The following is a 56,718-nucleotide window of genomic DNA, read 5'->3' as shown; positions in this document are numbered from 1 at the left end:
GGCGAGTTGGTCGTGCCGTTCGTGGTGGTGGGGCACCAGGTCCGGCACGCACAGCAGGGCCACCATGACCAGGACCAGCGCCGTGTCCAGCAGCCACGGCCGGGAGCGGTCCGTCTGCCGCAGCCGCCGGCCGACCCGGGACACCCGGCCGACCAGCGGATGGTTCCACACCGGGTCCATCCCGGTCAGCGCGGTCGCTCCGCCGGGGACGGCCGCCCGCACCGGGACGGCCGTCCCCGCGGTGATGTCGTCGCTGCTCATGGAGGTCACCCGTTCATCGTGGCGCACGCCGGCCGGGCGGAGCGCACCGGCCCGGGGCCGCTCGCGCACCGCCCGGCCGCGGCCGCCGGCTCAGGCGTCGGTACGCACCAGACGGTACGCGGCGCCCGCGAGCGCGAGCACGGTCCAGCCGAGGAAGACCAGGCCTCCGGCGCCGGGGGCCAGCGTCGTCGCGTCGTGGGTCAGGGCGAACATCGACTCACCTGCGTTGCTGGGCAGGTACGGGCTGATGTCGTCCTGCCAGGAGGTGGGCAGCAGCGAGACCAGTCCGGGCACCAGCATCAGCGAGGCGACCAGGACGGCGATGCCGCCGGCGACCGAGCGCAGCAGCGCGCCGAGCGCGACGCCGATCACCGCGACGGTGCCGAGGTAGAGCCCGGCGCCCAGCAGGCTGCGCACCACTCCCCCGTGCGAGAGCGAGAGGGCCGCGGGGGTGTCGGAGACCAGGCTGCTGCCGACGGGGAACGCGACGAACACGCCCGCGGTGGCCACGACCAGGGCGACCAGCCCGAACACGGCCGCCTTCGCCCACAGCACCGGCAGGCGGCGGGGCACCGCGGCGAGCGTGGAGCGGATCATGCCGGTGGAGTACTCGCCGGCGGAGACCAGCACGCCCAGGACGCCCAGGGCCAACTGGGCGAAGTTGGTTCCGAACAGCGAGAGGCTGAGGGCGGTGGCGTTGGCGTCGTCCCGGCGCGGGGGCCGGCCCGCGACGAAGTCGGCGTGGTAGTGCGCGCTCGCGATGACGCCGAAGCCGACCAGGAACAGCAGGCCGAGGCCCAGGGTGATCCAGGTGGAGCGCAGGGACCAGAGCTTGGCCCACTCCGAGCGCAGCACCCTGCGTCCGGTCACCTTGTACTGCGGCCGGGCGGGCCGCGCGGGAGCGGGCGCCGTCGCGGAGCTCTCGGTCACGGTCGGTGTCGTCATGCCACGCTCCTGGGGGTCTCGACGGTGGTGGTGCCGTGGTACTCGACGGCGTCGCTGGTCAGGTCCATGAACGCCTGCTCCAGCGAGACCGTCCGGGAGCTGAGCTCGAACAGCGCGATGCCGTGCTCGGCGGCCTTGAGGCCGATGGCCCGTGCGGACAGGCCGGTCACCTGGAGCTCCTCGGTGCCGATCGCGCCGGTGATCTCGACGCCCGGTCCGGACAGCACCTCGCGCAGGCGGGCCGCCTGGTCGGAGGCGACCGTGACGGTGTCGCCGCCGCCGCGGCGGATCAGCTCCTGCACCGTGGTGTCGGCCAGCAGACGCCCGCGGCCGACGATGATCAGGTGGTCGGCGACCAGTGCCATCTCGCTCATCAGGTGCGAGGAGACGAAGACGGTACGGCCCTCGGACGCGAGCTGGGTGAGCAGGTTGCGGATCCACAGCACGCCTTCGGGGTCCAGCCCGTTGACCGGTTCGTCCAGCATGAGGGTGGCCGGGTCGCCCAGCAGGGCGGCGGCGATGCCGAGCCGCTGGCCCATGCCGAGGGAGAAGGCGCCGGCGCGCTTCTTCGCCACGGACTGAAGGCCGGTCAGCTCGACGACCTCCTCCACGCGGCGGCGTGGAATGCCGTGCGTGTGGGCCTGCGCCATCAGGTGGTCGAACGCGGAGCGGCCCGGGTGGATCGACTTCGCCTCCAGCAGGGCGCCGACCTCCTGGAGCGGCGCGCTGTGCTCGGCGTAGTGGCGTCCGTTGACGGTGACGGTGCCGGCGGTCGGCGCGTCCAGTCCGACGATCATGCGCATGGTGGTGGACTTCCCCGCGCCGTTCGGGCCCAGGAAGCCGGTGACCGTGCCCGGCTTCACGACGAAGTCCAGGCCGTCGACCGCCGTCTTCTCCCCGTACCGCTTCGTCAGCTGTTGCGCCTCGATCATCGTCGCTCCCTCGCTCTGGGCCGCCGGACCCGTCCGGTCCTCTCACCTGCAACGCTAGGTGCCGGACGGCCGCGATCCGTGGTACCCCGGGGGGCAATGGCGCGCGAGGGTGGTACCGCGGTACTACGCCGGCCGGGGCCGCGAGGGCGGTCCCGGGTGCGCTCTCCCGTCAGGGCGCGTGCGTCACCGGTCGGTCGGCTGCCGCCGGGCGTCGTCGCGCGGGTCGCGGCTCTGGTCGGGCACCCGGGCACCGGGCTCGGGCCCGCTCATGTCGCACCAGTCGATACGCAGGACGGCCAGGTCGTCCGTGTGGCGGTCGGCGTTGCGGGCGCGTGCCTCGGCGATGAGGTGATCGAGCTGTTCGCCGGTGCCGTGGGAGCGTGTCTCGCCGAGGATGGCCAGCACGCCTTCGACGCCGAGGCGGGAGTCGTCACCGCCGGCGTAGCCCTCGATCAGTCCGTCGGTGTACACGATCAGGCTCCCGTCCGGCGGCAGTGGCACCGTGGTGGCGGGCCATTCGCCGAGGCCGGGGATGATGCCCAGCGCGATGCCGTGCTTGGACTGAAGGACCTCGGGACCGCGGGAGGTCACGATCAGCGGCTCGTGGTGCCCGACGAGATGGAGGGTGAGCAGGCCGCGGGCCGGGTCCAGGGTGATGAGGGTGCAGGTGGTGAACAGGTCGCTGCCGGTGCGTTCGGCGATGTGCATCCGCTCCAGCAGGTCCAGCAGCTGCGCGCCGCGGTGGCCGCCGAGGGTCAGCGCGCGCCAGGCGATGCGCAGGCAGACGCCGAGCGCCGCGGCGTCCGGGCCGTGGCCGCTGACGTCCCCGACGACCGCGTGGACCTGGCCGTCCTCGGTCTGGACGACGTCGAGGAAGTCGCCGCCCAGCAGGGCCTGTTCACGGCCGGGGAAATAGCGGCTGGTGGCCGTCACCGACGGCGAGGCGAGGATCGGCTCGGGCAGCAGACCCCGCTCCAGCCGGGCGTTCTCCTGTGCCCGGAGCCGGCCGACCTGAAGGGCGGCGCTGGCCCGCTCGGACTGCTTGCGCTGCACCGCGTACCGTACGGCCCGCTGGAGCAGTTCGTGGTCGACCTTGCCCTTGACGAGGTAGTCCTGCGCGCCCGCGGCCAGCGCGTCGACCCCTGCGCCGGACTCGGCGAGCCCGGTGAGCACGATCACCGCGGCCTGGGGATCCTCCCGCCGGATCGCCTCCACGCTCTCCAGCCCGGCGATGTCGGGCAGATGCAGGTCCAGCAGTACGCAGTCGAAGCGCCGTCCGGCCAGTTCCCGGCGTGCCTCGGCCATCGTCCTGCCGCGCACGAGGGAGTGCCGCAGATCGGTGTCGTGGAGCAGTTCCTCGACCAGTACGGCGTCGCCCTCGTCGTCCTCGACGAGGAGGATGTCGTAGGCCGTCTCGTCCCGTGGGGCCGGTGGTGTCATGACTGCGGCGCTCCCGCTGGCGACTCGGACGACTCGGGTGACGCGGGTGACTCGGACGACTCGGGTGACGCGGGTGACTTGGACGGCGCGGGTGACGCGGGTGACCCGGGCTCCTGGCCGACGTCGGCACCGGGCAGGGTGAACACGACCCGGGTGCCGGGGGTGTGACCGGGGTCGATCCCGATCGAACCGTCGTGGAACTCCACGACCTTCTTGCACATGGCCAGACCGATGCCGGTGCCCGGATAGGCCTCCCGGGTGTGCAGCCGCTGGAAGATGACGAAGACCTTGTCCCGGAACTCCGGGGCGATGCCTATGCCGTTGTCGCCGACGCCGAACTCCCAGACGTCGCCCACGCGTCGCGCGCCGACCCGGATCTCGGGTCGGCGCTCCGGGTCGCGGAACTTCAGGGAGTTCGACAGGAGGTTCTGCCACAGCATGCCCAGTTGGGTCGCGTCGCCGACCACCACGGGCAGCGGATCGACCGTCACCTCGGCCCCGGTCTCCTCGATCGGGATGCTCAAGGTGTCCAGGGTGCGCCGCAGGACCTCCTCCAGGTCCACCGTGGCGTGGTCGTTGTGCACGCGCCCCACCCGGGAGAAGGCGAGGAGGTCGTTGATGAGGACCTGCATCCGGTTGGCGCCGTCGACGGCGAACGCGATGTACTGGTCGGCCCGCTCGTCCAGTTGACCGCCGTAGCGGCGTTGCAGCAGCTGGGTGAAGCTGGACACCTTCCGCAGCGGCTCCTGGAGATCGTGCGAGGCGACGTAGGCGAACTGCTCCAGTTCGGTGTTGGAGCGCTTCAGTTCGGCCGTCTGCTCGTCGAGCAGCCGGCGCGCCTCCTCGCTGAAGGCGAGTTCGTCCACCAGCCGGGTCCGCATCCCGTCGACGTCCACGGCGAGTTGTCTGATGTCCGCGGGACCGGTGACCGCGATGCGCCGGTCGAAACGGCCGCGTGCCACGTCCCTGGCTCCGGCGCCCACCTGCTCCAGCGGGCGGGTGATGCCCCGCCGCAGCGCCTCGAAGACGAGCGCGGCCACCACGGCGACGACGAGGGCGTCCACGGCGAGCGTCCAGTTGCGCAGGACCGTGGCGCGGCGCAGCGCGTCGGCCGCGTGCTGGCGTTCCAGCTGGAGCCGGCTCTGCTGGGCCTTCAGCGCCTTGCGCACCGCGTCGAACTCGGTCTTGCCCTCTTCCGCCCGCTCCGCCGAGAGGGCCAGGGCCGTCGCCGCCGACGAGCCGGAGACGGGGCGGGCGATCCGCTCCTGCCAGGTGCCCGCGGCCTTGCGGACGGCCGCGAGATCGGCCAGGTCATCGCCGCCGCGCAGCACCTCCTCCAGCCGCCCCACGGCCTGCCGCTCCGCCGCGACGCCCTCGGTGTACGGGGTGAGGAACTCCGTACGGCCGGTCAGTCCGTAACCCCGCACCCCGGTCTCCTGGTTGAGCAGCGCCGACTCCAGGCGCACGGCGTTCACCAGGGCGGGGCTGCGCCGGTTGACCAGTTCGTCGGAGATCCTCGACGACCGCAGCATCGCCCACGCCCCCACCGATCCCAGGACCGTCAGCACCAGCAGGGTCGCGGCAACTCCTCGGCGCAGCCAGTGCCGGGTGGTCCAGCCGGCCATCGGCCCGTCGGCGGAGGCGGCTTTCTGCACGAGGTGGCACTCCTTCAGGATCCGACCGATTCCGAACATCCAGCCGAACCGTGCGTACGGCAGGCACACCTTAACCTGGCCGGACAACAGTTGTTGTCGACTCTTCACACCGGCAACTAGGCTGACCCGTATGTCTGCCCCGGGGACCCCGTCCCCACCGACCGTGTCCGGGCCGTCGCGCACCTGTATGTTCTGGTGACCATGGAGGAGGCGGTACAGCGCTCCCCTTCCCACCAGCCGACCAGGAGCTCGTAACATGGCAGCCTCTGCCTCCCCCCGTCCCTATGACGTACTGCTGGTCGAAGACGACGTGGCCGACGCGATGCTCATCCAGGACGCCCTGGCCGACCGGGGCGCGCGCAATCTCGCCCAGGTCTCCGACGGCGTGCAGGCGCTGGAGTACCTCCGTGACCCGGCCCGTACACGTCCCGACCTCATCGTCCTGGACCTGAACATGCCGCGCATGAACGGCCGCGAGTTCCTCGCGATCGTCAAGGCGGACGCGGATCTGCGCACCATTCCCGTGGTCGTGCTCACCACGTCGGCGGCGCCCGACGACGTCTCGGGGGCGTACGAGCATCACGCGAACGCGTATGTGACCAAGCCGGTCAACCTCGACGAGTTCGAGGAGGCGGTGCGCAGCATCGACGCCTTCTACCTCGACGTCGCGGTCAAACCGCGGCCGTAGCCAGGGGCGCGGCCGGGACTCGGCACGCGGATCGCCGGTCGCGTGAGATGTTCAGCAGACCAGCCGATGACGTGCCGATGACGCCATTGGCGTGACATCCGGCGCGCGGCGCAACCGGACCGGTCACGTGAGGCCTCCTGTCCTGCAAGCAGGGACCGCACGAGAAGGAGACCCACGTGACCAGCACCGTTTTCGAGTCCGGTTCGCCCCGTACCTTCGTGGACCCCTACGCCGTCGACTCGGCGGCGCCCGCTGCCTGGGCGAGCGCCTGGCGGCAGAAGGAGGAGGGGGACCACTTCCTGCCCGCGCCGGACCCGGCGCAGCGCCTCGACTTCACCATCGACCCGCGCGACCGGCGGCGGCTGGAGCTCCAGGCGATCCTGACCATGGCGGGCATCCCGCCCCGGCCCGAGGACCGCGAGGCCATCGACCAGCTCAGCGCACTGCCCGGCAGCGTCAACACCACCTTCCAGCGCTGGCTGAATCACACCGGCTGACCGCCACCGGGCGGTTCGAGCAGGGGGCCGGGTCCCGTCCGGTGCGGGTCTGCCGTGCGGGAGCCCGGGGGGCAGCGGCGCGGGGAGCGCGCGTCACCCGTGGGAACGCGCGGGATCAGCGGCAGCGCCGGACCGGAGCCGGGATCAGCGACCGCGCCAGACCGGGGAGCGCTTCTCCGCGAAAGCGGTGGCTCCCTCCCGGGCGTCCTCCGAGACGAAGACCGGCGCGATGATCCGCTCCTGCTCCTCCCAGCCCTCGGCGAGCGTCCAGTCCGCGCTGGAGCGGGCGATCCGCTTCGTGGCGGCGACCGCCAGCGGTCCGGCCGCCGCCACCCGCGCGGCCAGTTCCAGCGCGCCCTCCAGCGCCTTGCCCTCCGGCACCAGGCGGTTGACCAGGCCGACTTCCGCCCCTCGCCGCGCGCTGATCGGACCGCCGGTGAGAAGCATCTCCATGGCGATCGCGTACGGGATGCGGCGCGGCAGCAGCAGTGCGCCGCCCGCGGCCGCCACCAGCGAGCGGGTCACCTCCGGGACGCCGAACCGGGCCGTCTCGGCCGCGACCACCAGGTCGCAGGCCAGCATCAGCTCGAACCCGCCGGCCAGCGCCCAGCCCTCGACGGCGCCGATCAGCGGCTTCCTCGGCGGTGTGACGGTGATGCCGGCCAGTCCCCGGCCCTCGATCGCCGGGCTCTCCCCCCTGAGGAAGGCCTTGAGGTCCATCCCGGCCGAGAACGTCCCGCCCGCGCCGGTCAGGACGCCGACCCGGAGGTCGTCGGACGCGTCCAGTTCGTCGACGGCGTCCGCGACGGCGCGGGCGACGGCCAGGTTCAGGGCGTTCTTCGCCTGCGGCCGGTTGATGGTGATGATCTGCACGCCGTCACGGCGTTCGACCAGGACTTCGTCCGACATGTCGTTCTCCTTGCGGTGCGGTCGTACCGGCTCCGACGGCCGGTCGACGTGGTGATCAGCCGGTCGGCGGCGTGGTGCGCCGGATGCCGGTCAAGAAGGTGTCGCAGAAGACGTCCGCGATCTCGCGCGGCGGGAGTCCGGCGCCCTTCTTCAGCCACACGTACGAATAGTTGAACATTCCGAGGATGCCCTTCAGGGCCACGGACTCGGGCAGCGCCTTGAAGTCCCCCGCGTCGATGCCCGCGTCGAGCGTGCGCTGCCACACCTGCTCGTACTGCTTGCGCAGATCGAGCACCGACTCCATGAGCGGGCCGGTGAGCGCGGTGAAGTCCCGGTAGTGCACGGTCCATTCGAGAACGTGGTCGGCGATGTTCTCCATCAGCGTCCGGGCCAGTTCCCTGAAGCGTTCCTCGGGATCCCCCACGCGCTTCTCGATGTCGAGCGCGATCTCGACCATCACACGCAGCTGCGAGGCGCTGATCTCGAAGAGCAGGGCTTCCTTGTTCCCGATGTGGTGGTAGAGCGCACCTCGCTGGAGTCCTACCGCCGCCTCGAGTTGGGCCATCCCGGTGCCGTGGTAGCCGTGCTCGGCGAAGAGTTCCGCCGCCGCACGCAGAATCCGAGCTTTCTGAGGTGACTTGGGGGCCATTGACCTGCCGTTCTCGAAAAGGAACCCGGGGGAGGTAGAGACTACCGAGGGTCGTCGCACGCGCCTTCGCACCTGCCTTCGCGCATGCCTTCGCGCGCGTCGGTGCCCTCGCCGTCAGCCTTCCTCCGGCGCGTCGGGCCGGCCCGGATACCCGGGATTGGCCACGAGCAGCTTGTCCCGCACCGTGCCCACCACGGCGTCCACGACACCGGGGGCCCCGGGTGCCACGGCGCCGGAGCGCAGCGCGGCGGCGAAGTCCTGCTCCGTCGCGAAGCCGAGACCCGCCAGCCGTTCGCGGTGCCGCTGCGCCACCTCGGCGGAGAGCAGGATCTCCCGGCGGGCGATCCGCAGCGCGGCGGCCGCGACCCTGGCGAGGTAGCGGGCACCGCCCTGCGCACCGAGCTCACCGCGAGCGAGGGTGCGCTCGACCACGGCGAGCAGATGGCCGGCGTCCGGGGCGTCGTGGGGCGCGACGCCGGTGCCGACCGTCTCGGACTCCGCCGCGTCCACGGCGGTGAGTACGTCCTCCGTCTTCTCCGGCCGGGTCAGCCCGAGCGCGAGCAGCAGGTCGAACTCCGCCTCGCACACCCGGCGGCCGATCACCGCGTGTTCGAGCGAGTCCTGTGCGCCCTCCAGGTGTACGGCGGCCTGCTGACGGCAGATCAGGACCCAGCGCAGTGTGCTGTACACCTCCCACCAGTACAGCTGGGCGTCGGTCGGGCGCCAGCCCGCCACCGCCTCGTATCCGTCGAGGAGCTGTGCGCGGGTGCCGAAGCCGCCGACCGGCAGCGCCGAACCGAAGCGCCAGGCCTTCACGCACAGCCAGCCGAGGTCCTCGACCGGGTCGCCGCGGTGGACGAGTTCCCAGTCCAGTACGGCCCGGATCCCCTCGGGGCCGACGATGGCGTTGCCGTTGCGCAGGTCCCCGTGCACGACGGTGTCGGCGACGGCGGGCACGGGGTGCTCCTCCAGCCAGCGGATGCCGAGTTCCACCGACGCCCGGGGGGTGTCCCAGCGCTCGGCCAGGCCACGCAGCGCGGCGATCGGGTCCTGCCGGGCGAGCCCGCCGAGGGTGTCCGGGGACATGGTGTGGATACGCGCGGCGATGGCGCCGAACCGTGCCGCGAGTGTCTCGCGGGCCGTGGCGTACGCGTCGTCGCGCAGCAGGCGGCGTGGGATCACCTCGCCCGCCACATGGCTCATGACGATGTAGGGGTTGCCGCCGAGCGACGCCCCGCTGTCCACCAGTTCCGGGACCGGCACCCCGGCCGCCGCGGCGGCGGCCATGACCCTGGCCTCCAGGTCCATGGTCGCGGCGCCGGCCGGGCCCGACAGGTCGCGCCTGAGGACCAGTTCGCGGGAGCCGTCCGCGGTCTCGGCGGTGAAGCGCATGGTCTGCCGGCTGGCGCCGCCGGGCAGGGTGCTGGGGACGGTGGCCGTCACCGGCGCGCCCCACAGGGCGCTCAGCCGCGCCTCGATCTCCTGCTGGTCAGTCATCGAGACCGTCCTCCAGCCAGGGGGCGCGGGAGGGGTCGGCCAGCAGGCGTCGCGCGACGACCATCCGGTGGACCTCGTCCGGGCCGTCGTAGATACGGGCGAAGCGTGCCTCCCGGTACATGCCCTCCAGGGGGGTGTCGTCGGTGACGCCGAGGGCCCCGTGGACCTGGATCGCCCGGTCGATGACGTTGTGCAGCATCTGCGCCGCCCAGAACTTGACCATGCTGATCTGGATGCGGGCCTGTCCGTCCCGGTCGAACTGCCGCGCCGCGTCCAGGACCATCAGCCGTGCCGCGTGGATCTCGGCGGCGGACTCCGCGACGTAGCGCTGGATCTCGCCCTTCTGCGAGAGCAGCGAGCCGTGGGCGTAGCGTGTGTTGGCCCGGTCGACCATGAGCTCGAAGGCGCGCTGGGCCTGGCCGAGCCAGCGCATGCAGTGGAAGATCCGGCCGGGACCGAGGCGGGTCTGGCCGACGGCGAATCCGCCGCCGCGCTCGCCGAGAAGGTTCTCGTAGGGGACGCGGACCCCGGTGAGGCGGATCTCGCAGTGGTCGCCGCCGGTCGAGCCCATGGTCCTGAGTACGCGGACGACCTCGAAGCCGGGGGTGCCTGCGGGCACGACGATCGCGGACAGGGCCCGGTGGGCCTTGACGTCGTCCGGTTCGGTGCGGGCGTAGACCGTGGTGAACGCGGCGGTGGAGCCGCCGGTGGTGAACCACTTGTGCGCGTCGACGACCCACTCGTCGCCGTCGAGCCGGGCGGTGGCCTGGATGAGTGTCGGGTCGGAGCCGGCGACCTCGGGTTCGGTCATGCCGGTGCTCGGGGTGATGTCCCCCGCGACCAGCGGGACCAGCCAGCGCCGCTTATGCTCCTCGCTGCCGAAGCGGTGCAGCATGATCGCGTCCTGCATCGACAGGGTGCCCGCCGCGAGCTGTCCGTACTTGGAACGGCCGATGATCTCGTTGACGAGCGCGAACTCGTAGAACGGAAGGCCGCCGCCGCCGATCTCGGCGGGGTGTCCCAGCGCCCACAGTCCCTGCTTCTTGGCGCTCGCCCGGAGGCGCTGCAGCGCGTCGGCGGCGGTGTCGCCGCCCGCGTCCAGGGCCCGTTCGGCGGGGATGACCTCACCGTCGACGAACTCCCGCATGGCGGCGCGAAGTTGTGTTCCTGACATACTCATGGGCTTCATTCCTGACAGCAGCGGACGGGCGGGACGGGGCGTGGGTCACTTCGGGGGAAGGCGGACTCCCCCGTCGATCCGGATCACTTCGCCGTTGATGTAGCTGTTGGACAGCAACTCCCAGGCGAGGCTCGCGAACTCCTCGGCCCGGCCGAGCCGGCGCGGGAAGACGACGTCCTTGGCGAGCTTGGCCTTGAACTCGGCCGGGTTCGGGACCGTGTCGTAGATCGGGGTCTCGATCAGCCCGGGCGCGATGGTGTTCACCCGGACTCCGACGACACCGAGGTCGCGGGCCAGCGGCAGGGTGAGTCCGACGACACCGCCCTTGGATGCGCTGTAGGCGACCTGGCCGATCTGGCCGTCGAACGCGGCGACCGAGGTGGTGTTGACGATCGAGCCGCGCGCGCCGTCGGCGTCGGGCTCGTTGTGGGACATCGCGGTCGCGGCGAGGCGCACGACGTTGAAGGTGCCGATCAGGTTGACCTCGACGACCTTGCGGAACGCGTCGAGGTCGTGGGCCGAGTCGTATGTTCCGTCCCTGCCGACGGTGCGGGCGAGGCTCGGGATGCCCGCGCAGTTGACGACGACGCGCAGCGGGGCGTCGGCCACGGCGGTGTCGACGGCGGCGACGACCTGGTCGGGGTCGGTGACGTTCGCGGCCATGAACCGGCCGCCGATCTCCTTGGCGACCCGGTTGCCGCCCACCTCGTCGAGGTCGAGGACGGTCACCTTCAGGCCCTTGGCCGCGAGAAGGCGGCTGGTGGCCTCTCCCAGGCCGGAGCCCCCGCCGGTGACGATCGCCGAGCTGCCTGCCAGTTCCATCGTTGACTCCTTGGTTCGTATGAGGTGCGAGGTGCGAGGTGCGGCCGGGACCGTGCCGGGCCGGTGTCCGGTCAGCGCTTGCGGACGAATGCGGCGATCGCCGCCTGTGCCTCGGGGGAGGCGATCACCGCGACCTGGTTGGCGATCTCGGCTTCGAGTGCCTCGGCGAGCGTGGTGCGCCAGGCGTCGTTCAGCAGTGACTTGGTGCCGGCCAGGGCGGTGGGCGACAGCCGGCGGAGCCTGTCGGTGAGGGCGTCCACCTCGGCGGCCAGGTCCTCCACCGGCGCGACGGACGTGATCATTCCCCAGTCCAGCGCGGTGGCGGCGTCCAACGAGTCGCCGAGGAACGCCAGTTGGCGTGCCCTGCGCTCCCCCACCAGCCGGGGCAGCAGCCAGCTGCCGCCGCTGTCCAGGGACAGCCCGCGCCGGATGAACAGCTGAAGGAAGCGGGACCGGTCGCTCGCGATCACGAAGTCGCAGGCCAGCGCGAGGTTGACGCCCGCGCCCGCGGCGATTCCGTCGACCATCGCGATGGTCGGGAACGGCGCCTCGTGCAGGGCGAGGACACAGCGGTTGGAGACCCTGATCCGGTCGGGCAGGGCGTCGAGGTCGTCGAGCAGGCCCTCGACGTCCGACCCGCCGCAGAACGCCCCGTCGGCTCCGGTGACCACCACCGCACGGGTGGCGGGGTCGGCCGACAGCTCGGTGAGCAGCGCGTCCAGCGCGCTCCACATCGTGTCCGTCATGGCGTTGAGCTTGCCGGGCCGGTTCAGGGTGATCGTGGCGACCCCGTCCCGGGTCACGCAGTCGACGCTCATCCGCGGGACCGCTTCCCGGGGGTGTCGATGGACCGGCCGATGATCTCCTTCATGATCTCGTTGGTCCCCGCGTAGATGGTCTGCACCCGTGCGTCCAGAAACGCCTTGGCCACCGGGTACTCCTCCATGAAGCCGTAGCCGCCGTGCAGTTGGAGGCAGCGGTTGACCACGTCCTGCTGGAGTTCGGTGGTCCACCACTTGGCCTTGGCCGCGTCCTCGGCGTCGACGTCCCCGCTCAGGTGCCGGCGCACCAGGTGGTCCACGTAGACCTGGGCGACCTCGGTGGCGGTGAGCATCTCGGCCAGCTCGAACTTGGTGTTCTGGAAGGAGGACAGCCGCTGTCCGAAGGCCTCGCGCTCCCGGCAGTAGTCGATCGTCAGGTCCAGGACGGCACGGGCGCCGGTGATCGCCGAGACCGACAGCGCCAGGCGTTCCTGGGCCAGGTTCGCCATCAGGGTGGCGAAGCCCGTCCCCGGCTCGCCGAGCAGGTTCGCCGCGGGCACGCGGGCGTCGTCGAAGAACAGCTCCGCGGTGTCCTGGCTCTTCAGCCCGATCTTGCGCAGATGACGTCCGCGGGTGAAGCCGGGGGTGCCCGCCTCCACCACGATCAGGCTGATGCCGCGGTGGCGCTCGGCGGGGTCGGTCTTGACGGCCACCACGACCAGGTCGGCGTTGAGACCGTTGGTGACGAACGTCTTCGCCCCGTTCAGGACGTAGTGGTCGCCGTCGCGGACCGCGGTGGTGCGGATGGCCGCCAGGTCGGACCCCGTGCCGGGCTCCGTCATGGAGATCGCGCCCATCGTCTCGCCGGTGACGAAGCCGGGCAGCCAGCGGGCCCGCTGCTCCTCGGTGGCCGTGCCGAGCAGATAGGGCAGCACGATGTCGTTGTGGAGGGTGATGCACATGCCCGAGCCGATCACGTTGGCCCGTTGCAGCTCCTCCGAGATGATCACGTTGAAGCGGAAGTCGTCCACCCCGAGGCCGCCGTACTCCTCCGGTACGGCCATGCCCAGGAAGCCCTGGGCTCCGGCGGCCAGGAACATGGATTTGTCGACGCGGCCGGCCGCCTCCCACTTCTCGTGGTGCGGAACGATCTCGGTGCGCACGAAGGTCCGGAAGCTCTGCCGGAAGTCCTCGTGGGTGTCGTCGAACAGGTCACGCCGTACGGTCATCGCGCACCTCCTCTCTGGTCTCGTCCGTGGTCATCGGGCGGTCCAGCCGCCGTCGACGGCGATGGTCTGCCCGGTGATGTAGGTGCCGCCCGGGCCGGCGAGGAGCAGCAGTGCCCCGTCGAGTTCCCCGGGCCGTCCCGGGCGGCCCATCGGGGTGTTGCGCGCGATCCACCGGCTCGAGGACTCGTCGGCGAGCATCTCGGCGGTCAGCTCGCTGGGGAAGAACCCCGGGGCGATCGCGTTGACGCGTACGTCGTGGCGGGCCCATTCGGCGGCCAGGTGCCGGGTGAGGCTGATGACCGCGCCCTTGGCCGCACCGTAGGCGGACTGGGTGACGGGTGCCGAGGCCACCATGCCGAGGATGGAGGCGATGTTGACGATCGTCCCGCCGTCGCGCTCCGCCATGCTCCGCGCGGCGAGCACGCTGAGCCGGAACAGTGCGGTGACGTCGATGTCGAGCGTCCTGCTGAAGGAGTCGACGGGCTGCTCGAAGGCGGGCAGCGCGTCGGCCCATCCGGCGTTGTTGACCAGGATGTCCACCCCGCCGAGGTCCGCGGCGCGGGCGACGAGGCCCGCGCGGTCCGTCTCGTCGGTGACGTCGCAGCGGTGCGGCACGATCCGGTCGTGCCCGGCGGCGAGCTCCGCCAGCAGCTCCGTGCGGCGGGCGGCCGCGACGACGGTCGCGCCCGCGTCGGCCAGCGTGAGCGCGAACTGCCGTCCGAGTCCGGACGAGGCGCCGGTCACCACCGCGACCTTGCCGTCGAGGTCGATGACGTGGGCCATCGGGCTCACGGCAGCCGCTCGATGACGGTGGCGTTGGCCATGCCGCCGCCCTCGCACATCGTCTGGAGGCCGAACCGGCCGCCGGTGCGCTCCAGTTCGTGGAGCAGGGTGACCATCAGCTTCGCGCCGGAGGCGCCCAGCGGGTGGCCCAGGGAGATGCCGCCGCCGTTGACGTTGACCTTGGCCGGGTCGGCGCCGAGCTCGCGCTGCCAGGCCAGGACGACCGAGGCGAACGCCTCGTTGACCTCGAAGAGGTCGATGTCCTGCACGCTCAGGCCGGCCCGGTCCAAGACCCGGCGGGTGGCCGGGATGGGTCCGGTCAGCATCTCCACCGGGTCCGAGCCGACGACCGCCATGTGGCGGATCACCGCGCGGGGACGCAGCCCGAGCTCCCGTGCCTTGTCCGCGCTCATGATCAGCAGGGCGGCGGCGCCGTCGACGATCTGCGAGGAGTTGCCCGCGGTCACCCGGCCCTCGGGGACGAACGACGGCTTGAGACCGGCCAGTGCCTCGGGCGAGGTGGCCCGGATGCACTCGTCGGCGCCCAGGGTGCCGCCGGGCTCGCTGACCTCGCCCGTCTCCCGGTCGCGCACCTTGCGCGGCACCGGGACGATCTCGCGGTCGAACCGGCCCTCGTCCCGCGCGGCGGCGGCCCGCCGCTGGCTCAGCAGACCGTAGGCGTCGAGCTCCTCGCGGGTCAGCTCCCAGCGGTCGGCGACCAGTTCGGAGGAGACGCCCTGCGGGCCGAGGCCGCTGACCCCGTAGGCCTCGCGGTCGGCGTAGCGCTGCTGTGCCGCCTCGCCGTAGACGGCGCGGATGTCCCCGCCGGGGGCGTTGGAGAACATCGGCACCGTGGACATGGCCTCGATGCCGGCCGCGACGACCACGTCGCACACCCCGGACATCACGGCCTGGGCGGCGAAGTGCACGGCCTGCTGGGAGGAGCCGCACTGCCGGTCGATGGTGGTGGCCGGCACGGTCTCGGGCCAGCCCGCCGCCAGGACGGCGGTACGTCCGACGTTGGTGCTCTGCGGTCCTGCCTGGGTGACACAGCCCATGAACACGTCGTCGACGAGGGCGGGGTCGATGCCGCTGCGTTCCTGGAGGGCGATCAGGGTCTGGGCGACGAGCTCGGCCGGGTGCCAGCCGGACAGGGAACCGTGGCGCTTGCCCGAGGCGGTCCGGACCGCCTCGACGATGACTGCTTCGGGCATGGAAACCTCTTGGTGTGGGGCCGGGGCGCGGGGCGCCGCGGCCGGTTCGCGGGGGTGTCGGCTGCGGGGGTCTGCGGGCGGTCAGTGCCGTCCGGTGAAACCGCGCTCGGTCAGCCAGGAGGTGACGACGCCGATGGCCTCGGCCAGTTGGGGCCGCTGGTCCGGTCCGGCGTAGTAGTGGGTGGCGCCCGCGACCTCGTACAGCGTCCTGTCCGGGTGGCCGACCGCGTCGTAGAGGCGCCGGGTGTGGCTGGGCGTGCAGGCGTCGTCGGCGGTGTTGCCGATCACGAGGGTGGGGATCCGCAGGTCGGCCGCGCACTTGACGCCGTCGCCGTTGGCGTCGTCGTAGCTCCACTGGGAGAGCCAGCCGCGCAGGGTGTTGAAGCGGGCGAGGCCTACGGGGCCGTTGTTGACCACCTTCGGGTCGCCGAGGTAACACCGGCCGGGCGTACGGTCGTTGGGGTCGACGGTGGGGTCGAGCCAGCGCGGGTCGGCCATGGTGCCGTGCACGACGAAGCCGCGTTCCTCCAACTCCCGCCCGGAGGCGCGCAGCTCGGCGAGCTGCTGCTTGACCCACGCGGTGATCCTGCGGTTGCGGGCGATCTGGGCGGCCCGGTACCTGGTCAGGAACTCCTCGGTGTACGGCGGCTGGTTGGGGTTCTTCGGGTCGTACAGGTCGAGTTCCGGGTCGCGGACGTCGGGGTCGGACTCGTCCAGGATCGAGGCGTCCAGCCACTCGGTCATGGTGCCGTGCCGGCTGATGTGCGCGGCGAGCAGCATGATGCCGTCGGCCGGGATCAGGTCCAGCCGGGTCAGGTCCGGGCCGTCGCCCGCCGGGGTGGCGGTGACGGTGGGGTTCTGGGCCTGCTGCTGGTAGTAGAGCGACAGCGAGCCGCCCCCGCTCCAGCCGGCCAGCACGACCTTGGCGTAGCCGAGGCGCTCGCGGGCGTCGCGCACGCACGCGCCGAGGTCCTGGACGACCTTCTCCATGATCAGGGCGCTGTCGACGCCCCGGTAGCGGCTGCCGCAGTAGATGACGTGGTGGCCGGCCCTGGCGAGGCCGTTCATCATCGGCAGGTAGGCGCCGCCGCCGATCGGGTGCATGAACACGATGACGGTGTCGGACTCGACCTCCTTCGGCTTCAGGAGGTAGCTCTCCAGGGCGACCGTCGCGTTCGGGCCGCCGTAGGTGTCGCGGTAGGCCGAGGTGTCCTCGAACATCACCAGGTAGGGGATGCGGTCGTACGCGTGCTTCTTGGCTTCCGTGCTCATATCTGGATCTCCGGGTCTGCGGCGCCGGCTTCGGCCGCCGCGGTGAGGACCGCCTCGCTGGGTACCAGCCGTCGGCGGGTGTCGACGGCGATGATCTTCCATTCGACCCGGGTGTCCTTGTCGAAGCGGCGCCGGGAGCGCTCACGGGCCTTCTCGGCGGCCCCGTGGTGCGTGCCCTGCGGGGCGTGCGAGATCAGGCCGGGCGGCAGGTCGAGGCCGAAGACGCTGCCGCCGTGGAAGAAGGCGATCTCGTCGAAGTCGACGTTGCGGTGGTACCACGGGAAGCGTTCGGTGCCCGGCACGCTCTCGGCGGCCCTGGGCAGGAAGTTCATCACGTACACGCCGGTGGCCTGCATGAACAGGTGCACGGTGGGCGGCAGGTGCACGCTCGCGGAGGTGATCACGTTGTAGTCGTCGATGTTGAAGGTGAAGGGGAAGTTGTCGCCCCGCCAGCCTTCGGCGTCGCACGGGTCGTGCGGGTAGTAGATCGAGGTGTACTGACCCGAGTGGTACAGCCGTACCTCGTACTCGTCGCGGCCGTCGTCCTCGACCACGGCGGCCTCGGGGATCACCACGAGCGCGCTGTCGAAGGGGAAGTGCCGGCCGAGGACGCCCGCCGGCGGGACGCGGAACTCGTCGACCGCCTCGACGACCAGGACGCAGCTGCCGCCGTCGTCGGGGACCTGACGGTACGTGGTCGCCTTCGGGATGTAGACGTAGTCGCCGGGCCGGTAGGCCAGCGGGCCGAACTCGGTGACGAAGGTTCCGGTGCCCTGGTGCACGAAGTGCAGTTCGTCGCCGTCGACGTTGCGGACGTAGAACGGCATGGGCTCGGCGCGCATGCTCACCGAGATCCGGCAGTCGGCGTTGCTGAACATCAGCAGCGGTGCGCCGCTCGGGTCGTCCTTGTCGGCGGGGGTCAGCGCGCTCGCGGCGATGTCGACGCCGGTCAGCGGACCCACGCTGCGGTACCGCGTGGGGTCGTGGCGTCGGTAGAGGTGCGCCGTGCGGCCCTCGAACCCGCCACGGCCGAGCTCGTCGTCCTTGAGGCCTTCGAGGTCCGCGTGGATCCTGCGGGGCGTCACGCCTTTCCGCAGATGGGTGAATGACTCCACTGTGCCGCTCCCGTCTTGGTCCGGGGCGCCGGACGGTGTGCCGTCCCGCGCCCCGGAACCGAACTGCCGTACCGACTGATCGGTACATTAATCTGGCCGGATATTCCCGTCAATGGTGTGCTGGATCATCGCCGGCCGCGCCTCGGTCAGGCACGGACCGGCATTCCGCTCAATGCTCCGCCGACGCCGCCAGTCGCGCGTTCAGCGGTGCCGGGTCGACGTATTCCTCGATCCGGCGGATCTGCCGGTCGTCGCAGAAGACCCGGAGCATGGCCGGCATACGTATTCCCTCGCACCGTCCGCCGAGTTCGACGACGTGCTGCTGCACGAATCCGTCGTCCAGAACCGTCCGCCGCACATCCGTATATCGCAGCGGGCCGGCTTCGGCGGCGAGCCAGGAAAGGAGCCGCAGGCTTTCCACCCGCGTCTGGTCGACGTCGTCGTAGTTGTGCCAGACGGTCACGTCCGGGCTGTACAGCGCCTCCAGTTCCGCGAGGTCCCCGCGGGAGACCGCGGCGAAGAACCGGTCGGCGAGGGCAGGGACGCCCGCGCTCATGCCTGCTCGCCGTCCGGCTCGCCGGTGGGGCCGTAGTTGAGGCGCAGACCCGGCCGCGGCCAGTCCGCCTTGACCAGCTGTCCGGTGCTGGCCATGGTGATGTAGGCGGTCCGCAGGCCCTCGCCGCCCCAGCAGATGTTGGTGAGGCCGGGGTCGTTGTCGACGTCGATGTCGACGAACTCCACGAGTTCGCCCTGCGGGCTGACCACGGAGATGCCTGTGTGGACCATCGACGCGACGCAGAGGTTGCCGTCGGCCTCGATGCCGAGCCCGTCGAAGTTGGTGTAGTCCGGCGCCGTGTACAGGAAGTTGCCGCCGCCCGAACCTCCCACGGACAGCCCGCCCTTGATCTCGCCCGGAGCGGTGACCTCCCACCACCACACGCGTGCGGTGAAGGTCTCGTTGACGTACAGCCGCGTCCCGTCCGGGGAGAGCCCGATGCCGTTGGGGCCGTCCATCCCGCCGGTGAGCAACTTGATCGAGCTGCCGTCGGCGGCCGCGTAGAAGAGCCGGCCCTTGTCGCCCGTGACTCCGTCGCTCTTGCCGTAGTCGGTGAAGTACATGCCGCCGTGGGCGTCGAAGACCAGGTCGCTGGCGCTGCGCAGCGGCTGTCCGTCGCACTCGGTGTAGAGCGTCCCCACGGAACCGTCCGTGAGGTCGACCGCCTGGATGCTGCCGGTGACGTAGTCCGGGGCTATGCCGCCGGCCCAGGTGAAACCGCCGACCTCGAAGCCCAGCATGCCGCCGTTGTTGGTGACGTAGACCCGGCCGTCCGGGCCGAGGGCCGCGCCGTTGGGGCCGCCGCCCAGCTCGGCCACCACCGACGTGGTGCCGTCCGGGGTGATCCGGGTCAGCGTCCCGCGCAGCAGCTCCACGACCAGCACGTCACCGTTCGGGAGCGCGACGGGCCCCTCGGGGAACTTCAGTCCGGTGGCGAGAGTGGTGACATTCATGTGCTTTCCCTTCCCGTGATGTTCTGTCCAGCCGACTTCGTTTCTTTTTCCGTCGGGCCTTCATCGCAGTGCGAGGCCCGGCCGCGGCCAGTCCGCCTTCAGCAGCTTTCCGGTGCTGGAGGCGGTGATGTACGCGGTGTTCAGGTGCTTTCCTCCCCAGCAGATATTGGTGATTCCGGGGTCGTCGCCGACATTGATGTCGACGAATTCGACGAGATGGCCCTTCGGGCTGACCACCGAGATGCCCGCGTGGATCATCGACGCCACGCAGACGTTTCCTCCGGCCTCGACGCCGAGCGAGTCGAAGTTGGTGTAGTCCGGCGCCGTGTACAGGAAGTTGCCCCCGCCCGAACCGGCCAGGGAGAGACCGCCCCTGATGACTCCGGGGGCCGTGACCTCCCACCACCAGACCCGTGCGGTGTACGTCTCGGACACGTAGAGCCGCTTGCCGTCCGGCGAGAGGCCGATGCCGTTGGGACCGTCCATGCCGTCGGCCACCTTGCGGATCGAGGTGCCGTCGGCCGTGGCGTAGAAGAGCCGCCCCCGGTCGACGGTGGTCGCGCCGGTCTTGCCGTAGTCGGTGAAGTAGAAGCCGCCGTGGGCGTCGAAGACGAGGTCGTTCGGGCCGCGCAGCTGCTGTCCGCCGGCCTCGGTGTACAGCGTGCGCACCGACCCGTCGGCGAGGTCGACCACCTGGATGCTGCCGGTGACGTAACTCGCCGGTGTGCCGCCCGCGAACGTGAAGCCGCCGACCTGGAAGCCGTTCAGGCCGCCGTTGTTGGTGACGTAGACCCGGCCGTCCGGGCCGAGGGCCGCGCCGTTGGGGCCGCCGCCCAGCTCGGCCACCACCGACGTGGTGCCGTCCGGGGTGATCCGGGTCAGCGTCCCGCGCAGGACCTCGACGACGAGCACGTCACCGTTGGGGAGCGCGACGGGCCCCTCGGGGAACTTCAGCCCGGTCGCCAGGACGGTGACCTTCGGCTTGCGGCGCCTGGCCGGCCCGCCCGCGGCGGCGGCCGCGCCGACCGGACCCAGCACCGCGGCACCCGAGGCGCCCGCGGTCACCGCGGTCATACGTCCGATCAGGGACCGGCGCGAGAGCTGCCGCCGGGGCGGTGGTGTGCCCTGCCCGGGCTCCGCGGACTCTCCGGTTCTTTCCATGGCCAGCCGTCCTTTCGATGGATGGATCTCCTGGTGAACGCGGTACGAGGGTCACTCGCCGGGGGCGAACCGGTCCCGCAGGTCGTTCTTGCGGATCTTGCCGCTGACCGTCTTGGGCAGGGCGTCCGCGAAGAACACCTCGCGCGGCTGCTTGTACGCGGCGAGCCGGCTCCTGCACTGGGCCACGATGTCGTCCGCCGAGACCTCCTGCCCCTCCCTGCGGACCACGACGGCGGCCACCTTCTCGCCCCAGACCGGGTCCGGGAGACCGATGACAGCGGCCTCCGCGACCGCCGGGTGCTCGTAGAGAGCGTTCTCGACCTCGCTGGAGTAGACGTTCTCGCCACCGGTGATGATCATGTCCTTGGCCCGGTCGACGATGTAGAGGAAGCCCTCCTCGTCCTTGCGGGCGAGGTCGCCCGTGTGGAACCAGCCGTCGGCGAAGGCCTCTTCGGTCGCCTCGGGGTTGCCGTGGTACCCGACGGTGACCTGGTCGCCCCGGACGACGATCTCGCCCACCTCGCCGATCTCGCAGTCCTCGCCGTCGGGCCGCACCACGCGCACGTCCACCAGCGCCATCGGCTTGCCGACCGCGTCGAGCAGGTGCAGCTCGCCGTTCGCGGCCCGGATGTGGGCCGCCTTGTCGAGGGTCAGCATGTTCCCGGCCAGCTCGGTCATGCCCATGCCCGCGTACACGACGGGCCCGAACCGCTCGATCGTCCGCCGCAGCACGTCCACGGGGATCTTGGAGGCGCCGTAGCCCATCCACTCCAGACTGCTCAGGTCGTACTCGTCGATCCTGGGGTGGGCGAGCAGCATCGACATCATCGTCGGGGCGAAGCCGCCGCTGGTGACCCGGTGCTCCTGGACGAGCCGCATCCACTGCTCCGGGTCCCAGCCGGACATCATCAGCACGGTCCCGCCGTTGAACTGGTGCATCGGCGTGAGGTAGCCGGCCACATGGCACAGCGGCATCGCGTTCAGATAGGTGGTGTCCGCCGTCGGCTCGTAGGCGAGCACCGACTGGATCAGCGCGGTGTTGATGTTGCGGTGGGTGAGCTGGGCTCCCTTGGGGAATCCGGTGGTGCCGCTGGTGTAGAGCAGCCAGGCCACCTCGTCGTCGGTGACGCGTGCCTCGGGCTCGGTCGGCCGCCCCTCGGCCAGGAGGTCCTCGTAACTGCGCACCCCCGGCCGGGACCCGCCGATCACGACGATGTGCTCCACCGTCTCCAGGTCGCCGCGGTGGTCGGTGAGCGCGTCCAGGTAGCGCTCTTCGACCAGGACGACCCTGGCGCCGGAGTTGTTGAGGATCCACACCCATTCCTTCGGGTGCAGACGGTAGTTGAGCATGGTCAGCGCCATGCCCACGGCGGGGACGCCGTAGTAGGCCTCGACGTACTCGGGGTTGTTCTCGGACAGGATCGCGATCCTGTCCCCCCGCGAGGCGATGCCGAGGAGGGCGTTCGCCAGGCGCATCGCGCGCCCGTACAGCTCGGCGTAGGTGCGTGTGCCGGTGCCGTCCACCATGACAAGCGCGTCCTTGCCCGGAGTCCGCATCGCATTGCGACGCAGCACATCACTGATCAGCATGCCGTTCTTCCTCCTGGGTGTGGTGCGGACGAGGGCGCTCTCGCCCTCGCTCGTGGTCGCCGCCTGTCGAAGCGTCCGGGGAACTGCAGATGGGTTTCGCCGACCGTGTTCACGGGGCCGGGCGATTCCGCCGACCCCCGGCGGACGGCCCCTCCCCGCCGGGATCCGGCGGGTGGCCCCGGACCGGTGGCCCCGGACCGGTGGCCCCGGGCCGGTGACCCCGGGCCGGTGACCTCGGACCGGTGGCCCCGGGCCGGTGACCTCGGACCGGTGGCCTCTGACCTGTGGCCTCTGACCGGTCGGTCGGTCGCGGGCGGCGGTCCCGCCCGGGACGTCGTCCCGCCGGCCCGGCCCGCCGCCCGGTCGCGGTCCGTGCGGTCCGCCGACGTACGCCGTGCGCACCGCGCCGGGAGGCCGCTCCCGCGACCGTCCCGATTCTGTACCGTTCGGTCGGTACAGCGCATGTAACCACAGGGAATTCGGGTTCGTACAGACCTCGGAAGGCACCGCGCCGATCGATCCCGCAAGGCCTTCCGCGGACCGGGAATCCCCGTCCGGACAGGCCTGATCGCCGGTCGCGGTAGGGCTCCGCGGCGAGGCTTCGGGCAGGCAGGCGCGAGGCATGCCGGCGCACCGTGTGCCCGTGCGATCCTCAGCCGCGCAGGGTGCGCCGTCCGCTCACTCCTGCGGCTGCTGCTCCGTCAGATGACGCCGCAGCGAGGCGCGCGCCGCCAGTACGTGCGAGGCCATCACCGACTGCGCCCACAGTCCGTCGCGGGCGTCCATCGCGTCGACCAGCTCACGGTGCTGCCGCAGGCTGCGCCGCATCTCCTCGGGCGAGTAGTTGTGGAACGTGTGGCGCACCAGGGAGATCTCGATGACCCCGGAGATCAGGCCGGGCAGCAGCGCGTTGCCGGCCGCCCGGTGCAGCGCCCGGTGGAACTCCACGTTGAGCGCGGTGATCCGATCGTCGGCGTCCTCGCCGCCGGTCCCGGCCACCTCGTCCATCGCGTCGCACAGTGCGCGCATCTCCTCGACGAACGCCCCGGAGTCCTCGCGCTCGGCCGCGCAGCGCGCGGCATAGCCCTCGAGCAGCGCCCGTATCTCGAAGATGTCGTCGAGTCCGGCCGACCCCATCCCGGTCACCTGCGTACCCCGGTTGGGGTGCACCTCGACCAGGCCGTCGGCCTGCAGCCGGCGCAGCGCGTCGCGTACGGGGGTGCGGCTGACGTCGAGCGCGGTGGCGATGTTCTCCTCGCGCAGCCATGCTCCGGACGCGTACTCCCCCGTCAGGATGCGCCTGCGCAGTTCCTCGTAGACCCTCGCCGACGGTCTTGTCATCGTTCCCACTCCCGGTACGGCGCCGACCTGTGTGCTCCAGGACGCCGCCGTGCGCCGTCCGCCCTGAGGATCACCGCGTCGGCGCGGGAAATCGCCCGGCGCGCAGCAGCTGGCCCGGCAACGGCCTGCCGAGCACCTCGGTGATCCATGCCGCGGCGGACAACAGCGCGTCGAGGTCGACACCGGTGTCCACGCCTTGTCCTTCGAGCAGGTAGACGAGGTCCTCGGTCGCGATGTTACCGGTCGCGTCCGGAGCGAACGGGCAGCCCCCGATACCCGCGACGGAGCTGTCCAGGACCGACACGCCCGCCTCCAGTCCGGCGCAGGCGTTGGCGTAGCCGGTGTTGCGGGTGTTGTGCAGGTGCAGCCCGAGCGGGATGCCCAGCCGGGCCGCGCCGGTGACGAGCCGGGTCACCTGCCGTGGCACCCCGACGCCGATGGTGTCGGCGAAGACGAGTTCGTCGGCACCGGTGGCGGCGACCTGTCCGGCAAGGTCCAGGACCCGGCCGGGGTCCACCACCCCCTCGAACGGGCAGCCGAACGACGCGGCGAGGGTGACACTGACGCGACGGCCGTCGGCGTGGGCCGCGGCGACGATCTCGGCCACGTCCGCGACCGACTGTGCCACGCTGCGCCCCTGATTGCGCTGGTTGAACGACTCGGTGACGCAGAACGCCATCCGGGCCTCCGCACAGCGGGTCTGCGCGAGCCGCGCATAGCCGCGGGGGTTGAGCACCAGCGCGGCGTGGTCCACGCCGGCCACGGGCTTCACCATGGCGCAGACCTCCTCCGCACCGGCCATCCGCGGTACGCGCGCGGGGTTGACGAAGCTGGCGATCTCCACCCGGCGAAGGCCGGTGGAGGACAACCGGTCGACGAACTCGGCGCGCAGTCGCGGGCTCAGCTGCTCGGCTTCGTTCTGCAGGCCGTCGCGTGGGCCCACTTCACAGATTCTGACGGTCACGTGCTGTCTCCTTGTGCGGCCGGCGGGGCCTAGATGACGCCCTGCTCCCGGAGCCGGGCCCTGGCCTCGGTGTCCAGCCCGAGGATGCCGCCGTACACCTCGTCGTTGTGCTGTCCGAGTTCCGGACCGAGCGTGCGCACGGCACCCGGGGTCGCGGACAGCCTGGGGGCGACGTTCTGCATCGGGAACGAGCCCAGCTTGTCGTGCATCAGCCGGACGATCGCCTGCCGCGCCCTGAAGTGGGGGTCGGCGAGCATGTCCTCGGCCGTGTAGATCAGTCCGGCGGGTACGCCGTTGTCGTGCAGCCGGGCGAGCAGTTCCTCGGCGTCGAACCGCCGGGTCCACTCGGCGACCAGCTTGTCGAGTTCCTCCAGGTTCTCGCCGCGGGCGGCGTGCGTGCCGTACCGCTCGTCGGTCCGCAGCTCCGCCCGGTCCATCAGCTCGGCCAGCCGGTTGAAGACGGTGTCGCGGTTGGCGGCGATCAGGACGGCCGATCCGTCGCGGGTGGGGTAGACGTTGCTGGGGGCGACTCCCGGCAGGACCGAACCGGTGCGCTCGCGCCGCGATCCGGTGAGCTCCCACTCCGGCAGGACGGCCTCCATCAGCGCCAGTACGGCTTCGTAGATGGCCGAGTCGACGACCTGGCCCCGCCCGGTGTGCTCGCGGGAGTACAGGGCCATCACCGTGCCGAGCGCGGCGAACATGCCGGCCAGCGAGTCGCCGATCGAGATGCCGGTACGGCTGGGGGCCCGGTCGGGCTCGCCCGTGATGTACCGCAGGCCGCCCATCGCCTCGCCGATGGATCCGAATCCGGCGCGGCGCGAGTACGGGCCGTCCTGGCCGTACCCGGTGACCCGGGTGACCACCAGGCGCGGGTTGATCTCGGCCAGCTCGGCGGGCCCGAGCCCCCACCGCTCCAGCGTGCCGGGCCGGAAGTTCTCGATGAGGACGTCGGCGGTGGCGAGCACGTCCCGCAGGAGCTGCTGCCCTTCCGGCCGACGCAGATCACAGGTGATCGACTTCTTGTTCCGGGCGATCACCGGCCAGTTCAGCGAGAGCCCCTGCGGGAGCAGGCGCCCCCACTGCCGCATGGGATCGCCGCCGGCGGGATCCTCGGCCTTGATGACCTCGGCCCCGAAGTCGCCGAGCAGCTGCCCGCAGAACGGTCCCGCGATCAGCGAGCCGGTCTCGACCACCCGGACTCCGGCCAGCGGCCCCGGGGTGTTCCCGGCAGCGCCCGGGGGCGCCGTACGCGGGTCGTCACTCCGCTCGTCGTCAGGCATGCGATGTCCACCTCTCTCCCCTCGTGTACATCTCGACCGGTCGTCAGCTTGTACACAATCAGACCCGCAAGGCGGCGAGCTTTGCGCAGCACCGCGCCTCTGAACACGCACACTAACCATCGGTTGCGGGAAATGACAGAGAAATTGTGCTCAATTTTTCGCGTGGTGTCCTCGCGGACCTCGAGGCCGGAGCAGCCCCGGCCTCCTCCCGCCGGGGTGCCCGGCCGCCGGAGCGAAGCCTTCTGTTTGCGATCCCGCACGCAGATGCCAGCCTGGTTCGGGGGCCCGTCCGACCGTCACGCGAACTCGTTTCCTTGATCACCATCTGGCAGGAGAGAGCTGCAGGAGAGAGGGCGACATGAGGGCAACGTTCCTGTACAAGGCCGGTGACGTGCGCGTCCAGGACGCGCCGGACCCGGTGATCGAGCAGCCCACCGACGCCGTGGTGCGCGTCGTGCGCTCCTGTGTGTGCGGCAGCGATCTGCACCCGTACCACAACCTGGACGCCGCGGACGGGCCCGCCTCGATCGGGCACGAGTTCATCGGTGTCGTCGAGGAGCTCGGCCCGGAGGTGACCGGACTCGAACGGGGCGACCTGGTGGTCTCCCCGTTCGCCTTCGCCGACAACACCTGCGAGTACTGCCGCGAGGGCCTGCACACCTCCTGCCCCAACGGCGGCTGGTACGGCAACGGTGAGGTCGCGGGCGCCCAGGCCGAGGCGGTACGGGTGCCCCAGGCGCAGGGCACGCTGGTGAAGCTGCCCGCCGGGGTGGACGAGGGCCTGCTGCCGTCGCTGCTGACCCTGGCGGACGTGTACGGCACCGGGTACCACGCCGCCCGCCGGGCGCGCGTCGGGCCGGGCGACTCGGTCACCGTCATCGGTGACGGCGCGGTCGGACTGCTCGCGGTGCTGTCGGCCGCGCAGCTCGGCGCGGAGCGGATCATCCTCATGGGCCGCCACAAGGACCGTACCGACCTGGGCCGCTTCTTCGGCGCCACCGATGTCGTGGCCGAGCGCGGCGAGGAGGGCATCGCCCTGGTCCGCGAGATGACCGGCGGCCACGGCACCCGCGCGGTGCTGGAGGCGGTCGGGCACCTGCCGGCCTACGAGACGGCCGTCGGCGTGGTGCGCCCCGGCGGTGTGATCAGCCGGGTCGGGGTGCCGCAGTACGAGGACGCGCCGGTCGGCTTCGGCAGCCTCTTCGGCCCGAACGTCAGCCTGACCGGCGGACCGGCTCCGGTGCGCGCCTACATCGACGCCCTGCTGCCCGCCGTCCTGGACGGCTCGGTCGAGCCGGGGCGCGTCTTCGACCGCACCGTCACGCTGGACGAGGTGCCCGACGGCTATCGCGCGATGGACCGGCGCGAGGCGCTGAAAGTCATGATCACGTTCTGATCCGCGGACGTCCGCTCCTCCCGACCCGCTCGGCGAGTCCCCCGCCCGGCCCGCCGGGCAGCTCCCGCGCCCTACCCGCCGGGCAGTTCCTCCGTACGACCCGTCCGACGGGCGTGGTTCGTTCGGCCCGCGTCGGCTTGCCCGCCCGGTCGGGCCACGGTGGTGTTCAGGCAGAGACATCCCCCTGTCGACGCCTTGCCGGCGGAAGGACGGATCATGCGAATACCCCGGTCCGCGGCGGGCCGCCGCCGGCGCACCGCACCCCTTGCCGCGGTGCTCGTCTGCCTGACGGCGGTGACCCGGCCGGACGTCGCCGCGGCCGCGCCGCCGCTGCCCCCGGTGCCCGCCCCGCGGCTCGACTGGCGTCCCTGCGCATCGGCGAGCTCGTTCGACTGTGCGACCGCGAAGGTACCGCTCGACTACCGCGAACCCGGCAAGCGTTCGATCCGGCTGGCCGTGGTCAGACGGAAGGCGACCGGCCCCGGACAACGTATCGGCACCCTGTTCCTCAATCCCGGCGGCCCCGGCGGCCCCGGCACGCTGCAGATGCCGCAGTGGTACGAGTTCTTCCCGAAGGAGGTGCGGGAGAGGTTCGACATCGTCAGCTGGGACCCCCGGGGCGTCGGCGAGAGCACGGCGGTGCGCTGCTTCGACAGCGACCTGGCCTCCGTGGCCTGGCAGGCCCGCGTTCCGGCCGGTTTCCCCGTCGGCGCACGGGAACGGACGGCCTGGACGGCCGCGTACCGGGATCTGGCCCAGCGCTGTCTGAAGCGCGACCCGGAGCTCCTGCGCCATGTGTCGACCACCGACACCGCCCGGGACCTCGACCTGCTCCGGCGGTCGGTGGGCGACGCCCGGCTCACCTACCTCGGCACGTCCTACGGATCGTTCCTCGGCGCCACCTACGCCAACCTCTTCCCCGACCGGGTCCGCGCCATGGTCCTCGACGGCAACTTCGACCCTCGGGCCTGGTTCGGCGAAGGGACCGGCACGGGGGTCGAGACCGGGACCGGGACCGGCCTCACCACCTTCCAGCGCCTGGGCACGGACATCGGCGCGGCCGCCACCCTGGACCGGTTCCTCGGCCTGTGCGGTGCCGCCGCGCCCGCGGACTGCGCCTTCTCGGCCGGCAGCCCGGCGGCGACGCGCGACAAGTTCGCACAGCTGTCGAAGCGGCTGACCGAGCACCCGGTGGGTGGGTGGACGTTCGGCAGGACCATCGACGACCTGCTCACCAACCTGTACGTGGTCCACCCCGCGTGGTCCTGGGCGGCCACCCGGCTGGAGGACCTGTGGCAGGGCCGCGCGCTGCAACCCTCGCCTCCGCTGTTCCCGCAGCCGGCGAAGATGCCCTATCTGGGAGTGGAGCAGGCCGCCGCGGTGCTCTGCTCCGACAGCCCCAATCCGCGCGACCCGGCCGCCTACCAGGCCCTGGCGGAACTCGGCGCCCGCCGGGCGGGAGCAGCCGGACAGTTCTGGGCCTGGGCCTCGGAGGCCTGCGCCGAGTGGCCCGTCCGGGCCGCCGACAGCTACACCGGCCCCTGGAACATGCCCACGGCGCACCCCCTGCTGCTGGTGAACAACACCTACGACCCGGCCACTCCGTACCGGGGCGCGCAGGCGATGGCCACCCAGCTGGCCGACGCCCGGCTGCTGACCGTGGAAGGGTACGGGCACACCGTCCTGCTCAACCCCAGCACCTGCGCCAAGGAGTACGAGAGCCGCTATCTCGTCGACGGGATCCTCCCGCCGGCCGGTACGACGTGCCGATCGGACAACCCGCCCTTCGCCACCGGCAGACCGGAAGGCGGCAAGGTCGCCCCGCCACTTTCCACCGGCCGACCACAGGACGGTACGGCCACCCCGTCGCTCTCCGCCGTCAAGCCGCGGGGCGGTATGGACACCGGCGGAGGCGCGCTGGCCGGCGCCGTCGGCTGAGCACGCCCGCCTCGACCGGCCCCACAGCGGCAGGCTCGGAGTCCGGAGCTCTCAGGCGACCGGCTTCTCCCAGATCGAGACATGCCGGTCGCTGTCGCTGGTGAACGGCTCCCGCGTCCAGCCCTCCCAGCGCTCACGCGGCCGCAGTCCGGCGAGCCGGGCCATCAGGTCGAGTTCCGCGGGCCAGACGTACCGGAAGGGGATCGACCGGTACTCGCCCCGGCCGTCGGCCACTTCGACGTAGTTCGAACTCGTCGCCTGCGTGGCGACGTCGTAGATGTCGAAGGCCCAGCGGGTCGCACTCGTGTGGAACGGCACGACGGTCTGCCCGGCGGGCAGCTTGCGCAGTTCGGGGACCATCACCTCGACGACGAAACAACCGCCGGGTGCCAGGTGGGCCGCGGCGTTGCGGAAGCAGGCCACCTGCTCGTCCTGCGTCGTCAGGTTCATGATCGTATTGAAGAGCAGGTACACGACGGAGTACGTCCCCTCCGCCTTCGCCGTGGCGAAGTCGCCGACCGTGACGCCGATCGCGTCCCCGCCCGGCTTCGCGCGCAGCCGCGCGAGCATGGCCCGCGACAGGTCGATGCCGTGGACCGGCACTCCGCGGCGGGCCAGGGGCAGCGCGATGCGGCCCGTCCCGATGCCCAGTTCCAGCGCCCGGCCGGCCCCGGCCAGCTCCGCCAGGACGTCCACGGTCGCGTCCACGAGGGCCGGCTCGAACATCGCCGCCGACGACGTGTCGTAGTCCGCGGCCACACGTTCCCCGAAGTACCCGTCGTCATCGGTCATCGCGCGACCGTACTGCGGCCGCCGGGCGCGGCGCACCCGTTTTTCCTACGGGCCGGTCCCGTTCGCCGGGAGTTCCAGGTGCAGCTCGTAGCCGCCGTCGGCCGTAGGGCCGGCGGTCACCGTGCCGCCGAGGAGGGCGGCCCGCTGTTGCAGACCGACCAGCCCGTAGTGCGCGCTGGGCAGCGGCAGGGCGGCCCGGGTGGGCGCGGTGTTGGCGACGGTGACCTCGACGGTGTTGCCCTCGTGGCGGACGCACACCGTCGCGGTGGCGCCGGGAGCGTGTTTGCGGGTGTTGGTCAGCGCCTCCTGGACGGTGCGGTACACCGCGCGCTGGACGGCCGGCGGCAGCCCCCCGGGAACCTCCGTCGCCAACCGCACGTCGATGCCGCTGCTGCCGACCAGCTGCTCCAGGTCGGCCAGGGACGGCTGCGGGGTCAGTTCGGCGGGGCGCCCGCCGGAGGCGCGCAGGACACTGACCATGTGGCGCAGCTCGTCGAGGGTCTGGACACTGAGCCGCCGGATGGTGCCGGCCGCCTCCTTGGCCTCCACGTCCTGGGTGCCGACCTGGAGCGCCCCGGCCCGTACCGCGATCAGACTGACCTGGTGGGAGACCACGTCGTGCATCTCCCGGGCGAGCTGGGCGCGCTCCCTGGCCAGGACCGCCTGGGCGGTCAGCAACTGCTCGTGGTCCCGGGCCTCGGAGATCTCGGCGAGCCGCAGCGACAGGTCGCGCCGGGTCTGGACGAGCTGGCCGAGGAAGACCGGCGCGGCCGCCGTCGCCCCGGTGTAACCAAGGGTGATCAAAGTGGTGCCCCGGGTCAGATCCAGGCCCGGGGAGGGCCACGAGCTCACGTCCCCCAGGGTGAACAGCAGGGCGCAGACGCCCAGGAGCGTGCGGTGCCGGGTGATCGAGGCGAGCGAGTACAGCGCGATCAGCGAGGCGATGACCGCGTCGGAGAGCAGGACGGCCGGGAGGGTGAGCAGGAAGGTCAGCAGCGGCAGGCGGCGGCGCAGGATCAGGGCGAGGGCGGCGCCGAGGGCACAGGCCATGCGCACCCAGGCCTCGGGATCCCAGTGCGCCCAGACGTCGAGCAGCGCGACCCCGACCGGTACGGCGTCCAACAGCACCGGGGGCGGTCGACGCGGCACCCTCAAAGGGGTTCACCGTCCTCCCGCAGCAGGCCCGCCCGCTGGGCCAGCAGGGCCGCCTGGACCCGTCCGCCCACCTGCAGTTTGGTGAGGATGGCGCTCACATGGTCCTTCACGGTGCCCGTGCTCAGGTAGAGCCGGGTGGCGATGTCGGCGTTGGACAGCCCTTCGGCGATGAGGACGAGCACCGCCCGCTCACGGTCGGTGAGACGGTCGAGGCCGCCGACGCAGCGTTCCTGGGAACCGGCGTCCAGAAAGCCCGCCACCACGGTCCGGGTGACCTTGGCCGACAGTACGGTGCCGCCCTCGGCCAGGGAGCGCACCATGAACGGCAGCTCCTCGGGGTCGGTGTCCTTGAGCAGGAAGCCCGCGGCGCCCGAGCGCAGCGCCGTCGCCACGTACTCGTCCATGTCGAACGTCGTGAGCATGGCCACGACCGGAGGGTCGGGGAGCCTGCGGAGCTCTGCCAGGACGGTCAGGCCGTCCACGTCCGGCATCCGGATGTCCAGCAGGACGACGTCGGGAGCGGTCTCCCGCGCGGTGTGCAGTGCCTGGGCGCCGGGCACCGCCGCGACGACCTCGATGTCGTCGGCCGTGTCGAGGATCCGCTGGAAGCCCATGCGGATCAGAGCCTCGTCGTCGACCACCAGTACCCGGATCACGCGTGCTCCACTCACGGACGGACCACTGTCCGATTCGTACCACGTCGGCGGGCACTCCGCCCGGTACCGGACCCCGGATCCCGGCCCCGGTCCGAGATCCGGGGTCCGTCCGGACCGGCCGACGGGCGCCGCGGGACCAGCCAGTCGGCGGGGTCGGTCCGGACATCTGCCGGATGGCTGCCGCCCGCCGCGCGCACGCAACCTTGGACACATGACACACGACGCACCGTCGGCCGTGGCGTTGAGCGCGCCCCCGGCGGACGCCGGATCGGCCGTCTCGCCGTCGACGGGCCGGCTGATCGGAATCGACCTGGCCCGCGGTCTGGCGATCGTCGGCATGTTCGCCGTGCACCTGGGCCCCGACCCGTCGGTGGGCGGGCCGGACGGCTGGCTGCTGGAGGTGGCGGGCGGCCGCTCCTCCGCCCTCTTCGCCGTGCTGGCGGGCTTCACCCTGGTGCTGCTGACGGGCCGGCCGCGGTCCCGGACCGGGCGGGCCGGACGGCAGGCGATGGGCCGTGTGCTCATCCGCGCTGCCGTACTGATGGCCCTCGGATACGCGCTGACCGCCCTGGACACCCCGGTCGACGTGATCCTGTCCTATTACGGGCTGCTGTTCGTCCTCGCCCTGCCGTTCCACCGGCTGCGGGCACGCACCCTGGCCGCCGTCGCCGCGGCGGGCGCGATCGTCCTGCCGCTGGCCCTGTACCTGCTGCGGTCCGCCGCCTGGCGCGGGGGCTGGTCCCACACCGTCGTCGCCCACGACCCCCTGGCCCGGGTCACCGGCACGGACGGGTTCGTCGGTCTGTTCGTCACGGGTGACTACCCGGTCCTGACCTGGTTCCCGTTCATCGTCGCGGGCATGGCCCTGGCCAAGACCGACCTCACCCGGCCCCGCGCGCTGGCCGGGACCGCGGCCTGCGGCGTCGCCCTGGCGGTGGCCGGATACGGCGGGTCGTGGCTTGCCCTGCATCTGGTGCCGGGCGCCCGGGCCGCGGTGAGCGCCGCCGTGGGCGGCGGTCCGGCCGGATCCGCCTGGTGGTCCGACGCCGTCGGCGGGCCCCCGCTGCCCGGCAGGCCCGCCTGGCTGCTGGTGGCCTCCCCGCACAGCGAGACGACCGGGTCCATCGTGGGCAACACCGGGGTCGCGCTGGTGGTCGTCGCGGCCTGCCTGCTCGCCACCGCCCGCCTCGCGCGGGTACGGCGGCTCGGTGCCCCGGTGATCGCGCTCGGTTCCGTGTCCCTGTCCGCCTACGTCGGCCACATCGTGGCCATCAAGGCCTTCGGCATCGGCGACGACATGTCCGACGCGGAGTCCGCCGCGGTCCTCGTCGCCTTCGTCACCGTGGCCATGCTCCTGGCCCTGGCCTGGACCCGCCGCTTCCGGCGCGGCCCGCTGGAGTACGCCATGCACACCGCCACCACACCCGCCCAGCTCATCCAATAGCCGACGGTGCAGCGTCCGACCATGCAACGTGGCACGGAAGTCGAGGAGGTCAGACGAATGACGACGTGTCTGACGTTTCTGAGTGCGACCGCCGAGGAGACCACCGGGGTCTTCGGCGACCCGTTCTCCCTCGCGAGCGGCCCGCTGCGGACCGCCGCCTCCCCGCACCCGGGGTTCCCGGCCTACTCACTGGCCGTACGGGGACCTTCGGCGCGCTGCGCGCGGACCGCCGGCGCCCTCGGTCTGGAGACCGTGCCCGAACCCGCCCTGCGGGACTTCGACTACGGGCGCTGGTACGGCCGCACGGTGGCCGATGTCGTCGCCGAGGACCCCCACGGCTACTCGGCCTGGCTCACCGATCCGGACGCCGCGCCGCACGGCGGCGAGTCGGTCCGCGATCTCTGCGAGCGCACCGCCCGCTGGCTGGACGCTCTGCCGTCCGACACCGACCGGGCCCTGGCCATCGTCGAACCGTCCGTCGTCCGGGGCGCGCTCGTGCATGCCTTCTCGGTCCCCGCGAGAGCCTTCCGCCATCTCGACCTGCCCTGCCCGCCCGCCGTCGTCTCCCTGATCCTGCGCGGCGACGGCTGGCACGTCCGCTACGGCCACGGAAGCGCGTCCGAGGTCCATCAGGCGGCCCCGGACGAGCCGATGTCCTCGGCCCCGGCCCGCCCGGCGGACCGGCGGACGGCCGGGCGGGAGTACACGGGCGGCACCTACGGCCCCGTCGCCTGACCGTCGCCCGGCCGCCTGGAACGACACGGCAGGTGCGACGCGCCAGGAACGGTTCGGCAGAGGCGGATCGGCCGGGGCGGTGGGCTGCGCCGTACCCGCAGACCGTACGGCGCAGCCCGCGAGCCTGCTGGGTATGGTGTGGGCGGTCCGGCGGTCCGGCCGTGCCCGGCGAAGGGCGGCCGCGCTCCCGGACATCCGCACCACGGCCGGCGAGGCCGCGAACAACGAGGAGTTCCGTGAGCGAGACCCAGGTCGTCACCGCGCCCCGACCCCTGACGCTGGACGACGGCCGACCCGCCGCCGCGGCCTGGTCGCTCGACCCCGGCATGCTCCACCTCAACCACGGCTCCTTCGGCGCCGTCCCCTTGGTCGCCCAGCGACGGCAGAACGAACTTCGGGCCGAGATGGAGGGCGCCCCCGTCGTCTGGTTCCGGGACCTGACCGAGCGGATCGCCGCCACCCGCACCGAGATCGCCGGGCACCTCCGCGTCGACGCCGCGGACCTGGCGCTCGTGCCGAACGCCAGCGCGGGGGCGAGCGTCGTGTACGCGGCCCTGGCCGCGCACCCCGGCAAGGACATCGTCGTCACCGACCACGGCTACGGCGCCGTCACCATGGGCGCCGAGCGCCTCGCCCGTCGCTGGGGCGGCCGGGTGCGCACGGCGCACGTACCGCTGGCGGCCGACGCGGACCAGGCGTACCGGGCGGTGATGTCCGAAGTGGACGACCGGTGCGCCCTCGTGGTCCTCGACCAGATCACCTCGGCCACCGCCCGCAGGCTGCCGGTCGAGCGGATCGCGGCCGAGGTCGCCCGGCACGACGGCATCACGCTGCTGGTGGACGGCGCACACGCCCCCGGGCTCCTGCCCGCCCCGTTGGAGGGGCTGGAGTGCGGCGACGCCTGGGTCGGCAACCTCCACAAGTGGGGCTGCGCGCCCCGCGGCACGGCCGCTCTCGTGGCCCGCGGCCCACTGCGCGAGCACCTGCATCCGCTGATCGACTCGTGGAGCGCCGCCGAGCCGTTCCCGAACCGTTTCGACCAGCAGGGCACGCTCGACGCCACCGGCCCCCTGGCGGCGCCGGTGGCGTCGGAGTTCGTCGGGCGCACCTGGGGCTGGGAGACCGCCCGCGGTTACATGGACGAACTGGCCGACTACGGGGCCCGCGTGATCGGTGCCGCGTTCGGCGGCCCGGCGGGCGGTGCGGTGGAGAGCGTCGACGTCGGCATGCCCGTACCGGGGATGCGGCTGGTCCGGATTCCCGAGGGGCTGGGGACCACGCGTCTTGCGGCCGACGCGCTGCGCGACCGTGCCACCGTCGAACTGGGTGTGGAGTGCGCCTTCACCAGCTTCGGCGGGGTCGGCTACCTGCGGCTGTCCGCGCATGTCTACAACACGCCCGACGACTACGACCGCTTCGCGCAGACCTGCGTACCGGTCCTGGAGGACTGGGGCCGCGAGGCCCGCCGGGCGCGCGCCTGAGAGCTCCCTGTCGCGAGCCGGTGACCCGCCATGCCGGGTCCCTCGTGCACCGTGACCGCGACCGGTGCCCGGGTCCGCGGCCGGTGCCCGGGTCCGCGGGCCCGGGCCCGGACCCGCGTGTCCGGCGCCGGTGCCCGTCCCCGGGGGCGCTCGCGCGGGCAGGGCCGAGTTGTTCGCCCACAGGCGGGGAGGCAAGCTGAATGCATGGAGCCTCAGGGCGGGGGCGACGACGGGCGCCCGCTGGTCGAGTGGGCGTTTCGGCAGGCGTCGCTGTCGTTCTCGGTCTTCGGCGTCGACCAGCGTTGCCTGCGGCTCAACGACATGGCGGCCCACCTGATGGGCATCGGGGAGGACGTCCTGCGCGGCCGGGTGTTCCCGGACGGCGTCCCCGCGGGCGTGGACCAGCGGGGCACCGTGGCCGCCCTGCGCGACGTGGCCGCGACCGGGGAGCCGCGTCACTACGAGGGCTACACCCGGGCCCCCTCCGAGGTGCACGGGCACGCCTGGAGCCTCGAGCTGTGGCCCGTGCGCGACCCGGCCGGAGAGATCTGCGCGGTCGCGATGGCCGCGTTCGACAGCAGCGAGCAGTACCGGGCCCGGCAGCGTCTGGCGGTGCTCGACGAGGCGGCCGTCTCGATCGGGACGACCCTGGACCTCGATCGCACCGCGCGCGAACTCGCCGCCCTGGTCGTGCCGCAGTTCGCGGACTTCGCGAGCGTGGACCTGCTGGCGCCGGTCCTCCGGGGCGAGGAGCCGGCCACCGGTCCGCCTGACGCGGCGGTGGTGCTGCACCGGGTCGCGCACATCTCGACCGTCGAGGGCAGCCCCGAGGCGGTCATCGGTCCCGGGGCCGTGGACACCTACCCGGCCTACTCGCCGCCCGCCAGGGCCCTGCACCTGGGACGGACGGTGCACAGCCGCAGGGGCGAGTCCGACTTCGAGCGGTGGATGGCGAGCATGCCGTCCGAGGCGAGGAACATCAGCGGGCTGGCCATCACCTCGCTGATGGCGGTGCCGCTGATCGCCCGCGACACCACGCTCGGCGTCGCCGTCCTCTTCCGCACCCGGCCGGACCCCTTCGACGAGGACGACTTCGCCCTGGCGCGGGAACTCACCAGCCGCGCCGCCGTCTGTCTCGACAACGCCCGCCGTTACTCCCGTGAGCGCATCACCGCGCTGACCCTCCAGGAGACCCTGCTGCCGCACCGGCCCCCCAGGCAGTCCGCGGTGGACGTGGCCTTCCGCTATCTGCCGAGCGACTCCCGGGCCGGTATCGGCGGGGACTGGTTCGACGTCATCCCGCTCTCGGGCTCCCGGGTGGCCCTGGTGGTCGGCGACGTGGCCGGGCACGGCATCCACGCCTCCGCGACGATGGGCAGGCTGCGTACGGCCGTGCAGACCCTCGCCGACGTCGATCTGCCGCCGGACGAACTGCTGGCCCACCTCGACGACCTGGTCCTGCGGCTGGGCGGCGACGGCGAGTGCGGCCACGCCCCGAGCAGCGAGGTCGGCGCCACCTGTCTCTACGCCGTCTACGACCCGGTCGCACGGGCCCTGTCGGTGGCCAGCGCCGGCCACCTGCCGCCCGTGCTGGTGCTGCCGGACGGCACCACGAACGTGGTCGAGGTCAACGCCGGACCGGTGCTGGGTGTGGGCGGGCTGCCCTTCGAGGCCACCGAACTGGAGCTGCCCGAGGGCACGCTCGTCGCCCTCTTCTCCGACGGGCTGGTCGAGGCGGCCGGCCAGGACCCCGACGTCGGCACCGCCCGGCTGGGCGGGATACTGGCCGATCCGCACACCTCGCTGGACGGCGCCTGCGACGACGCGTTCGCCGCGCTGCTGCCGGAGCGTCCCGCCGACGACATCGCCCTGGTCCTGGCCCGCACCCGGGCGTTGGACGCCACCCACGTCCGCGTCTGGGACCTGGCACCGGACTTCTCCGAGGTCACCACGGCGCGCAAGAACACCCTCGCGCAACTGGACGCCTGGGGGCTCACCGAGGTCGGCTTCGTCACCGAACTCGTCGTCAGCGAGCTGGTCACCAACGCGATCCGCTACGGCTCGGCGCCCGTGCAGCTGCGTCTCATCCACGACGACTCGCTCATCTGCGAGGTGTCCGACGGCAGTTCCACCTCACCGCACCTGCGCCGGGCCAGGATCTTCGACGAGGGCGGCCGCGGTCTCCTCCTCGTCGCCCAGCTCACCAACCGCTGGGGCACCCGGCACACCCCGACCGGGAAGACCATCTGGACCGAACAGGCCCTGAACTGAGGCATGTCGTCCACGCCTGCGCCACGGGAGCGGTTCGCCTCCCGCACATGGCGGGGGACGGTACGGGGACCCCGGGCCGTGGCGGTGTCCGCCCCGGCCGTACGCGACGGGCGCGCGGAACAAATGCGTGAGCCCTGTATGCGCCCCCGTTCGCAGGGGCAGGATACGCAGAGTCAGTGATCACCTGGCCGAGTCTCGCCCCCGACCCCAACGTCCCAGGAAAGCAGGTCGGCTGCCGTGCTGTTGCGTCTGCCCACGTCCGTGTCCGAGGCCCAGGAGTGCATAGCCGAGGGAGCCGTGCCGATCGGCGGGGCGACCCTGGTGTGGGCCACCTGGCAGCGGGACGGCTTCCCCGAACAGGCCATGTCGCTGCGTCAGGTGCCCGAGGCCGGTGTCGTGGAGCGCGAACTGCTGGGCGCGGCCGTGGTGCTCAACCGGATCGACGACCGCGTACCGGACGCGATGCGCCTGGCGGCGGCCTCGGTGGGGACCGGCGCGGTGCGCCGTACCGCCACGGTCGGCGGCAACCTCGTCGGCAGTACCCTGCGGTGTCTGCTGCCCGCCGCGCTCGTGCTCGACGCGCGGGCGACGGTGCTGGATCCGGACAGCATCTACGAGACCGACCTGGCCGAGGTGGTGGCGAAGCGTCACCCTCTGCTCAGCGTGCGCTGGCGTGAACCGCTGGCCAGCGGCTACCTCAAGCTGTCCGGTGAAGCGGGCGGACCGCCGCCGCTCGTCGTCGCCGCGGCCGTGCACGCCGACGGCGCGGGCGGGCGCCGTCTGCGGGTCGCCGTACGCGACGGCTACGACGTACTCAGCGAGAGCACGGCGGCCGACACCGACGCCGACCGGGCTCTGGAGTCCCTGTCCGGCACCGCCGTGGGCACGCTGGGTCCCGCCGCCCGGGAGGCGGTGCACCGGCAGGTCACCGATGTCCTGGCCCGCGCGGCCGGGCGCTGAGAACGCCGCGGCCGCCCGCCGTCAGGCTCGCCCCGCACCGCCGCCGCGCCGGTCGCGGCCGTGCGGGGCGGCGCGGCCGCGGGGGCCCGAGGAGACGACGGTCGTGCGCGGTCCGGACTCCAGTACCTGGTCGCCGTAGAGATCCTGGAGCCAGTTGGTCTGGTAGATGGTGTCCAGGTAGCGCTCACCGAGATCCGGGGCGACGGCCACCGCGGTGATGCCGCGGGTGTCGTGCCGGTTCAGCCAGTCCACGGCGCCGCTGACGACCGTTCCGGTGGAACCGCCGAACAGGAAGCCGCTCCTGGCCAGCCGGTGGCAGGCACGGATGGTGTCGGCCTCCTCGACCTTGATCACCTCGTCGACGAACGACTCGTCGAGCAGCGGCGGCCGCATGCTCATGCCCAGGCCGGGGATCATCCGCCGCCCCGGCTCGCCGCCGAAGGCCACCGAGCCCACGCTGTCCACGGCGACGATCCGGACCGAGGGGCTGTGTTCCCGGAAGTAGCGGGCGCAGCCCATCAGTGTCCCGGTGGTTCCCGCGCCGATGAAGAGCACGTCCAGGCGCGGGAACTCGTCGGCGATCTCCGGCGCCGTCGTCCGGTAGTGCGCCAGCCAGTTGCCCGGATTGGTGTACTGGCTGAGCCACACATAGCGGTCGTCGGAGGCGCAGAGTTCACGGACGTAGTCGAGGCGCGCGCCGAGGAAGCCGGTGTCGGCGTTCATCTCCGCTATCACGTGCACCTCGCTGCCCAGCGCCTCCATCAGCAGCCGGGTCGAGAGGTTGCAGCGGGAGTCGGTCACGCACAGGAACCGGTAGCCCTTGCTCGCGGCGATCATGCTCAGGGCCACGCCGAGGTTCCCGGACGAGGACTCGACCAGGATCGAGTCCCGGGTGAGGATCCCGTCCCGCTCGGCGGCCGTCACCATCTCGTTCGCGGCCTTCAACTTGATGGAGCCCGCGAAGTTGAAGCCCTCGCACTTCAAGTAGAGCGGATGCCCGACGATCGACCGGAGGTCGACGAAGAGCCGACTTTCGTTGAAGGCGTAGGGAGCGGAGATGACGGGCACGGTGACCTCCAGATGCCAGAGCCGGGGAAGTGCCTTCAGCCGTACCGGCGCAAGTCGTGGAAGAAGTCGTCGATGACGTGGAGCTCTCCCGTCCGGGCCACCTCGTCGTACACGTACTTGCCGACGGCGAGATCGAGGACACCGAGCCCGAAGGGCGAGAAGATCACCGGCCGGTCGGCCGGCGGGGTCACCCGGCCGGACATCACGTCGTCGAGCGTGCCGTCCAGGAAGTCACGGCTGCCGGTGAGCTGTTCGGCCAGGTGGGGGGAGGTGTCGGCCTTCAGGCAGTGTTCGACGTCGTCGACGATGTTGGCCGAGGCGAGCAGGATCTCGGGGGCGAGGTCGCGCAGCGAGACATGCAGGACCAGCGGGTTGTGCGCGAACCAGGCCGGGTCGGTGACATGGGGTGCCCCGGCCACCGTGGCGAACACCACCAGGTCGCTGGAGCGGATCAGCTTCTCGGCGCTGTCGTGGACCGTGATCGGTGCGGTTCGCCCCGGGGTGCCGTCCTGCCGCAGGTAGCCGCAGAATCCGGCGGTGCTGTCCGCGGACACGTCGTGGACGCCGACGGTGTCGAATTCCCAGCCGGTGGCGGCCAGGAAGGTGTGGATGTAGCGGGCGATCAGGCCGGTGCCGACGAATCCGATCCGGGCCGGGCGGGGCCGCCCGCGGCTGAGCCGGTCGGCCGCCAGCGCCGCGGACGCCGCGGTTCTGGTGGCGCTGATGACGGAGCTCTCCAGGACGGCGAAGGGATAGCCGGTGTCGTGGTCGTTGAGGACGAGGACCGCGGAGGCCCTGGGCAGTCCCTCGGTCACATTGCCGGGGAAGCTGGAGATCCACTTCAGGCCGTCCACCCGCAGCGGCCCGCCCAGCGACGCCGGCAGCGCGATGATCCGGGCGGTGGGGCGGTCGGGGAAGCGCAGGAAGTACGACGGCGGGTTGACCGTGTCACCGGCCCCGTGCAGCCGGTAGGTGGCCTCGACCAGTTCCACGATCTGCCGTTCGCGCCCGGCGAGCGCGCGCTGCACCTGGGCGCCGGAGATCACCGCGAAGGCGGGTGCCGATGCGGGCGCGGCGGGGGCGGTCCGGGTGGCGGGAGAGGGCAGCGCCGTCATCGCTGACTCGCCTCCGGGGTGGGCGTGCAGTCGGCCAGACGCTGCGGCTCGGCCATGCCGACCAGCACCTCGCGCTCTCCGGTGAAGGCCTCTCGGCTGTGCGCGGTGCGGATGTTGTCGACGAGCAGCACGTCACCGGCCTGCCAGGGCTCGCGCCGGGTGTGGTCGTCGTAGGTGGCGTTGAGGAGCTGGACGATGTCCTCGCCGATCGGGGAGCCGTCGCCGAAGCGGGTGTTGAACGGCAGTCCGTCCGCTCCGTACTCGTCCACCAGGTATTCGCGCACCTCGGGGGCGAGGGTCCACTCGTTGAGGAAGGCGATCTGGTTGAACCAGCAGCGCCGGCCGGTGACCGGATGGGTGACCACGGCGCTGCGCAGCTGCCGGGTGCGCAGGGATCCGTCGGGCTGCCAGGCGAAGTCGATGTCCTGGGCGTGGCAGTAGTGCTCGACGGCCGCACGGTCGTCGGTGCCGAAGGACTCCTCCAGGGAGGCGCCGATCTCGTCGTTGTAGCTGCGGGTGAGCATCCAGCCCTCGCGTTCGAACCGTTCCCGCAGCGCGGACGGCAGCGCCTCGAGGACCTGTTCGGCGTCCGCCACCGCGGTCGCGCCGCCCTGGCCGGGCGCGCGCAGGCAGGCGAACAGCATCAGGCCGGGGATCTCCAGCCGGTAGCTCAGCTCGTGGTGCATGCACATCGGCTGGTTGGCCGGCCAGGCGGTGGTGGAGTACAGGCCGGGGCCTCGGACCTCGCGGGGGGCGAAGGCCTCGCGCTCCGTCATCGGGTCGCCGGCCAGGGCCGCGAACACGGCTCCGGTCAGCTCGGCGTCCCGCAGGTCCAGGCCGCGCACGAGCAGTGCGCCGTGTTCGGTGACGCGGGCCCGCAGCGTGTCGCGGTTCTCGGCCGCCCACCGGGTGGCCTCGGCGGGGGCCTCGACCCGCAGGATCGGCGGCGTGCCCGGTCGCAGGTCCACTTCGGGCAGTGCTGCCAGGGAGGAGGACGACATCTGGATTCCTTTCGGTTGGCGGCCGGACGGCTCAGCGGGAGGCCGGTGATCGGTGGTCCCGCTGTACCGCCCGGGCCGCCGCGGCGGGACGGGTGCGCAGGAAGTAGTGACCGCCGTCGGGGAGCCGGTACACGTCCACGTGTTCGGCCAGGAGCTGCCAGTCGCGGTGGCGTTCGGCGGACCCCGCCGTGATCGGGTCGTCGTCGGCGACGACGACGGTGACCGGCGCGGACAGCCGTACCGCCGGGGGGTGGTCGAGGGCGTCGGCGAGGTAGTGGTGCGCGGCCACGCAGTCGTGCCGGTAGGCGGCGCCGATGTGCTCGGCGTGCCGGGCGTCGAGTTCGTCGAGTTCGGTGTATCCGCCGTCCGCGCTCAGCCTGGCGGCGATCTCGGCGTTGCTCTGCTTCGTCAACGCGTCGACGGCCGAGCGTCTTTCGCCGGAGGTTCCGAGCAACTGGGCGGCCAGGAAGACGCGTTCCACGCTCACGCCGCGCTCCGCCAGTCTCCGCGCGGTCTCGACGGCCGGCGCGGCGCCGGAGGAGTGGCCCCAGAGCAGGACCCGGGTGAGGCCGCGTGCGGCGATCTCTGCGGCGGCCTGCTCCGCGATCTCTTCCAGGGGCGCGAAGGGTTCCTTGCGGGAGGCCAGGTCGTGGCCGGGCAGTTCGACGGCGTAGACGGGGAGGCCCTGGCCCGCCAGGGCGCCGGCCAGCGGCTGGAAGTTGACCGCGTTGCCGCCCGCGTAGGGGAAGCACACCAGGGCGCGGTCCCTGGTGCCCGCCGGCTCCGACAGGGGTTGGAGCAGCCCGGGTCGTTCCCGGGTCGCGCCGTCGAGGAGTGCGGCGAGGTCGGCGAGCACCGGATGGCGGGTGATCTCCTTCAGGGACACCGCGCGGTCCAGGGCCAGGGTGAGCCGCACGGCCGACAGCGAGGTGCCGCCGGACTCGAAGAAGTGGTCGTGCCGGCCGATGCGGTGCTCGGGTACGGCCAGCAACTCGGCCCACACTCCGGCCAGTTTGCGTTCGGTCGGGGTGTGTGGGGCGCTGCGCCGCTGCTCGGCGGCCTCGCCGCGCGTGGCCTGGTCGGCGAGCGCGGTCAGTGCCTTGCGGTCGGTCTTCCCGTTGCCGGTCAGGGGCAGGCTCTGCTGCCAGTGGAAGGCGGAGGGGACCATGTAGGCGGGCAGGACGGCGCTCAGGGCCGTCCGCAGGTCCTCCGTGCGCAGTGGCTCTCCGGTGTGGAAGGCGATCAGGTGGGCGCCGCGGCCGGGCTGCTCGGACACCACCACCGCGCCGTCGCGTACCCCGGGCACCCGCAGCAGGGTGTTCTCGATCTCGCCGATCTCGATACGGAAGCCGCGGATCTTGACCTGGTTGTCGCGGCGGCCGAGGAACTCCAGTTTGCCGCCGGGCTGCCAGCGGCCCCAGTCGCCGCCCAGGTAGAGCCGTCCGCCGGGCTGGTAGGGGTCGTCCCGGTAGGCCTCGCGGGTGCGTTCGGGGTCGTTGACGTATCCGCGGCCCACGCACACCCCGGAGAACGCGATCAGCCCGGGGGCGCCCAGCGGCACCAGCGCCAGGTGTTCGTCGACGACGTGCACCCGCACGTTGTTGACCGCGGATCCGAGCAGCACCCGGTCCGGCACCCGGTCCATGACCTCGTGGTTGGTGTCGTCCGAGGTCTCGGTCAGTCCGTAGGCGTTGACGAGCCGGATCCCGGGCCGGACCGCGAACCAGCGCTGGACCAGTTCCCGTTTGAGGGCCTCGCCGGTGACCGACACACAGGTCAGGTCGGGCAGTTCGCGCGGGTGCCGCTCCAGGTAGGTCACCACCACCTCCAGGTAGGAGGGCACCATCTGCACCACGCCCACCCGGCCGCGGACGAGGGTGTCGACGTATCGCTCCACGTCCACCACGGCGTCCTGTTCGACCAGCAGGGTGCGGCCGCCGACGAGCAGCGCCGACAGCAGTTGCCACAACGAGATGTCGAAGCACTGGGGGGCGGTCTGCGCCACCACCCGGTCCTGGTCGATCCCGAGGTCGTCGATCTTGGCGTAGAGGTGGTTGAGCATGCCCGCGTGCTCGCACATCGCCCCCTTCGGCTCGCCGGTGGAGCCGGAGGTGAAGTAGATGTAGGCGAGCTGGCCGGGCGTGACCTCGACCCCGAGGTCGGTGCCGTCGTGCTGTTCCGCGTACGCCGCCTCGATCAGCAGCCGCTCCACCGCGGGCAGCTGCGCCAGTGCCCGGTCGAGGGTCTCGGTGCTCCCGGTCTCGGTCAGCACGAGCCGGCAGCCCGACCGCGACAGGGTCGCCTCGACGCGTCCCGCGGGGAAGTGCGGCTCGATGGGCAGGTAGACGCAGCCGGCCTTGAACACGGCCAGCACCGCGGCCAGCCAGTCGAGCCGGCGTTCGGTGACCACGCCGACGACCGCCTCGCGGCCGAGTCCGCGCGTGCGAAGGGCCCGCGCGAGGCGGTTCGCACGGGCGTTGAGTTCCCCGTACGTCCAGGAGTGTCCGCCGTGCACCGCCGCGACCGCCTGCGGATGCGCGCGCGCCCGCTGTTCGAACAGTTCGTGGGCCCGCGCGTCCGGCAGTTCGCGGCTGGGTCCGGCCAGCGCCTGGAGCTGGTAGCGCACCTCGTCGGCCGGGAGCAGGCTCTGCCGGGCGTGTCCGGCGTCCGGGTCGGTGGTCATCAGCCGCAGCGCGGTGACGTGGTATCCCCCGATCCGGGCGGCGGAGTCGGCGTCCAGCGCGTCGGTGCGATGGCGCACCCGCAGCACCGGGCCGGTGTCCCGGTCGCACCAGCCCACACCGAGCACCACGTCGTCGGCCGGCCCGGGGTCGGCCCCGGTGGGGTCGAACACGATCTCGTACGACGGCTCCGTCGTCCCGAGTTCCCGGCGCAGCTCGTCCACGGGAAAGTCCCGGTGCTCCAGCAGTTCCGCCTCGGCGCGGTGGACGCCCGCCACCAGCTCGCGCCACGAACCGGGGACGAGGCTGAGCCGGCACGGCAGCGGGCCGGTGCCGGACCCGGCGGCGTAGCCGGTCACCACCTCCTGCTCCCCGGAGAGGGCGGACAGCACCTTGGCGTGCGCGGCCAGCAGCAGGGAGGTCACCGGTACCCGCCAGGCGCGGGCCAGTTCCCGTACCGCGTCCGTGACGCTCTCCGGCACCGCCGCCACGTACTCGGCGACCCCGGCGGCCGGTTCCGGGGCCCACCGTGGCACCGCGGTGCATCCGCCGGCGGCCAGTGTGTGGCGCCAGTACTCGCGGTCCGCCTCCAGGTGCGTTCCCATGGGGTGGCCTTCCTCAGCTCGCGGTGGCAGCGTCGTCATCGGTTTGCCGTGTCCCTTCCCGGTCCGCCGGGCCCGTGCCGACGGGCCGGGCCGGTGCGTCGGACATCTCCCCGGCGGGGTTTCCTCCCCAGCGGGCGTACGAGGGGACTTCCTCGCCCTTCATCAGGAAGGAGTCGGGCGCCAGGACCGCGCCGTCCCCGATCGTCACGCCGTAGTGCACATGTGCGCCGACACCGAGGGTGCAGCGGGCGCCGAGGGTGGTGTGGTCGGACTTGAAGGTGCCGTCCTCCTGGGAGTGGCACTGGATCTTGCTGCCCACGTTGAGCGTGCAGTCGTCCCCGATCGCGGTGAGCGTCCGCTCGGTGATGTGGCAGCCGTCGTCGAAGACCCGCCTGCCGATGCGTACGCCCAGCAGCCGCCAGACGACGCTCTTGAACGGGGTTCCGTTGAAAACGTTGAGATAGTTCTCCGGGACCTTCCAGAGCCGCTCCTGGCGCCAGAAAGCCGGATCGTAGATGGAGCACAATTGCGGGCGCAGTCTGCGGAAGGATCCGATACAGCGCTCGCACAGCACGAAATAGAGCGTGGTGAGGGTGAGGGTGATCGCGATGTATGCACCGAGCACCACATGTCCGAGCGTTCCGTACAGGGTTTCCGTGGCGAGTCCGAATGCCGTGAGCAAAAAGACGTGGAACCACCTCACGAGGAGGAACAGAAGCAGTGTGCGCGTGTTGTAGCGGTTCTTCGCGGAAAGGTGGCGGCCGAGTTCCTGTTCGGTTCTGAGATGGTCGAACTGGACGTCGCGCTCGACCGTCCTGGGAATTTCGAAGGGCGGCGATCCGAGCAGCCCCACACCTTCCCGGACCGGACCGTCGAGGGGCACCATCACCTTTGTCGCGAGCAGACAGTTCTCTCCCGTCCTGCCCCCGGCCGGATAGACGATGTTGTTGCCGATGAAGTTGCGTGGGCCGATCGACGCCCGGGAAACCCGGAAAGACGTGCTGGAGAAATCCGCGTTCACGATCGAGAGCCCGTCCGCCACCATCGTCCCGGTGCCGACGCTCACCAGATACGGGGTTTCGTGCTGCACCTCCGTGCCGAAGTTGGAGCCGGTCTGCTCGATGCGCGACAGATCGTAACCGAGAAATCGAAGATAGTGGACGATGTAGGAACTGTCACCGAACAGCCAGGCGAAGAACTTGATGTTCGTCATCCGTGCGGTCGCCCGGTGCACCGCGTACCGGAATCCGTACAGCGAATAGGTCCGGTCGGGTTTGACCACGAGGCCGACCAGTCGCGGCACGGTGAACAGCACGGCGAGTCCCAGCACGACGAACCCGAAGAACAGCGCGGCGGAAAGGAGCACGGCGTCGGTGAAGAATTCCGACGGCGAATTCATCGGCGTGTCCGACTGGATCCGCTTGCCGAGCGCGGGGATCTGCGCGAACAACATGTACATTCCGCCGACGGCCAGCGGCACGTACAGCAGGAACGTCTGCGCCAGGGTGACCAGCCCGAACCAGGTCCGGCGCAGGGTGCCGCACCTCGCCGGCGCGACCCGCACGTAGTCGATCCCGGTGGGCTCCGCCGGGGAGCCGTGCATACGCCGGCCGGCGGGCACCGACTGGCCCGGGTACAGGGACGAGGCGTGGCCCAGCTGGGCTCCGTCGCCCATCGCGGTGTCGATGTCGAGGACCGTCTTCTCGCCGACGAACACGTCCCTGCCGAGGGTCACCGGGCCGGTCCGGATCCGTCCGGCATCCGCGCGGTAGCCGAGGAAGGACGCCTCCTTGCGGATCACCGTGCCGGAGCCGATGGTCAGCAGGTCGGTGCAGACCGGCACGGAACGCGACAGGATCGTGACCCCCTCGCCGATCCGCGCGCCGAGCGCCCGGAGATAGAGCACGTACAGCGGATTACCGACGAAGAACACCATCGGGTTGGCGTGGAGCAGCACCTTGACGAGCCACAGGCGGAGATACGCCAGGCCCCACAGCGGGAATTCGCCGGACTTCCAACGGCCGACCAGAATCCATTTGGCCGCGATCGGGAACAGACACAGAAGCAGGAAACCGACGCCGCCGAACAGCAGCGACCGCACATAGATGTCGACCAGCCCCGAACCCGACGCGACCCATTCGTAGCCGCTGGCGACGACAAGGCCGAAGAAGAACGAATATCCCAGGAAGACGAGCAACTGGACGGCCCCGCAGAACACATAACGGCCGGTGCTCCCCGAGGTCGCCTCCGGGGAACGGTCGGTCACCGCCGACGACGCCGTGGAAATCGGCGTGACGGCGGGAGCCGGGGCGGCCGTGACCGCGAGGGCGGCCGCCAGGCTCCTGATCGTGGGATACCGGTAGATGTCCTTCATGGAGGCGGGCGGCAGATCGGACCGCTTCCGGACCCGTGCACAGAACTGGGCCATGACCAGAGAGTTGGCCCCGAGGTCGTCGAAAAAGTGGCTGTCGGCCGGTACATGGTCCGCCTTCACAACACCGGCGAGCACCTCCGCGAATTCCCTTTCGGTGTCCTCCACCGTCGGGCCGGCACCATTGCCACCCCCGGTCACAGCGGCTCCGTCCAATCCGGATATAAAAATCTCGGACGACTGATCTACCATGTGCACTCCTGAGGACATTTCCTCGACCAATGGCCCCAGATGGCCGCCGGTCCATTGTCCCCGCGCTCTGAAGAACGGCACCGACCGGGCCATCCCGGCAGCCACGAGGCCGTGCGCTCTCATTGATCACGAATCCATGGCCTACAGTCTCGGCCGTCCACCGTCAGGTTGCCACTTCGCACCCACCGAACGGAAACGACACCGCCGCCCGGCGGCCGTAATTCCTTGGCCCCCTCCACCACCGGCGTAAGCCATCGACCACCCGTACGGCCGCTTCCCGGCGGGTCCGGGACGCACACCCCGGCACGGGAGGCGGCGCGGTCGTACGGGTGTGCCGCGCCCGGTCACAGGTGTCACGGATCCGCCCCTGCGCGGTGGCGTCCGTGTGATGTTTCGGAGGCGGGCGTCATGAACGCCGAGGAATCGGCAAGGTTGCCTTTCATGCTCGGCACGAAACATCCCCCGGCGCAGGAGACCAGGACGACCGCGGCGGCGCGGGCGTCGCCGCACACCGGCCCGTCGGCCGCGGCCGACGCCGCCTCGGCGGCCCGCGCGCCCGCCCTGCCGTCCCTCACCGGTCTGCGGTGGGTGGCGGCGCTGCTCGTCTTCGGACTGCACGTGCGCAACGCCGGATACTTCGGCGGCACCGGCGGACGGATCATGACCTGGGGGTTCGGGCCCGGCGGCAGCGGGGTGTCGTTCTTCTTCGTCCTGTCCGGCTTCGTCCTCATGTGGTCCGCCCGGCCCGCCGACCGCGCGTTCGCCTTCTGGCGGCGGCGCATCGCCCGTGTGTACCCGGTCCACCTGGTCACGGCCGCGCTGGCGCTGCTCATGGCGTACGGCCCGGGCATGTTCACGATGCCCACGCCCCGCCAGGGCCTGGCCAACCTTGTGCTGGTGCACTCCTGGTGGCGCCCCTGGTGGCAGACGCTCGACCCGGTGAGCTGGTCGCTGGCCTGCGAAGCCTTCTTCTACGCCCTCTTCCCGACGCTGGCGTTCGTCCTGCGCCGTCTGGGCGCCCGCGGATCGGCGGCCGTCGCCGGGGCGTCGGCGCTCGCGGTACTGGCGCTGACCGCCTGCGACCCCCACACCTGGCTGGGCGGACAGCTGTACTCGCTGCCCGCGGCCCGGCTGCCCGAGTTCGTCCTCGGTGCCGCCGTGGCCCGTACGGTGCTCCTCGGACGGTGGCGCGGGCCGGGCCTGGAGGCCTCGCTCGCCCTGACGGTCATCGGCTACTTCCTGGTGCCCCAGGTCACCCCCGGTTACCCCGCCACCGCCTGCACTCTGCTCGGCATCGCCCTGCTGATCCCTGCGGCCGCCGTCGCCGACCTGCGCGGGCTGCCCTCGCTGTGGCGGCACCGGCGGCTGGTGCGGCTCGGCGAGCTCTCGTTCGCCTTCTACATGGTGCATCTGCTGGTGGTACGCGCCGTGCGCAGCCTCGTCGGCACCGGCCCGCGCTTCGGCGTGCCGGAGGGCCTGGCCCTGACCGCCGCCGTGTTCGCGGTGTCCCTGGGACTGGCCTGGGTCCTGTACGAGGGCGTGGAGCGCCCGGCCAGACGGCTGCTGCTGCGCGAGGGACGCCGTGCGCGCGCCGGCGGAACGGCCCCGCAGGCCCGCACCGGGCATCCCGGCGCCACAGCGACCCGTGCGGAGCGGGCCGGCACCCGGGAGACCGGCGCCCCGGAGGCCGGTGCGCCGTCGGGCAGTGCGCCGTCGGGCAGTGCGCCGTCGGGCGGTGCACCAGCCGGTGCGCCGGAGGCCCGGACCACACAGCCCGGCGCCCCGGAGGCACGGACGCCGGAAGGCCAGGCACCGGAAGGCCGGACACCGGAAGTCCCGGCCACGCAGGCCGGTTCCGCGCAGGCCAGCGCCGCGCAAGCCAGTGCCGCGCAGGCCGGTTCCGCGCAGGCCGGTTCCGCGCAAGCCAGCGCCGCACAGGCCAGTGCCGCGAATGCCGGTTCCGCGAAGGCCCGTAGCCGGCCGGAGGCGGCCGCCCCGGACGCGTAGTCCGCTGTCCGGGCCGCGGCCGGGCGATGGTTCCGGGGGTGCGCGCACCGGCGACCCGCCGCGGCAGCGCGGCGACGTATCCGTGAAAGCACCCCGGCGGCGGCCCGCGCAGCACTCAGCGCGGGCCGCCGCTCCCGTCGTCCGGCGCGGGCGGGCGGGTGCGGGCCGACCGTCCGGGTACGGCCGTGCGGCTCACCGCGGCCGCGAGCTTGCGCAGCCGGCGCCAGTCGAGGCGCGGCGGCGCCTCCGGCACCCCGGGCCGTAGCCGGGGGACCCGGACCCGCAGCGTGCGGCGCGCGATACGGCAACGGACGGGGGCGGGCATCAGCAGCGCCTCGCCGTCCAGACCCACCTCCAGCTGCGCCTCGTCCGCCTCCACGACCACCTCGTGCGCGGTCAGCGCCGCCAGCCCGGACGGGTTCGGCTCCAGCACCAGCTCGGCCGCCTCCACGGCGCTGTCGACGCGGACGGCGAGCACCCCGAGCCGCCCCGAGTTCAGCCGCTCGCGGCGGCCGAAGCCGAAGGGGTCGCCGGTGCGGTAGGCGTTGTTGCTCACCAGCACGGCCTGCGGCTCGGCGAGCGTGGTGTCGTCGGCGCGGACCGTCAGCCGCGGACCGCGCTGCCGGGTCAGCAGGTCCGGCAGCACCTCCAGCGCGGTGCCCACCTTGGCGTCGCGGTAGCCCGGCTCCTGCACCACGGCCCCGTACACACCGAAGGAGGCGTTGTTGACGAACGGCCGGTCGTCGGCGAAGGCGAGGTCGACGTGCAGTTCCACCCCGTCGGTGAGCGCGTCCAGACAGGTGGAGGGGTCGTCGCGGTCGAGGCCCAGGTCCATGGCGAAGTGGTTGCGGGTGCCGGCCGAGATGACGAGGAACGGCAGATCGTGCTCCGCGGCCACGGCGGCGACCAGCGCCTGCGTACCGTCCCCGCCCGCGACCCCCAGCAGGTCCGCTCCCTGGGCCACCGCGGACCTGGCCAGTTCGGTGACGTCCTGGTGCTGTTCGGGGTCGAGCAGCACGACCTGGGCGCCGAGGCGCTCCGCCTTCTCCCGGAGCGAGAACTTCTCGACCTTGCCACCGCCGGAGCGCGGGTTGAGGATCAGGAAGGGTCGCTTCGGCGGCGGAGTGCGGTGCTCCTTCATCCGTACGGGACGCAGATCCGTGCTGCGCAGGGCGTACCGTCCGCTCCACACGGCCGCACACCACAGGAGCGCGGACAGCGCGATCACCCACAGCAGCCCCACCGCGACGAACAGGACGACCACGACGACGGGGGTGGCGGCCGCCAGCACCATCGCCGCCGCCCGGACCACGCCGCGCCGGGACAGCGTCCACCAGAGCGCGGCGGCGGTGACGGCCAGCCCGACGAGTGCGACCGCCAGGAGCACCAGCCCGCCCAGCCCCCCGTAGACGAGGGGCAGCAGCGCGGCCGCCGCGGCGGCGGCCAGCGCGCCCCGGGCGGCCCACGCCTGCCGGTGCTGCCCTCGCTCACTCCCTGTCGCTGACATGAGCCCCTTCCCCGGGTCGGCGCCCGTGTGCGGCACCGTCCCTCACTCCGGATGCAGGCCGGCAAGATCGTGCGGGGCGCTGCGTGCATATCATCTGCCCCCAACCCGCGAGGGTGAACCCGCGCGAAAGTGTGCGATCCCGGGCATCGGGGGGACCATGGAAGCCGAGGCGCCTGCGCACCGGCAGGAAGCGCTCCCGGCCGGTAGGGGGCGGCGCCCGTCCTGCGGCCGGAAGGAGTGCCCGCTATGAGCGGACCCGAGCGGCCGCCCCCCGCCCTCGCGGTCGCGGTGGGCGACCGGCCGAGCGGGCTGATGGACCTCCTGCACGTCGCGGCGGTCGTGCTCGACGCGGACGGCCGGATCGTGCTGTGGAGCCCCCAGGCCGAAGAGCTGTACGGCTACTCGGCGCACGAGGCCCTGGGGCGGTACGCCGTGCATGTCCTCGTGCACGAGGAGCACTGGGACTGGGTGATCAAGACCTTCGCCGATGTCATGGAGACGGGCCGGAGCTGGGCCGGCATCTTTCCCATCCGGTGCAAGGACGGCACCACGCGGCAGGTGGAGCTGCGCAACATGCGCCTGCTGAACGACGAGGGCGAGTACTACGCCCTCGGGCTCGGCGCCGACTCCCCCACCCTGCGCGAGCTGGAACGGGACGTGGCCCTGTCGACCCGGCTGATCTCCCAGTCACCGATCGGGGTGGCGATCTTCGACCCCGAACTCCGGTACGTGTCCGTGAACCCCGCCCTGGAGCGCATGCACGGCAGGTCCGCGGCGGACCACCTCGGCCGCCACTACCGCGAGATCATGTCGTCGTCGGCGTTCGAGGAGACGGAGACGGCGCTGAACCAGGTGCTGCGCACCGGGACCCCGCTGATCGAGGAGTCCACCGTCGTGGGGCGCACCCCGGCCGACCCCGGGCACGACCACGCCTGGACGATCTCGATGTACCGGCTGGAGGACTCCCTCGGCCGTGTGCTCGGGGTGGCGGAACTCGTCGTGGACGTCACCGCGCGCCACGTGTCGGCGCAGGAGGCCGGCGAGACACGACGCCGGCTGGCGCTCATCGCGGACGGCTCGGCCCGGATCGGCACCACGCTGGAGGTCGGTCAGACCGCGCGGGAGCTGGCGGACGTCACGGTGCCCGAGTTCGCCGACGTCGCCGCCGTCGACCTGCTCGACTCCATGCTCGACGAGTACCGGCCCCCCTCCCGGGACGGCCCGGCGTTCTTCCGTGCCCTCGCGGTGAAGGCCGCCTACCCCACCGACGCCTTCCTGGCCGCCGACCCGCCCGGCACGATCACCCGGTACGAGGCCGAGAGTCCGGTGACGCGGTGCGTGCGCGGCGGGCGGCCCGTGCTGATCAGCCACGCGGACGGCACCGACCTGGCCCGGATCGCCCGCGACGAACACGCGGCGGTGCTGCTGGCCCGGGCCGGGGTGCACTCGTACATGACCGTGCCGCTCATCGCGCGCGGGACCACGCTCGGGTTCCTGGCGCTGACCCGCGCCCGTGATCCGCGGCCCTTCGACGAGGACGACCTCGCCATCGCCACCGAGCTGGCCTCGCGCGCCGCGGTCTGCATCGACAACGCCCGCACGCACCAGAGCGTGCGCAACGCCGCCGAGACCCTGCAACGCAGCCTCCTCCCCGACCACCCGCCGCACCTCCCCGGCCTGCGGGTCGCCTCGCGCTATCTGCCCGCGGTCGCCGCCTACGAGGTCGGCGGCGACTGGTACGACGTACTTCCGCTGGCGGGCGAGCGGACCGCGCTCGTCGTGGGGGACGTGATGGGCAGCGGCATCCACGCGGCCGCCGCGATGGGCCGGCTGCGCACCGCGACCGCGGCCTTCACCGAGCTCGACCTGGACCCCGCCCAGGTCCTCCAGCATCTGGACACGATCACCTCACGGCTGGAGCAGTACATCGCCACCTGCGTCTACGCCGTCTACGACCCGCACCGCGCCGAGCTGCGCATCGCGAACGCCGGCCACATGCCGCCCGTGGTGGTGGGCGACGGCACCGAGCCGCGGCTGCTCGAACTGCCCACCGGCACCCCGCTCGGTGTCGGCGGTGTCCCCTTCGAGTCGACGACGCTGCGCTTCGCCCCGGACGACGAGCTGGTCCTGTACACCGACGGTCTGGTCGAGACCAGGCACGGGCACCTCGACGATCGACTCGACGCGCTGCTGAGGCTGCTCGACGCTCCGGAGTGCACGCTGGAGGAGACCTGCAACCGGCTGCTGCGCAACCTCCGCAACCCGCAGGACCACGACGACGTCGCGCTGCTGATCGCCCGCGCCCGCCCGTTCACCCCGGTCACCCGCCTGCGGCCTTGAACACGGGCTCGCCGGTCCGCCCGGCCTGCACACCGGTGCGCCGGAGGGCCGTTCACGGCAGGCCCGGGCCGAGGCCTGCCGTCGCCCTGCTCAGCGCCCGGCGCTCGACGCGCTGGGTACGGCCGCCCGCGGGCGCGTCGGGATGTCACGGGTGGTGGGCGTGGCGGAGGTCCGGTCCCGTGCGGTCGGGGAGGCGTGCGGGGTGACCTGCGCGGGCGACGCCGTGACGTCGGGCGCGGCGCTGGGGCTGCCCGCGGGCGGCGGGGCCAGCGGTACGACCGGGGACACGGGCGCCTCGGGCGTGCTCGGATGCAGCGGCAGCGCGACGAGGACCGCGGCGGCGCAGGTCAGGCCGAACCCGGCCGCCGCACGCAGCAGCCGGCGGCGGCCGGCGCTGCGGCGGATCGCCTCGTACCGGCCGGGGGGCGGGCCGAGGTACTCGGGGGCGGGCCGCAGGATGACGGCGAGCGGGTCGTCGGGGTCGAAGTCCGGACCCTCGTCAGAGGCTGTGATCAAGGCTTCTCCTCAGGTGGGCGCGGAGCAGTTCTCGGGCCGCGTGCAGATCGGCCTTGACGGTTCCCTCCTTGCGTCCGGTCAGTGCGGCCACCTCCCGGACCGGCATGTCAGCGTAGTAGTGCAGCAGGATGGGCACGCGCAGTCGCTCCGGCAGGGCCTGCACGAGCAGACGTACCGAGGGGTCGGCCTGCTCGTCGTGCGGCCGCACGGCGGCTTCGGAGGTGACACGGCGTACGGCTCTGCGTTCGCGTTCCACCTTGCGCCAGTGGTCGCGCACGAGGTTGGCCGCGGTGACGTAGAGGAAGCCCCGGGGCTCCTCCACGGACGTCCAGCGGGCCCAGAGGCGGGTGAACGCCTCCGAGGCGATCTCGTGGGCCGTCCCGTCGTCGTCGACGAGGCGGCGGCACCAGCCGGCGAGGCGCGGGTAGACGGCGGCGAACAGCTCGGACGCTGCCTTGTCGCGGGTCCGTTTCAACGCTCTCCATGGTCGGGGCTGTCGGGGTTCGGGCTCGAAAGGCCCGAGGCAAGGGGTCGTCCGGTCGGCCCGGTGACCGTACGGCTCGGGCCGGGTGGCCCGTGGAGGAGGACCCCGGACCGGTGGTGTGCGTTCCACCGGTCCGGGGTTCTCGGTCAGGGGTTCTCGGTCCGGGGTTCTCGGTCCGGGGACTTCGGCCCGCGGTCTTCGGTCCGGAAACCGGGGCCGGGGACCAGGGCCGGAGGCCGGTTGTGCCGGTCAGGGACTCGTGGCGCTCAGCGCGGCGAAGACGATCACGTTGTCGAGGTAACCGTCACCGGTACGGGCGCCACCACAGGTGATGAGCCGCAACTCGGGCCGGTCCACGTCCCCGTAGACCTGGTCCGCGGGGAAGTCCGCCTTGGCGACCGTCCGCACGGACTCGACGGTGAACTCGGCCGTCCTGCCGTTCTCCAGGCGTGCCTCGATCCGGTCGCCGCGGCGCAGGTCCGCCAGGTGGCGGAAGACCCCGTCCCCGTAGGCGCCGACCGTGACATGGGCGAGGATCACCGACGGGCCGACCTGGCCCGGTGTCGGCGAGTACCGGTACCAGCCCGCACGGTCGTGAGCCGTGATCGGGGGCACCTGCACCGTGCCGTCCGCGGCCAGCCCCAGTTGCATGACCGGGGTGTCGACCCCGATCGCCGGGATCCGCAGCCCGACCGGGACCGAGCGCCCGAGCGGTGCCGCCGTGGCCGCCCGCGCGGACAGCCGCGCGGGCGGTGGCGTGGCCGTCGGGTGTACCGCCGTGCCCCGGTCCGTGTGGTGCCCGGCGCAGCCCGCGAGCAACGAGACCAGCGCCGCGGTGGCGAACGCACGCCTGGAGAGCGGGGTCATGCTCCGTTCGCCCGCCGGCGACGCACCACGAGCACGGTCCCGCCGGCCAGGGCGAGCGCAGCGGCGGCGCCGCCGATCACCGCGCCCTCCTCGCCGGACGAGGTGGACGCCGACGTCACGCCGGTGTCGGGCGCTCCGTTCGGGACGCGGCTGACCTGGCCCGGCGTCGCGGCCCGGGTCGGCGCGGTGCTGGGCACCGGACGGGGGGCGGCGCTCGGGACGGCGCTCGGGGTGGCGTCCACGGTCGAAGCGGGGCTGGGGACCGGGCTCGGGCTCCGCCCGTCGGCGAACGCGGGCACGGTGCTCGCCAGCACGGCCGTGCTCGCAAGTGCCAGGGTACTGAGGACAGTTCGGCGCATGGGTCGCTCTCTCTCGTGGGTCCGCCCGGCCGGAGAGGTCCGGCGGGCCGGGTGTCACATCGCGCAGAGAGACGAGTCGACCGAAGAGCAGGTTGTAAAGGAAAGGCAAAGTCGTCGGAGTGCGGGGCGGCTCGCGTTCGACACCCCGCACTCGTTCGCCGTCAGGGTCGGCGGCCTGCCGCCCCGGACGGACCCTCGGTGCGGCGGCCCGGGCCCTCGACCGCCCGGGCCGTCGGTCAGCCGAAGGCCTTGACCGCCTGGTAGTAGGTCCACGCCGTGCCGTCGCAGGCGGTCTTCGTGGCACCGCTGTAGGCGGCGCAGACCCGCTCGAGGTCTGCGTACAGGGCGCCGTCCAGGCGGGACTTGTTGGCACTGAAGGTTCCCGCGGCCTTGTAGTTGCGGTAACCGAAGTCGTGACGGGCGCAGGACATGCTGAAGGGGAAGCCGAACGGGTTGTCCGGCGAGTCGGAGCAGTAGTCGGTGGACCAGTCGAACGCGTAGGCGGACCAGGCGGACTGGTTCGCGCGGGCGGCGGCCCAGAGGCTGTAGCTCGACGCGGTCGTCTGCGTCCAGTTCGAAAGGACCTGGGGCTTGTCGGCCGGTACGGCGCCGGCGGACGTCGCGGTGGCGACGACGGCAACCAGGGCCAGGGTCGAGCCGGCGAGACCGGTGGCAAGTCTGCGGCGCATTCCACACCTCCATGTACATGCGACCCGCCCGTCGAGCCGCATGGGCATGACAATACGAAGGTCATTCCGCCGTGACTACGGTCTAGTTGAAGTTTTCCCTGTTGAGTCATCAACAAGTCATGTGAGCAGCCGTTTTGGGGTTTCTGCCCGCCGCCCGAGGACCACCCGACGCGAGGATCGGGTCACGCACCCGACAGGTCACGCGGACCACCCGACGCAAGGATCGGGTCACGCACCCGACAGGTCACGCGGACCACCCGACGCAAGGATCGGGTCACGCACCCGACAGGTCACGCGGACCACCCGACGCAAGGATCGGGTCACGCACCCG

The 56,718-nt window shown here is 72.1% G+C and carries 48 protein-coding genes (1 of these 48 only partly in view); 11 read left to right on the top strand and 37 right to left on the bottom strand.

Translation table 11 applies throughout. The annotated features are described in order from the left end of the window. From ACZ7OY_RS38920 to ACZ7OY_RS38900, 5 genes are all read right to left on the bottom strand, one after another. A protein-coding gene (locus ACZ7OY_RS38920; RefSeq protein ID WP_472250312.1) for a histidine kinase crosses the window boundary here: on the bottom strand, positions 1-180 show its start. It extends 1,188 nt beyond the left edge of the window; only the first 180 of its 1,368 coding nucleotides appear in the window; it begins with the start codon at positions 178-180; its stop codon lies beyond the left edge, outside the window. A gap of 171 nt (positions 181-351) precedes the next feature. Next, positions 352-1,206 (bottom strand): ABC transporter permease, encoded by an 855-nt coding sequence (locus ACZ7OY_RS38915; RefSeq protein ID WP_472250303.1) that lies wholly within the window; start codon positions 1,204-1,206, stop codon positions 352-354. Further along, positions 1,203-2,138 carry an ABC transporter ATP-binding protein gene (locus ACZ7OY_RS38910; RefSeq protein ID WP_351608017.1) on the bottom strand — a complete coding sequence of 312 codons (936 nt, stop codon included), beginning with the start codon at positions 2,136-2,138 and terminating at the stop codon, positions 1,203-1,205. The genes ACZ7OY_RS38915 and ACZ7OY_RS38910 overlap by 4 nt, the downstream gene beginning before the upstream one ends. 183 nt (positions 2,139-2,321) lie before the next feature. Continuing rightward, positions 2,322-3,578, bottom strand: a complete 1,257-nt coding sequence (locus ACZ7OY_RS38905; RefSeq protein ID WP_472250302.1) for a PP2C family protein-serine/threonine phosphatase — start codon at positions 3,576-3,578, stop codon at positions 2,322-2,324. After that, positions 3,575-5,203, bottom strand: a complete 1,629-nt coding sequence (locus tag ACZ7OY_RS38900) for a sensor histidine kinase (protein ID WP_472250311.1) — start codon at positions 5,201-5,203, stop codon at positions 3,575-3,577. The genes ACZ7OY_RS38905 and ACZ7OY_RS38900 overlap by 4 nt, the downstream gene beginning before the upstream one ends. A gap of 286 nt (positions 5,204-5,489) precedes the next feature. Between ACZ7OY_RS38900 and ACZ7OY_RS38895 the strand changes: the two genes are divergently transcribed. After that, positions 5,490-5,921 carry a response regulator gene (locus ACZ7OY_RS38895; protein WP_472250301.1) on the top strand — a complete coding sequence of 144 codons (432 nt, stop codon included), beginning with the start codon at positions 5,490-5,492 and terminating at the stop codon, positions 5,919-5,921. A gap of 176 nt (positions 5,922-6,097) precedes the next feature. Then, complete coding sequence (locus ACZ7OY_RS38890; protein WP_472250300.1) at positions 6,098-6,418, top strand: hypothetical protein; 321 nt, start codon at positions 6,098-6,100, stop codon at positions 6,416-6,418. 144 nt (positions 6,419-6,562) lie between these two features. Here ACZ7OY_RS38890 and ACZ7OY_RS38885 read toward each other — a convergent pair whose 3' ends face one another. The 18 genes from ACZ7OY_RS38885 to ACZ7OY_RS38800 form a co-directional block, all read right to left on the bottom strand. Continuing rightward, positions 6,563-7,327: a crotonase/enoyl-CoA hydratase family protein gene (locus tag ACZ7OY_RS38885; protein WP_472250299.1), complete on the bottom strand. Its 765-nt coding sequence runs from the start codon at positions 7,325-7,327 to the stop codon at positions 6,563-6,565. Between the two features lie 55 nt (positions 7,328-7,382). Next, complete coding sequence (locus tag ACZ7OY_RS38880; protein WP_472250298.1) at positions 7,383-7,976, bottom strand: TetR/AcrR family transcriptional regulator; 594 nt, start codon at positions 7,974-7,976, stop codon at positions 7,383-7,385. A gap of 114 nt (positions 7,977-8,090) precedes the next feature. Further along, entirely contained in the window at positions 8,091-9,473 is a 1,383-nt protein-coding gene (locus ACZ7OY_RS38875; protein ID WP_472250297.1) for a phosphotransferase, read from the bottom strand. Then, the gene (locus ACZ7OY_RS38870; protein ID WP_472250296.1) at positions 9,466-10,653 is read right to left on the bottom strand and encodes an acyl-CoA dehydrogenase family protein; all 1,188 of its coding nucleotides are present in this window, start codon (positions 10,651-10,653) and stop codon (positions 9,466-9,468) included. The genes ACZ7OY_RS38875 and ACZ7OY_RS38870 overlap by 8 nt, the downstream gene beginning before the upstream one ends. Before the next feature lie 45 nt (positions 10,654-10,698). After that, positions 10,699-11,475, bottom strand: coding sequence for an SDR family NAD(P)-dependent oxidoreductase (locus tag ACZ7OY_RS38865; RefSeq protein WP_472250295.1), 777 nt, complete (start codon positions 11,473-11,475; stop codon positions 10,699-10,701). Positions 11,476-11,546: 71 nt separating this feature from the next. After that, the gene (locus ACZ7OY_RS38860; RefSeq protein ID WP_472250294.1) at positions 11,547-12,293 is read right to left on the bottom strand and encodes an enoyl-CoA hydratase/isomerase family protein; all 747 of its coding nucleotides are present in this window, start codon (positions 12,291-12,293) and stop codon (positions 11,547-11,549) included. Then, positions 12,290-13,465, bottom strand: coding sequence for an acyl-CoA dehydrogenase family protein (locus ACZ7OY_RS38855; protein WP_472250293.1), 1,176 nt, complete (start codon positions 13,463-13,465; stop codon positions 12,290-12,292). Before ACZ7OY_RS38855 ends, ACZ7OY_RS38860 begins: the two co-directional genes overlap by 4 nt. Positions 13,466-13,495: 30 nt before the next feature. Next, positions 13,496-14,248, bottom strand: coding sequence for an SDR family NAD(P)-dependent oxidoreductase (locus ACZ7OY_RS38850; protein WP_472250292.1), 753 nt, complete (start codon positions 14,246-14,248; stop codon positions 13,496-13,498). A 5-nt stretch (positions 14,249-14,253) separates the two neighbouring features. After that, on the bottom strand, positions 14,254-15,462 hold the full coding sequence (locus ACZ7OY_RS38845; RefSeq protein WP_472250291.1) for a thiolase family protein: 1,209 nt from the start codon (positions 15,460-15,462) through the stop codon (positions 14,254-14,256). Positions 15,463-15,543: 81 nt separating this feature from the next. Next, complete coding sequence (locus ACZ7OY_RS38840; protein ID WP_472250290.1) at positions 15,544-16,734, bottom strand: alpha/beta hydrolase family protein; 1,191 nt, start codon at positions 16,732-16,734, stop codon at positions 15,544-15,546. Then, complete coding sequence (locus ACZ7OY_RS38835; RefSeq protein WP_472250289.1) at positions 16,731-17,849, bottom strand: homogentisate 1,2-dioxygenase; 1,119 nt, start codon at positions 17,847-17,849, stop codon at positions 16,731-16,733. Before ACZ7OY_RS38835 ends, ACZ7OY_RS38840 begins: the two co-directional genes overlap by 4 nt. Positions 17,850-18,018: 169 nt before the next feature. Further along, positions 18,019-18,405, bottom strand: a complete 387-nt coding sequence (locus ACZ7OY_RS38830; RefSeq protein WP_472250288.1) for a nuclear transport factor 2 family protein — start codon at positions 18,403-18,405, stop codon at positions 18,019-18,021. Further along, positions 18,402-19,358: an SMP-30/gluconolactonase/LRE family protein gene (locus ACZ7OY_RS38825; RefSeq protein WP_472250287.1), complete on the bottom strand. Its 957-nt coding sequence runs from the start codon at positions 19,356-19,358 to the stop codon at positions 18,402-18,404. Before ACZ7OY_RS38825 ends, ACZ7OY_RS38830 begins: the two co-directional genes overlap by 4 nt. A 60-nt stretch (positions 19,359-19,418) precedes the next feature. Beyond that, positions 19,419-20,519, bottom strand: a complete 1,101-nt coding sequence (locus ACZ7OY_RS38820; RefSeq protein WP_472250286.1) for an SMP-30/gluconolactonase/LRE family protein — start codon at positions 20,517-20,519, stop codon at positions 19,419-19,421. A gap of 51 nt (positions 20,520-20,570) precedes the next feature. Next, complete coding sequence (locus ACZ7OY_RS38815) at positions 20,571-22,109, bottom strand: class I adenylate-forming enzyme family protein (protein WP_472250285.1); 1,539 nt, start codon at positions 22,107-22,109, stop codon at positions 20,571-20,573. Positions 22,110-22,787: 678 nt separating this feature from the next. Then, the gene (locus ACZ7OY_RS38810) at positions 22,788-23,450 is read right to left on the bottom strand and encodes a GntR family transcriptional regulator (protein ID WP_472250284.1); all 663 of its coding nucleotides are present in this window, start codon (positions 23,448-23,450) and stop codon (positions 22,788-22,790) included. Positions 23,451-23,520: 70 nt separating this feature from the next. Then, complete coding sequence (locus tag ACZ7OY_RS38805) at positions 23,521-24,414, bottom strand: hydroxymethylglutaryl-CoA lyase (protein WP_472250283.1); 894 nt, start codon at positions 24,412-24,414, stop codon at positions 23,521-23,523. 29 nt (positions 24,415-24,443) lie between these two features. Beyond that, entirely contained in the window at positions 24,444-25,697 is a 1,254-nt protein-coding gene (locus ACZ7OY_RS38800) for a CaiB/BaiF CoA transferase family protein (RefSeq protein WP_472250282.1), read from the bottom strand. A 358-nt stretch (positions 25,698-26,055) separates the two neighbouring features. Here ACZ7OY_RS38800 and ACZ7OY_RS38795 point away from each other — a divergent pair, with 358 nt between their 5' ends. Then, a complete protein-coding gene (locus tag ACZ7OY_RS38795) occupies positions 26,056-27,093 on the top strand; it encodes an alcohol dehydrogenase catalytic domain-containing protein (protein ID WP_472250281.1) in 1,038 nt (345 codons plus the stop codon). 216 nt (positions 27,094-27,309) lie between these two features. Then, the gene (locus ACZ7OY_RS38790; protein WP_472250280.1) at positions 27,310-29,031 is read left to right on the top strand and encodes an alpha/beta hydrolase; all 1,722 of its coding nucleotides are present in this window, start codon (positions 27,310-27,312) and stop codon (positions 29,029-29,031) included. Positions 29,032-29,082: 51 nt separating this feature from the next. On the opposite strand, the gene ACZ7OY_RS38785 is transcribed toward ACZ7OY_RS38790, so the two are convergent. Genes ACZ7OY_RS38785 through ACZ7OY_RS38775 form a run of 3 tightly spaced genes read right to left on the bottom strand, consistent with a single transcriptional unit; the run spans position 29,083 to position 31,634 of the window. Beyond that, the gene (locus ACZ7OY_RS38785; protein WP_472250279.1) at positions 29,083-29,823 is read right to left on the bottom strand and encodes a class I SAM-dependent DNA methyltransferase; all 741 of its coding nucleotides are present in this window, start codon (positions 29,821-29,823) and stop codon (positions 29,083-29,085) included. 45 nt (positions 29,824-29,868) lie between these two features. Beyond that, entirely contained in the window at positions 29,869-30,972 is a 1,104-nt protein-coding gene (locus tag ACZ7OY_RS38780) for a sensor histidine kinase (protein WP_472250278.1), read from the bottom strand. A gap of 2 nt (positions 30,973-30,974) precedes the next feature. Then, entirely contained in the window at positions 30,975-31,634 is a 660-nt protein-coding gene (locus tag ACZ7OY_RS38775) for a response regulator (protein ID WP_472250277.1), read from the bottom strand. Between the two features lie 211 nt (positions 31,635-31,845). Here ACZ7OY_RS38775 and ACZ7OY_RS38770 point away from each other — a divergent pair, with 211 nt between their 5' ends. The 5 genes from ACZ7OY_RS38770 to ACZ7OY_RS38750 all read left to right on the top strand — a co-directional run bounded on the left by ACZ7OY_RS38770 (position 31,846) and on the right by ACZ7OY_RS38750 (position 38,525). Then, positions 31,846-33,078, top strand: coding sequence for a DUF418 domain-containing protein (locus ACZ7OY_RS38770; RefSeq protein WP_472250276.1), 1,233 nt, complete (start codon positions 31,846-31,848; stop codon positions 33,076-33,078). A gap of 57 nt (positions 33,079-33,135) precedes the next feature. After that, positions 33,136-33,813, top strand: coding sequence for a histidine phosphatase family protein (locus ACZ7OY_RS38765; RefSeq protein WP_472250275.1), 678 nt, complete (start codon positions 33,136-33,138; stop codon positions 33,811-33,813). Between the two features lie 236 nt (positions 33,814-34,049). After that, positions 34,050-35,294 (top strand): aminotransferase class V-fold PLP-dependent enzyme, encoded by a 1,245-nt coding sequence (locus ACZ7OY_RS38760; protein WP_472250274.1) that lies wholly within the window; start codon positions 34,050-34,052, stop codon positions 35,292-35,294. Positions 35,295-35,498: 204 nt separating this feature from the next. Further along, positions 35,499-37,565 carry a SpoIIE family protein phosphatase gene (locus ACZ7OY_RS38755; protein ID WP_472250273.1) on the top strand — a complete coding sequence of 689 codons (2,067 nt, stop codon included), beginning with the start codon at positions 35,499-35,501 and terminating at the stop codon, positions 37,563-37,565. 237 nt (positions 37,566-37,802) lie between these two features. Then, positions 37,803-38,525, top strand: coding sequence for an FAD binding domain-containing protein (locus tag ACZ7OY_RS38750; RefSeq protein ID WP_472250272.1), 723 nt, complete (start codon positions 37,803-37,805; stop codon positions 38,523-38,525). Positions 38,526-38,546: 21 nt separating this feature from the next. Here ACZ7OY_RS38750 and sbnA read toward each other — a convergent pair whose 3' ends face one another. From sbnA to ACZ7OY_RS38725, 5 genes are read right to left on the bottom strand one after another with little or no spacing between them, the layout of a single operon-like run. Beyond that, positions 38,547-39,593 (bottom strand): 2,3-diaminopropionate biosynthesis protein SbnA, encoded by a 1,047-nt coding sequence (sbnA, locus tag ACZ7OY_RS38745; protein ID WP_472250271.1) that lies wholly within the window; start codon positions 39,591-39,593, stop codon positions 38,547-38,549. A 35-nt stretch (positions 39,594-39,628) separates the two neighbouring features. Then, positions 39,629-40,708 carry a 2,3-diaminopropionate biosynthesis protein SbnB gene (gene sbnB / locus ACZ7OY_RS38740; protein ID WP_472250270.1) on the bottom strand — a complete coding sequence of 360 codons (1,080 nt, stop codon included), beginning with the start codon at positions 40,706-40,708 and terminating at the stop codon, positions 39,629-39,631. Beyond that, complete coding sequence (locus tag ACZ7OY_RS38735; RefSeq protein WP_472250269.1) at positions 40,705-41,709, bottom strand: TauD/TfdA family dioxygenase; 1,005 nt, start codon at positions 41,707-41,709, stop codon at positions 40,705-40,707. Before ACZ7OY_RS38735 ends, sbnB begins: the two co-directional genes overlap by 4 nt. A 31-nt stretch (positions 41,710-41,740) precedes the next feature. Next, a complete protein-coding gene (locus tag ACZ7OY_RS38730; RefSeq protein ID WP_472250268.1) occupies positions 41,741-44,995 on the bottom strand; it encodes a non-ribosomal peptide synthetase in 3,255 nt (1,084 codons plus the stop codon). 13 nt (positions 44,996-45,008) lie between these two features. Further along, positions 45,009-47,618: a Pls/PosA family non-ribosomal peptide synthetase gene (locus ACZ7OY_RS38725; RefSeq protein ID WP_472250267.1), complete on the bottom strand. Its 2,610-nt coding sequence runs from the start codon at positions 47,616-47,618 to the stop codon at positions 45,009-45,011. A 441-nt stretch (positions 47,619-48,059) separates the two neighbouring features. On the opposite strand from ACZ7OY_RS38725, the gene ACZ7OY_RS38720 reads away from it, so the two are divergent. Then, the gene (locus ACZ7OY_RS38720; RefSeq protein WP_472250266.1) at positions 48,060-49,625 is read left to right on the top strand and encodes an acyltransferase family protein; all 1,566 of its coding nucleotides are present in this window, start codon (positions 48,060-48,062) and stop codon (positions 49,623-49,625) included. A gap of 115 nt (positions 49,626-49,740) precedes the next feature. Here ACZ7OY_RS38720 and ACZ7OY_RS38715 read toward each other — a convergent pair whose 3' ends face one another. Further along, the gene (locus tag ACZ7OY_RS38715) at positions 49,741-51,132 is read right to left on the bottom strand and encodes a diacylglycerol/lipid kinase family protein (protein ID WP_472250265.1); all 1,392 of its coding nucleotides are present in this window, start codon (positions 51,130-51,132) and stop codon (positions 49,741-49,743) included. 246 nt (positions 51,133-51,378) lie between these two features. Between ACZ7OY_RS38715 and ACZ7OY_RS38710 the strand changes: the two genes are divergently transcribed. Further along, positions 51,379-53,472, top strand: coding sequence for a SpoIIE family protein phosphatase (locus ACZ7OY_RS38710; RefSeq protein ID WP_472250264.1), 2,094 nt, complete (start codon positions 51,379-51,381; stop codon positions 53,470-53,472). 90 nt (positions 53,473-53,562) lie between these two features. Here the strand turns inward: ACZ7OY_RS38710 and ACZ7OY_RS38705 are convergent, their stop codons facing one another. The 5 genes from ACZ7OY_RS38705 to ACZ7OY_RS38685 form a co-directional block, all read right to left on the bottom strand. After that, a complete protein-coding gene (locus tag ACZ7OY_RS38705) occupies positions 53,563-53,988 on the bottom strand; it encodes a hypothetical protein (RefSeq protein ID WP_472250263.1) in 426 nt (141 codons plus the stop codon). Next, positions 53,972-54,463 carry an RNA polymerase sigma factor gene (locus ACZ7OY_RS38700; protein ID WP_351620953.1) on the bottom strand — a complete coding sequence of 164 codons (492 nt, stop codon included), beginning with the start codon at positions 54,461-54,463 and terminating at the stop codon, positions 53,972-53,974. The genes ACZ7OY_RS38705 and ACZ7OY_RS38700 overlap by 17 nt, the downstream gene beginning before the upstream one ends. A gap of 258 nt (positions 54,464-54,721) precedes the next feature. Next, positions 54,722-55,339: a class F sortase gene (locus ACZ7OY_RS38695; protein WP_472250262.1), complete on the bottom strand. Its 618-nt coding sequence runs from the start codon at positions 55,337-55,339 to the stop codon at positions 54,722-54,724. Next, positions 55,336-55,698: a sortase-dependent protein gene (locus ACZ7OY_RS38690; protein WP_472250261.1), complete on the bottom strand. Its 363-nt coding sequence runs from the start codon at positions 55,696-55,698 to the stop codon at positions 55,336-55,338. The genes ACZ7OY_RS38695 and ACZ7OY_RS38690 overlap by 4 nt, the downstream gene beginning before the upstream one ends. A gap of 236 nt (positions 55,699-55,934) precedes the next feature. Further along, positions 55,935-56,387 carry a phospholipase gene (locus tag ACZ7OY_RS38685; RefSeq protein WP_472250260.1) on the bottom strand — a complete coding sequence of 151 codons (453 nt, stop codon included), beginning with the start codon at positions 56,385-56,387 and terminating at the stop codon, positions 55,935-55,937. Positions 56,388-56,718: the final 331 nt, after the last annotated feature.

It is taken from the genome of Streptomyces sp. NPDC107559, from assembly GCF_055657365.1.
The sequence above is the reverse complement of the archived record's forward strand: the minus strand, read 5'-3'. Positions and strand labels throughout refer to the sequence as shown.

Bases quoted from the DNA above. Each gene is read 5' to 3' on its own strand.
- ACZ7OY_RS38915 (WP_472250303.1), bottom strand. From the start codon at position 1,206: ATGACGACACCGACCGTGACCGAGAGCTCCGCGACGGCGCCCGCTCCC.
- ACZ7OY_RS38910 (WP_351608017.1), bottom strand. From the start codon at position 2,138: ATGATCGAGGCGCAACAGCTGACGAAGCGGTACGGGGAGAAGACGGCG.
- ACZ7OY_RS38905 (WP_472250302.1), bottom strand. From the start codon at position 3,578: ATGACACCACCGGCCCCACGGGACGAGACGGCCTACGACATCCTCCTC.
- ACZ7OY_RS38900 (WP_472250311.1), bottom strand. From the start codon at position 5,203: ATGGCCGGCTGGACCACCCGGCACTGGCTGCGCCGAGGAGTTGCCGCG.
- ACZ7OY_RS38895 (WP_472250301.1), top strand. From the start codon at position 5,490: ATGGCAGCCTCTGCCTCCCCCCGTCCCTATGACGTACTGCTGGTCGAA.
- ACZ7OY_RS38885 (WP_472250299.1), bottom strand. From the start codon at position 7,327: ATGTCGGACGAAGTCCTGGTCGAACGCCGTGACGGCGTGCAGATCATC.
- ACZ7OY_RS38880 (WP_472250298.1), bottom strand. From the start codon at position 7,976: ATGGCCCCCAAGTCACCTCAGAAAGCTCGGATTCTGCGTGCGGCGGCG.
- ACZ7OY_RS38875 (WP_472250297.1), bottom strand. From the start codon at position 9,473: ATGACTGACCAGCAGGAGATCGAGGCGCGGCTGAGCGCCCTGTGGGGC.
- ACZ7OY_RS38870 (WP_472250296.1), bottom strand. From the start codon at position 10,653: ATGAGTATGTCAGGAACACAACTTCGCGCCGCCATGCGGGAGTTCGTC.
- ACZ7OY_RS38865 (WP_472250295.1), bottom strand. From the start codon at position 11,475: ATGGAACTGGCAGGCAGCTCGGCGATCGTCACCGGCGGGGGCTCCGGC.
- ACZ7OY_RS38860 (WP_472250294.1), bottom strand. From the start codon at position 12,293: ATGAGCGTCGACTGCGTGACCCGGGACGGGGTCGCCACGATCACCCTG.
- ACZ7OY_RS38855 (WP_472250293.1), bottom strand. From the start codon at position 13,465: ATGACCGTACGGCGTGACCTGTTCGACGACACCCACGAGGACTTCCGG.
- ACZ7OY_RS38850 (WP_472250292.1), bottom strand. From the start codon at position 14,248: ATGGCCCACGTCATCGACCTCGACGGCAAGGTCGCGGTGGTGACCGGC.
- ACZ7OY_RS38845 (WP_472250291.1), bottom strand. From the start codon at position 15,462: ATGCCCGAAGCAGTCATCGTCGAGGCGGTCCGGACCGCCTCGGGCAAG.
- ACZ7OY_RS38840 (WP_472250290.1), bottom strand. From the start codon at position 16,734: ATGAGCACGGAAGCCAAGAAGCACGCGTACGACCGCATCCCCTACCTG.
- ACZ7OY_RS38830 (WP_472250288.1), bottom strand. From the start codon at position 18,405: ATGAGCGCGGGCGTCCCTGCCCTCGCCGACCGGTTCTTCGCCGCGGTC.
- ACZ7OY_RS38825 (WP_472250287.1), bottom strand. From the start codon at position 19,358: ATGAATGTCACCACTCTCGCCACCGGACTGAAGTTCCCCGAGGGGCCC.
- ACZ7OY_RS38820 (WP_472250286.1), bottom strand. From the start codon at position 20,519: ATGGAAAGAACCGGAGAGTCCGCGGAGCCCGGGCAGGGCACACCACCG.
- ACZ7OY_RS38815 (WP_472250285.1), bottom strand. From the start codon at position 22,109: ATGCTGATCAGTGATGTGCTGCGTCGCAATGCGATGCGGACTCCGGGC.
- ACZ7OY_RS38810 (WP_472250284.1), bottom strand. From the start codon at position 23,450: ATGACAAGACCGTCGGCGAGGGTCTACGAGGAACTGCGCAGGCGCATC.
- ACZ7OY_RS38800 (WP_472250282.1), bottom strand. From the start codon at position 25,697: ATGCCTGACGACGAGCGGAGTGACGACCCGCGTACGGCGCCCCCGGGC.
- ACZ7OY_RS38795 (WP_472250281.1), top strand. From the start codon at position 26,056: ATGAGGGCAACGTTCCTGTACAAGGCCGGTGACGTGCGCGTCCAGGAC.
- ACZ7OY_RS38790 (WP_472250280.1), top strand. From the start codon at position 27,310: ATGCGAATACCCCGGTCCGCGGCGGGCCGCCGCCGGCGCACCGCACCC.
- ACZ7OY_RS38785 (WP_472250279.1), bottom strand. From the start codon at position 29,823: ATGACCGATGACGACGGGTACTTCGGGGAACGTGTGGCCGCGGACTAC.
- ACZ7OY_RS38770 (WP_472250276.1), top strand. From the start codon at position 31,846: ATGACACACGACGCACCGTCGGCCGTGGCGTTGAGCGCGCCCCCGGCG.
- ACZ7OY_RS38765 (WP_472250275.1), top strand. From the start codon at position 33,136: ATGACGACGTGTCTGACGTTTCTGAGTGCGACCGCCGAGGAGACCACC.
- ACZ7OY_RS38755 (WP_472250273.1), top strand. From the start codon at position 35,499: ATGGAGCCTCAGGGCGGGGGCGACGACGGGCGCCCGCTGGTCGAGTGG.
- sbnB (WP_472250270.1), bottom strand. From the start codon at position 40,708: ATGACGGCGCTGCCCTCTCCCGCCACCCGGACCGCCCCCGCCGCGCCC.
- ACZ7OY_RS38735 (WP_472250269.1), bottom strand. From the start codon at position 41,709: ATGTCGTCCTCCTCCCTGGCAGCACTGCCCGAAGTGGACCTGCGACCG.
- ACZ7OY_RS38730 (WP_472250268.1), bottom strand. From the start codon at position 44,995: ATGGGAACGCACCTGGAGGCGGACCGCGAGTACTGGCGCCACACACTG.
- ACZ7OY_RS38725 (WP_472250267.1), bottom strand. From the start codon at position 47,618: ATGGTAGATCAGTCGTCCGAGATTTTTATATCCGGATTGGACGGAGCC.
- ACZ7OY_RS38720 (WP_472250266.1), top strand. From the start codon at position 48,060: ATGCTCGGCACGAAACATCCCCCGGCGCAGGAGACCAGGACGACCGCG.
- ACZ7OY_RS38715 (WP_472250265.1), bottom strand. From the start codon at position 51,132: ATGTCAGCGACAGGGAGTGAGCGAGGGCAGCACCGGCAGGCGTGGGCC.
- ACZ7OY_RS38710 (WP_472250264.1), top strand. From the start codon at position 51,379: ATGAGCGGACCCGAGCGGCCGCCCCCCGCCCTCGCGGTCGCGGTGGGC.
- ACZ7OY_RS38695 (WP_472250262.1), bottom strand. From the start codon at position 55,339: ATGACCCCGCTCTCCAGGCGTGCGTTCGCCACCGCGGCGCTGGTCTCG.
- ACZ7OY_RS38690 (WP_472250261.1), bottom strand. From the start codon at position 55,698: ATGCGCCGAACTGTCCTCAGTACCCTGGCACTTGCGAGCACGGCCGTG.
- ACZ7OY_RS38685 (WP_472250260.1), bottom strand. From the start codon at position 56,387: ATGCGCCGCAGACTTGCCACCGGTCTCGCCGGCTCGACCCTGGCCCTG.